This is a genomic window from Pantoea agglomerans NBRC 102470 (genome assembly GCF_001598475.1).
Taxonomy (GTDB): Bacteria; Pseudomonadota; Gammaproteobacteria; order Enterobacterales; family Enterobacteriaceae; genus Pantoea; species Pantoea agglomerans.
The window spans coordinates 113,881-170,597 of record NZ_BCZA01000003.1; the positions used below are offsets into that span (position 1 = coordinate 113,881).

Annotated in this window: 54 protein-coding genes, 3 tRNA genes and 2 other RNA genes (2 of these 59 only partly in view); 16 read left to right on the forward strand and 43 right to left on the reverse strand. The window is 56.3% G+C overall.

The annotated features are described in order from the left end of the window. The 5 genes from modF to gpmA form a co-directional block, all read left to right on the forward strand. Positions 1–1,184, forward strand: partial view of a molybdate ABC transporter ATP-binding protein ModF gene (modF, locus tag PAG01S_RS06655; RefSeq protein WP_062758141.1) — the 3' portion only. 289 nt of this gene lie to the left of the window's left edge; the window shows 1,184 of its 1,473 coding nt (coding positions 290–1,473); its start codon lies off the left edge, out of view; the stop codon is at positions 1,182–1,184. A 237-nt stretch (positions 1,185–1,421) separates the two neighbouring features. Then, positions 1,422–2,468, forward strand: a complete 1,047-nt coding sequence (galT, locus tag PAG01S_RS06660; protein ID WP_010669661.1) for a galactose-1-phosphate uridylyltransferase — start codon at positions 1,422–1,424, stop codon at positions 2,466–2,468. After that, a complete protein-coding gene (gene galK / locus PAG01S_RS06665) occupies positions 2,465–3,613 on the forward strand; it encodes a galactokinase (RefSeq protein ID WP_010669660.1) in 1,149 nt (382 codons plus the stop codon). The genes galT and galK overlap by 4 nt, the downstream gene beginning before the upstream one ends. Further along, positions 3,607–4,641, forward strand: coding sequence for a galactose-1-epimerase (gene galM / locus PAG01S_RS06670; RefSeq protein WP_010669659.1), 1,035 nt, complete (start codon positions 3,607–3,609; stop codon positions 4,639–4,641). Before galK ends, galM begins: the two co-directional genes overlap by 7 nt. A 151-nt stretch (positions 4,642–4,792) precedes the next feature. Continuing rightward, positions 4,793–5,545, forward strand: coding sequence for a 2,3-diphosphoglycerate-dependent phosphoglycerate mutase (gene gpmA / locus PAG01S_RS06675; protein WP_003851893.1), 753 nt, complete (start codon positions 4,793–4,795; stop codon positions 5,543–5,545). A gap of 202 nt (positions 5,546–5,747) precedes the next feature. On the opposite strand, the gene aroG is transcribed toward gpmA, so the two are convergent. Further along, entirely contained in the window at positions 5,748–6,800 is a 1,053-nt protein-coding gene (gene aroG, locus PAG01S_RS06680) for a 3-deoxy-7-phosphoheptulonate synthase AroG (RefSeq protein ID WP_010669658.1), read from the reverse strand. Positions 6,801–7,087: 287 nt separating this feature from the next. On the opposite strand from aroG, the gene PAG01S_RS06685 reads away from it, so the two are divergent. The 4 genes from PAG01S_RS06685 to zitB all read left to right on the forward strand — a co-directional run bounded on the left by PAG01S_RS06685 (position 7,088) and on the right by zitB (position 12,153). After that, positions 7,088–7,453: a YbgS-like family protein gene (locus PAG01S_RS06685; protein WP_062758143.1), complete on the forward strand. Its 366-nt coding sequence runs from the start codon at positions 7,088–7,090 to the stop codon at positions 7,451–7,453. Positions 7,454–7,551: 98 nt separating this feature from the next. Continuing rightward, the gene (locus PAG01S_RS06690) at positions 7,552–8,133 is read left to right on the forward strand and encodes a response regulator transcription factor (protein WP_033756983.1); all 582 of its coding nucleotides are present in this window, start codon (positions 7,552–7,554) and stop codon (positions 8,131–8,133) included. Positions 8,134–8,147: 14 nt separating this feature from the next. Then, positions 8,148–11,192, forward strand: a complete 3,045-nt coding sequence (locus PAG01S_RS06695) for a hybrid sensor histidine kinase/response regulator (RefSeq protein WP_170933472.1) — start codon at positions 8,148–8,150, stop codon at positions 11,190–11,192. Further along, complete coding sequence (gene zitB / locus PAG01S_RS06700) at positions 11,170–12,153, forward strand: CDF family zinc transporter ZitB (protein WP_062758146.1); 984 nt, start codon at positions 11,170–11,172, stop codon at positions 12,151–12,153. The genes PAG01S_RS06695 and zitB overlap by 23 nt, the downstream gene beginning before the upstream one ends. On the opposite strand, the gene pnuC is transcribed toward zitB, so the two are convergent. From pnuC to PAG01S_RS06715, 3 genes are all read right to left on the reverse strand, one after another. Next, on the reverse strand, positions 12,147–12,869 hold the full coding sequence (gene pnuC, locus PAG01S_RS06705; RefSeq protein WP_033785474.1) for a nicotinamide riboside transporter PnuC: 723 nt from the start codon (positions 12,867–12,869) through the stop codon (positions 12,147–12,149). The two genes, zitB and pnuC, sit on opposite strands and share 7 nt — an antisense overlap. A gap of 24 nt (positions 12,870–12,893) precedes the next feature. Continuing rightward, positions 12,894–13,955 (reverse strand): quinolinate synthase NadA, encoded by a 1,062-nt coding sequence (nadA, locus tag PAG01S_RS06710; RefSeq protein WP_062758148.1) that lies wholly within the window; start codon positions 13,953–13,955, stop codon positions 12,894–12,896. 126 nt (positions 13,956–14,081) lie between these two features. Then, positions 14,082–14,624 (reverse strand): methylated-DNA--[protein]-cysteine S-methyltransferase, encoded by a 543-nt coding sequence (locus PAG01S_RS06715; RefSeq protein ID WP_010260149.1) that lies wholly within the window; start codon positions 14,622–14,624, stop codon positions 14,082–14,084. A gap of 158 nt (positions 14,625–14,782) precedes the next feature. Here PAG01S_RS06715 and PAG01S_RS06720 point away from each other — a divergent pair, with 158 nt between their 5' ends. Further along, entirely contained in the window at positions 14,783–16,258 is a 1,476-nt protein-coding gene (locus tag PAG01S_RS06720) for an AlkA N-terminal domain-containing protein (RefSeq protein ID WP_062758150.1), read from the forward strand. 455 nt (positions 16,259–16,713) lie between these two features. Here PAG01S_RS06720 and PAG01S_RS06730 read toward each other — a convergent pair. From PAG01S_RS06730 to sdhC, 24 genes are all read right to left on the reverse strand, one after another. Continuing rightward, positions 16,714–16,847, reverse strand: a non-coding RNA gene (locus PAG01S_RS06730) — RtT sRNA. Between the two features lie 43 nt (positions 16,848–16,890). Continuing rightward, a non-coding RNA gene (locus PAG01S_RS06735) (RtT sRNA) lies at positions 16,891–17,024 on the reverse strand. Between the two features lie 43 nt (positions 17,025–17,067). Beyond that, a tRNA-Lys gene (locus tag PAG01S_RS06740) sits at positions 17,068–17,143 on the reverse strand. Positions 17,144–17,189: 46 nt separating this feature from the next. Further along, positions 17,190–17,265: transfer RNA gene (locus tag PAG01S_RS06745), tRNA-Lys, on the reverse strand. 70 nt (positions 17,266–17,335) lie between these two features. Then, positions 17,336–17,411, reverse strand: a tRNA-Lys gene (locus tag PAG01S_RS06750). Positions 17,412–17,575: 164 nt separating this feature from the next. Next, on the reverse strand, positions 17,576–18,370 hold the full coding sequence (cpoB, locus tag PAG01S_RS06755) for a cell division protein CpoB (protein ID WP_010260773.1): 795 nt from the start codon (positions 18,368–18,370) through the stop codon (positions 17,576–17,578). A gap of 9 nt (positions 18,371–18,379) precedes the next feature. Then, positions 18,380–18,910 carry a peptidoglycan-associated lipoprotein Pal gene (gene pal / locus PAG01S_RS06760; protein ID WP_010260771.1) on the reverse strand — a complete coding sequence of 177 codons (531 nt, stop codon included), beginning with the start codon at positions 18,908–18,910 and terminating at the stop codon, positions 18,380–18,382. A 50-nt stretch (positions 18,911–18,960) separates the two neighbouring features. Further along, a complete protein-coding gene (gene tolB / locus PAG01S_RS06765; RefSeq protein WP_010260769.1) occupies positions 18,961–20,256 on the reverse strand; it encodes a Tol-Pal system beta propeller repeat protein TolB in 1,296 nt (431 codons plus the stop codon). A 115-nt stretch (positions 20,257–20,371) separates the two neighbouring features. After that, positions 20,372–21,673, reverse strand: a complete 1,302-nt coding sequence (gene tolA, locus PAG01S_RS06770; protein WP_022626037.1) for a cell envelope integrity protein TolA — start codon at positions 21,671–21,673, stop codon at positions 20,372–20,374. 27 nt (positions 21,674–21,700) lie between these two features. Next, complete coding sequence (tolR, locus tag PAG01S_RS06775) at positions 21,701–22,129, reverse strand: colicin uptake protein TolR (protein WP_010260764.1); 429 nt, start codon at positions 22,127–22,129, stop codon at positions 21,701–21,703. 13 nt (positions 22,130–22,142) lie between these two features. Continuing rightward, positions 22,143–22,829: a Tol-Pal system protein TolQ gene (gene tolQ, locus PAG01S_RS06780; protein WP_010260762.1), complete on the reverse strand. Its 687-nt coding sequence runs from the start codon at positions 22,827–22,829 to the stop codon at positions 22,143–22,145. After that, the gene (gene ybgC, locus PAG01S_RS06785; RefSeq protein ID WP_010260759.1) at positions 22,826–23,230 is read right to left on the reverse strand and encodes a tol-pal system-associated acyl-CoA thioesterase; all 405 of its coding nucleotides are present in this window, start codon (positions 23,228–23,230) and stop codon (positions 22,826–22,828) included. The genes tolQ and ybgC overlap by 4 nt, the downstream gene beginning before the upstream one ends. Before the next feature lie 178 nt (positions 23,231–23,408). Beyond that, the gene (gene ybgE, locus PAG01S_RS06790; protein ID WP_062758154.1) at positions 23,409–23,702 is read right to left on the reverse strand and encodes a cyd operon protein YbgE; all 294 of its coding nucleotides are present in this window, start codon (positions 23,700–23,702) and stop codon (positions 23,409–23,411) included. Beyond that, the gene (gene cydX / locus PAG01S_RS06795) at positions 23,702–23,806 is read right to left on the reverse strand and encodes a cytochrome bd-I oxidase subunit CydX (protein ID WP_010260755.1); all 105 of its coding nucleotides are present in this window, start codon (positions 23,804–23,806) and stop codon (positions 23,702–23,704) included. Before cydX ends, ybgE begins: the two co-directional genes overlap by 1 nt. A gap of 15 nt (positions 23,807–23,821) precedes the next feature. Next, positions 23,822–24,961 (reverse strand): cytochrome d ubiquinol oxidase subunit II, encoded by a 1,140-nt coding sequence (gene cydB / locus PAG01S_RS06800; RefSeq protein WP_062758156.1) that lies wholly within the window; start codon positions 24,959–24,961, stop codon positions 23,822–23,824. An 11-nt stretch (positions 24,962–24,972) separates the two neighbouring features. After that, positions 24,973–26,544 (reverse strand): cytochrome ubiquinol oxidase subunit I, encoded by a 1,572-nt coding sequence (gene cydA / locus PAG01S_RS06805; protein WP_010260749.1) that lies wholly within the window; start codon positions 26,542–26,544, stop codon positions 24,973–24,975. Between the two features lie 574 nt (positions 26,545–27,118). Continuing rightward, positions 27,119–27,994, reverse strand: coding sequence for a succinate--CoA ligase subunit alpha (gene sucD, locus PAG01S_RS06810; protein WP_010260744.1), 876 nt, complete (start codon positions 27,992–27,994; stop codon positions 27,119–27,121). Then, the gene (gene sucC, locus PAG01S_RS06815) at positions 27,994–29,160 is read right to left on the reverse strand and encodes an ADP-forming succinate--CoA ligase subunit beta (protein WP_003853151.1); all 1,167 of its coding nucleotides are present in this window, start codon (positions 29,158–29,160) and stop codon (positions 27,994–27,996) included. The genes sucD and sucC overlap by 1 nt, the downstream gene beginning before the upstream one ends. Positions 29,161–29,230: 70 nt before the next feature. Next, on the reverse strand, positions 29,231–30,454 hold the full coding sequence (gene odhB, locus PAG01S_RS06820; RefSeq protein ID WP_010260740.1) for a 2-oxoglutarate dehydrogenase complex dihydrolipoyllysine-residue succinyltransferase: 1,224 nt from the start codon (positions 30,452–30,454) through the stop codon (positions 29,231–29,233). A 15-nt stretch (positions 30,455–30,469) separates the two neighbouring features. Then, positions 30,470–33,277 (reverse strand): 2-oxoglutarate dehydrogenase E1 component, encoded by a 2,808-nt coding sequence (sucA, locus tag PAG01S_RS06825; RefSeq protein ID WP_010260738.1) that lies wholly within the window; start codon positions 33,275–33,277, stop codon positions 30,470–30,472. A gap of 200 nt (positions 33,278–33,477) precedes the next feature. Continuing rightward, the gene (locus tag PAG01S_RS06830; RefSeq protein ID WP_010260736.1) at positions 33,478–34,194 is read right to left on the reverse strand and encodes a succinate dehydrogenase iron-sulfur subunit; all 717 of its coding nucleotides are present in this window, start codon (positions 34,192–34,194) and stop codon (positions 33,478–33,480) included. 14 nt (positions 34,195–34,208) lie between these two features. Further along, positions 34,209–35,975, reverse strand: a complete 1,767-nt coding sequence (gene sdhA, locus PAG01S_RS06835; protein WP_022626042.1) for a succinate dehydrogenase flavoprotein subunit — start codon at positions 35,973–35,975, stop codon at positions 34,209–34,211. After that, positions 35,976–36,323 carry a succinate dehydrogenase membrane anchor subunit gene (gene sdhD, locus PAG01S_RS06840; protein ID WP_009091417.1) on the reverse strand — a complete coding sequence of 116 codons (348 nt, stop codon included), beginning with the start codon at positions 36,321–36,323 and terminating at the stop codon, positions 35,976–35,978. Beyond that, positions 36,317–36,706 carry a succinate dehydrogenase cytochrome b556 subunit gene (gene sdhC, locus PAG01S_RS06845; protein ID WP_029519433.1) on the reverse strand — a complete coding sequence of 130 codons (390 nt, stop codon included), beginning with the start codon at positions 36,704–36,706 and terminating at the stop codon, positions 36,317–36,319. Before sdhC ends, sdhD begins: the two co-directional genes overlap by 7 nt. 633 nt (positions 36,707–37,339) lie before the next feature. Between sdhC and PAG01S_RS06850 the strand changes: the two genes are divergently transcribed. Further along, a complete protein-coding gene (locus tag PAG01S_RS06850; RefSeq protein WP_010260725.1) occupies positions 37,340–38,623 on the forward strand; it encodes a citrate synthase in 1,284 nt (427 codons plus the stop codon). 365 nt (positions 38,624–38,988) lie between these two features. Here the strand turns inward: PAG01S_RS06850 and nei are convergent, their stop codons facing one another. The 11 genes from nei to PAG01S_RS06905 all read right to left on the reverse strand — a co-directional run bounded on the left by nei (position 38,989) and on the right by PAG01S_RS06905 (position 48,217). Then, complete coding sequence (gene nei / locus PAG01S_RS06855) at positions 38,989–39,777, reverse strand: endonuclease VIII (protein WP_033766694.1); 789 nt, start codon at positions 39,775–39,777, stop codon at positions 38,989–38,991. Between the two features lie 11 nt (positions 39,778–39,788). After that, positions 39,789–40,436, reverse strand: a complete 648-nt coding sequence (gene pcp, locus PAG01S_RS06860) for a pyroglutamyl-peptidase I (RefSeq protein WP_010671296.1) — start codon at positions 40,434–40,436, stop codon at positions 39,789–39,791. Between the two features lie 6 nt (positions 40,437–40,442). After that, a complete protein-coding gene (locus tag PAG01S_RS06865) occupies positions 40,443–41,459 on the reverse strand; it encodes a DUF979 domain-containing protein (protein WP_031592206.1) in 1,017 nt (338 codons plus the stop codon). Further along, a complete protein-coding gene (locus PAG01S_RS06870; protein ID WP_010671295.1) occupies positions 41,459–42,187 on the reverse strand; it encodes a DUF969 domain-containing protein in 729 nt (242 codons plus the stop codon). The genes PAG01S_RS06865 and PAG01S_RS06870 overlap by 1 nt, the downstream gene beginning before the upstream one ends. 53 nt (positions 42,188–42,240) lie before the next feature. Next, the gene (gene pxpA / locus PAG01S_RS06875; RefSeq protein WP_062758158.1) at positions 42,241–42,978 is read right to left on the reverse strand and encodes a 5-oxoprolinase subunit PxpA; all 738 of its coding nucleotides are present in this window, start codon (positions 42,976–42,978) and stop codon (positions 42,241–42,243) included. Further along, positions 42,968–43,897: a 5-oxoprolinase subunit PxpC gene (gene pxpC / locus PAG01S_RS06880; protein ID WP_062758160.1), complete on the reverse strand. Its 930-nt coding sequence runs from the start codon at positions 43,895–43,897 to the stop codon at positions 42,968–42,970. The genes pxpA and pxpC overlap by 11 nt, the downstream gene beginning before the upstream one ends. Beyond that, the gene (gene pxpB / locus PAG01S_RS06885; RefSeq protein ID WP_033771143.1) at positions 43,891–44,547 is read right to left on the reverse strand and encodes a 5-oxoprolinase subunit PxpB; all 657 of its coding nucleotides are present in this window, start codon (positions 44,545–44,547) and stop codon (positions 43,891–43,893) included. The genes pxpC and pxpB overlap by 7 nt, the downstream gene beginning before the upstream one ends. A 159-nt stretch (positions 44,548–44,706) precedes the next feature. After that, positions 44,707–45,450 (reverse strand): type 2 GTP cyclohydrolase I, encoded by a 744-nt coding sequence (locus PAG01S_RS06890; protein ID WP_010260703.1) that lies wholly within the window; start codon positions 45,448–45,450, stop codon positions 44,707–44,709. Between the two features lie 18 nt (positions 45,451–45,468). After that, complete coding sequence (gene phrB / locus PAG01S_RS06895; RefSeq protein ID WP_062758162.1) at positions 45,469–46,893, reverse strand: deoxyribodipyrimidine photo-lyase; 1,425 nt, start codon at positions 46,891–46,893, stop codon at positions 45,469–45,471. A 12-nt stretch (positions 46,894–46,905) separates the two neighbouring features. Further along, positions 46,906–47,862 carry a YbgA family protein gene (locus tag PAG01S_RS06900; protein WP_062758163.1) on the reverse strand — a complete coding sequence of 319 codons (957 nt, stop codon included), beginning with the start codon at positions 47,860–47,862 and terminating at the stop codon, positions 46,906–46,908. Between the two features lie 154 nt (positions 47,863–48,016). Further along, positions 48,017–48,217 (reverse strand): DUF2517 family protein, encoded by a 201-nt coding sequence (locus PAG01S_RS06905; RefSeq protein WP_010671290.1) that lies wholly within the window; start codon positions 48,215–48,217, stop codon positions 48,017–48,019. A gap of 257 nt (positions 48,218–48,474) precedes the next feature. Here PAG01S_RS06905 and kdpE point away from each other — a divergent pair, with 257 nt between their 5' ends. Next, positions 48,475–49,149, forward strand: coding sequence for a two-component system response regulator KdpE (gene kdpE, locus PAG01S_RS06910; RefSeq protein WP_010260694.1), 675 nt, complete (start codon positions 48,475–48,477; stop codon positions 49,147–49,149). Positions 49,150–49,425: 276 nt separating this feature from the next. On the opposite strand, the gene pgm is transcribed toward kdpE, so the two are convergent. Together pgm and seqA are read right to left on the reverse strand one after the other, a co-directional pair. After that, on the reverse strand, positions 49,426–51,066 hold the full coding sequence (gene pgm, locus PAG01S_RS06920; RefSeq protein WP_010260692.1) for a phosphoglucomutase (alpha-D-glucose-1,6-bisphosphate-dependent): 1,641 nt from the start codon (positions 51,064–51,066) through the stop codon (positions 49,426–49,428). Between the two features lie 26 nt (positions 51,067–51,092). Then, positions 51,093–51,641 (reverse strand): replication initiation negative regulator SeqA, encoded by a 549-nt coding sequence (gene seqA, locus PAG01S_RS06925; RefSeq protein WP_010260690.1) that lies wholly within the window; start codon positions 51,639–51,641, stop codon positions 51,093–51,095. A 250-nt stretch (positions 51,642–51,891) separates the two neighbouring features. Here seqA and ybfF point away from each other — a divergent pair, with 250 nt between their 5' ends. The 4 genes from ybfF (at position 51,892) to fur (ending at position 54,555) form a co-directional block, all read left to right on the forward strand. Next, a complete protein-coding gene (gene ybfF / locus PAG01S_RS06930) occupies positions 51,892–52,656 on the forward strand; it encodes an esterase (protein ID WP_033766681.1) in 765 nt (254 codons plus the stop codon). Positions 52,657–52,824: 168 nt separating this feature from the next. After that, positions 52,825–53,100 (forward strand): LexA regulated protein, encoded by a 276-nt coding sequence (gene ybfE / locus PAG01S_RS06935; RefSeq protein WP_010260688.1) that lies wholly within the window; start codon positions 52,825–52,827, stop codon positions 53,098–53,100. 132 nt (positions 53,101–53,232) lie between these two features. After that, a complete protein-coding gene (gene fldA, locus PAG01S_RS06940) occupies positions 53,233–53,763 on the forward strand; it encodes a flavodoxin FldA (protein ID WP_010671288.1) in 531 nt (176 codons plus the stop codon). A 348-nt stretch (positions 53,764–54,111) separates the two neighbouring features. Beyond that, on the forward strand, positions 54,112–54,555 hold the full coding sequence (fur, locus tag PAG01S_RS06945; protein WP_009091454.1) for a ferric iron uptake transcriptional regulator: 444 nt from the start codon (positions 54,112–54,114) through the stop codon (positions 54,553–54,555). A gap of 71 nt (positions 54,556–54,626) precedes the next feature. Here the strand turns inward: fur and PAG01S_RS06950 are convergent, their stop codons facing one another. Together PAG01S_RS06950 and glnS are read right to left on the reverse strand one after the other, a co-directional pair. Continuing rightward, positions 54,627–55,022: a hypothetical protein gene (locus PAG01S_RS06950; RefSeq protein WP_010260686.1), complete on the reverse strand. Its 396-nt coding sequence runs from the start codon at positions 55,020–55,022 to the stop codon at positions 54,627–54,629. Between the two features lie 235 nt (positions 55,023–55,257). Then, positions 55,258–56,717 carry the 3' portion of a glutamine--tRNA ligase gene (gene glnS / locus PAG01S_RS06955; protein ID WP_010671287.1) on the reverse strand. 208 nt of this gene lie beyond the right edge of the window, so the window shows 1,460 of its 1,668 coding nt (coding positions 209–1,668); its start codon lies off the right edge, out of view — the gene reads right to left on this strand; its stop codon occupies positions 55,258–55,260.

The window sequence follows — 56,717 nt, forward strand, 5'->3', positions numbered from 1 at the left end:
ATACCGGGCTGACCGTGGCAGAGGTGATTCAGACGGAGGTGCAGCAGCCCGAGCGCTGCGAGCAGCTGGCACAGCAGTTCGGCATCGAAGCGCTGCTTTCACGCCGCTTCAAATATCTCTCTACCGGCGAAACCCGCAAAACCCTGCTCTGTCAGGCATTGATGAACCAGCCAGATTTGCTGATTCTGGATGAGCCGTTTGACGGACTGGATGTGGCGTCGCGCGCCAGCCTGACCGACACGCTGCGCGGCCTGCAGCAACCGACATTTACCCTGGTGCTGGTGCTCAATCGCTTTGACGATATTCCCGATTTCATTCAGCAGGTTGGCGTGCTGGCGGAGTGCACCCTCACCCACAGCGGGCCACGCCAGGCCATTTTAACGGAAGCGCTGGTGGCGCAGCTGGCACACAGTGAACAGCTGATGGGAATGGCGTTACCTGAGGCGGATGCGCCGGATCAGCTGCCATCGCTGGCGGATGATGCGCCGCGCGTTATCCTGCGCAACGGCACCGTCTCGTATAACGATAAGCCAGTAATTCAGGGGCTGAACTGGCAGGTCAACGCCGGCGAGCACTGGCAGATTACCGGCCCGAACGGCGCAGGGAAATCGACCCTGCTCAGCCTGGTGACCGGCGATCATCCTCAGGGCTACAGCAATGATTTAACCCTGTTTGGCCGCCGTCGCGGCAGTGGTGAAACCATCTGGGATATCAAGCAGCATATTGGCTATGTCAGCAGCAGCCTGCATCTCGATTACCGCGTCAGCACCAATGTGCGCACGGTGATCCTGTCGGGCTTCTTCGACTCTATTGGTCTCTATCAGGCGGCTTCTGACCGGCAAAAAGCGCTGGCACAGCAGTGGCTGGCACTGCTGGGGATGGATAACGGACAGGCCGATGCGCCGTTCCACTCGCTTTCATGGGGACAGCAGCGGCTGGTGCTGATTGCCCGCGCGCTGGTTAAGCATCCGACGCTACTGATACTGGATGAGCCACTACAGGGGCTCGACCCGATTAACCGCCAGCTGGTGCGGCGCTTTGTCGATGTGCTGATTGGCGAGGGACGGACTCAGCTGCTGTTTGTTTCGCATCACGCGGAAGATGCGCCCGCCTGCATCACACATCGCCTGAGCTTTATCGCCCATGACGGCGGCTATCACTATCAGCAGGAAACCCTGCACTAAGGCTCTTGTAACGCGTCACCCCACGCCGCTGCTGCGGCGTTTTAAAGCACCCTTGTGTAAGCGCTACCATTCCACATCACCTTTCACGCCATATATCCGCACACAATGCCACGAAATAAGAATATTCAGCTTGTGTAAACGATACCATTTATCCAGACTTGATCACGCTTTCGGGCGCGCTGATGTGCTACTTTTTACCGATGCCTCTTTGGCTTTTGACGCTTACCAGGATCTAACATGGAAAAATTCAACCCGGTCGATCACCCGCATCGCCGTTACAATCCACTGATTGATCAATGGATTTTAGTTTCACCTCATCGGGCCAAACGTCCGTGGCAAGGCGCGCAGGAAACCCCGGCGGTCAATACGTTACCGGCGCACGATCCGGACTGCTTCCTGTGTGCCGGAAACACCCGCATCACCGGCGACAAAAACCCGGACTATGCAGGCACCTACGTCTTTACCAATGACTTTGCTGCGCTTATGACCGACACGCCAGACGCGCCCGAGAGCGACGATATCCTGATGCGTTGTGAAAGCGCACGCGGCACCAGTCGGGTCATCTGCTTCTCGCCCGATCACAGCAAAACCCTGCCGGAGATGTCGCTGAACGCACTGGAAGAGGTGGTGCGTACCTGGCAGGCAGAGACCGCCGATCTGGGTCAGCACTATCCCTGGGTGCAGGTGTTTGAGAACAAAGGCGCGGCGATGGGCTGCTCCAACCCGCATCCCCATGGTCAGATCTGGGCCAACAGCTTCCTGCCGAATGAAGCGCAGCGTGAAGATGATCATCAGCGCGACTATTTCGCTAAACATGGCTCGCCGATGCTGGTCGATTATCTGGCACGTGAACAGCAGGATGGCAGCCGCACCGTGGTGGAAACCGATCACTGGCTGGCGGTGGTGCCGTGGTGGGCCGCCTGGCCGTTTGAAACCCTGCTGCTGCCGAAAGCGCACGTCAAACGAATTACCGACCTCAATGAGGCGCAGCGTACCGACCTGGCGCTGGCGCTTAAGCTGCTGACCAGCCGCTACGACAACCTGTTCCAGTGCTCATTCCCCTACTCCATGGGCTGGCACGGCGCGCCGTTTAACGGCGAAGCCAACGATCACTGGCAGTTGCATGCTCACTTCTATCCGCCGCTGCTGCGCTCAGCAACGGTGCGTAAATTTATGGTTGGCTATGAAATGCTGGCCGAAACCCAACGCGATTTAACGGCGGAACAGGCGGCGGAACGTCTGCGTTCTGTCAGCGACGTTCACTTCCGTGAGGCACAACAATGAGCTTAAAAACCATCACGCAGCAGCTTTTCTCTGACACTTTCGGTTACGCCGCTACGCATACCATTCAGGCACCGGGCCGCGTTAACCTGATTGGCGAGCATACCGACTATAACGACGGCTTCGTGCTGCCGTGCGCCATCGATTACCAGACGGTGATTGCCTGTGCCCGCCGTGACGATCGCCAGATTCGGGTGGTCGCGGCGGATTATGAAAATGCGCAGGACACATTCTCTCTCGATGAAGAGATCGTCAGCCTGCAGGAACCGATGTGGGCCAACTATGTGCGCGGCGTGGTGAAGCATCTGCAGCAGCGTCATGCCGATTTCGGCGGTATCGATATGGTGATCAGCGGCAACGTGCCTCAGGGCGCGGGCCTCAGCTCATCTGCGTCGCTGGAAGTGGCGGTCGGCACCGTGGTGCAGCAGCTCTATAATCTGCCGCTGGATGGCGCCGCCATTGCCGTGAATGGTCAGGAAGCGGAAAACCAGTTCGTCGGCTGTAACTGCGGCATCATGGACCAGTTGATCTCCGCGCTGGGCCGGAAAGATCACGCCATGCTGCTCGACTGCCGCACGCTGGGCACGCGTCCGGTGTCGATGCCGGAAGATATCGCGGTGGTGATCATCAACTCCAACTTCCGTCGTACCCTGGTTGGCAGCGAATACAACACGCGTCGTGAGCAGTGTGAAGCGGGGGCGCGTTTCTTCAATAAGAAGGCGCTGCGTGACGTTGAACTGGCCGAGTTTGAAGCGGCACAGGCGCAGCTCGACCCGCAGGTGGCAAAACGCGTGCGTCACGTCCTGACCGAGAACGCCCGCACCCTGGAAGCAGCCGATGCGCTGACGCAGGGCGACCTGACCCGTATGGGCCAGCTGATGGCCGAATCTCACGCCTCGATGCGTGACGACTTCGAGATCACCGTGCCACCGATCGATACCCTGGTTGAGATCGTGAAAGCGCAGATCGGTGAGCGCGGCGGCGTGCGTATGACCGGCGGCGGCTTTGGTGGCTGTATCGTCGCGCTGATGCCACTGGATCTGGTCGATCAGGTCAAAGCCGCCGTAGCGGAGCAGTATGAAGCTGCGACCGGCATCAAAGAGACCTTCTACGTCTGCAAAGCCTCTGAAGGAGCCGGCCAATGCTGAACGACGTCAACTCCCACGCGCCCGACGGTCAGCCGTGGCGCATAACGGTGCTGCGCAATGCCAACGGCATGCTGGCAACCTTTATGGACTGGGGCGCAACCTGGCTCTCCGCCCGCGTGCCGATGCAGGATGGCACGGTGCGTGAAGCCCTGCTCGGTTGCGCCACGCCCTCTGACTATCTGCATCAGGATGCCTATCTGGGCGCGACGGTCGGCCGCTACGCTAACCGCATCGCCGGGGCAAAACTGAATAAACTGAACCGCCAGCTGGTGCCTAACCAGGGCGCACATCAGCTGCATGGCGGACCGGAAGGCTTTGATAAGCGCCGCTGGCAGATTGTCAGCCAGTCTGACAGCGAGGTGCACTACCGCATTGATTCGCCTGATGGCGATCAGGGCTATCCCGGCAATCTGATTGCCGATCTGCGCTATCAGCTGGATGACCAGAACTGCCTGAGCATAAGCTATGAAGCGCGCTGCGATCAGCCCTGCCCGGTCAATCTGACTAACCACGCCTACTTTAACCTTGATGCGCATCATGGCGACGCCCGCCAGCATCGCTTACAACTGCACGCCGACCATTATCTGCCGGTCGACAGCGAAGGCATCCCGAATGCGCCGCTGAAAGAGGTTGCCGGAACCAGTTTTGATTTCCGCGAGGCCAAAGTCGTGGCACAGGAGTTTCTGGCAGACGACGACCAGCGAGCGGTGAAGGGCTATGACCATGCGTTTCTGCTCAACAGCGCAGGCGACGACACTCAGCCTGCGGCAGAACTCTGGTCGGAAGATGGCAGACTGCAGCTCAGCGTGACCACTTCGGCACCGGCGTTGCAGTTTTACTCCGGCAACTACCTGGCGGGCACCCGTGCCCGCGAGCAGGCGAGCTATACTGCTTTTCAGGGTATTGCGCTGGAGAGCGAATTTTTACCGGATTCGCCTAATCATGCTGAATGGCCTCAGCCTGATTGCTGGCTGCAGCCGGGAGATCGCTGGGAATCCGTGACGCGTTATCGCTTCACGCCACGCTGAGCCTCCGGCTGAAAAACGCGCAGTGCGTCACACACAGGCTTACGCGCTGCCCGCTTTTCCGTTATGGTATGGCGCAATCAGCTCGCGTGTCAGGCGGGCAGCAGCAGGTTTCCAATCTCACAGAAACATCACAGTATTAAGGAGTTAAGCTATGGCTGTAACTAAGCTGGTTCTGGTGCGACACGGCGAAAGCCAGTGGAACAACGAAAACCGCTTTACCGGTTGGTATGATGTTGACCTTTCAGAGAAAGGTCGTGGCGAAGCCAAATCAGCAGGTCAGCTGCTGAAAAAAGAGGGCTTTGTTTTCGATTTCGCTTACACCTCAGTACTGAAGCGTGCCATTCACACGCTGTGGAATGTGCTGGATGAGCTGGATCAGGCCTGGCTGCCGGTTGAGAAAACCTGGCGTCTGAACGAGCGTCACTACGGTGCGCTGCAGGGTCTGGATAAAGCGGAAACCGCTGCCAAATATGGTGATGAGCAGGTTAAGCAGTGGCGTCGCGGCTTTGCCGTTACCCCACCAGAGCTGGATCGTTCAGATGAGCGCTTCCCGGGCCATGATCCGCGTTACGCGAAACTGACCCCAGAGCAGCTGCCAACCACCGAAAGCCTGGCGCTGACCATCGACCGCGTTATCCCTTACTGGAACGACACCATTCTGCCGCGCATCAAAAGCGGTGAGAAAGTGATCATTGCCGCACACGGCAACTCACTGCGTGCGCTGGTGAAATATCTGGATAACCTGAGCGAAGATGAAATCCTCGAACTGAATATCCCTACCGGCGTACCGCTGGTCTATGAGTTCGATGAAAACTTCAAACCGCTGAAACGCTACTACCTGGGCGACCAGGACGAGATTGCCGCGAAAGCTGCAGCCGTTGCGAATCAGGGTAAAGCGAAGTAATTTCTCGCTGAAATAAAAAAAGGCCAGACGAAAGTCTGGCCTTTTTTATTGGGCTGCGCGCACGAACGCTGCGCACTGTGTTCGTTGTCAGAATAAAGAGATCAATGAGCCAGGCAACAACTGATTGGCTCAAATCGCAGGGAATACGGTCAGAGGCACAATCCTCAACGCGAACCGGGTCAGACCTTGTCAGTTATCCCACTCAGCCGCGGCGCTGTTTAACCGCTGCCGCCAGCTGACGCAGCACCTTGTCGGTATCTTCCCAGCCGATACAGGCGTCGGTGACGCTTTTGCCATAGACCAGCGGCTCGCCGCTCTCCAGACTCTGGTTGCCTTCCACCAGATGACTCTCGATCATCACACCGACAATCGCCTGCTCACCATTAATCAGCTGCTGTGAGACATCGTCTGCCACAACCATCTGACGCTGGAACTGCTTGCTGCTGTTGGCGTGGCTGAAATCGATCATCACCTGCTGTGGCAGACCCGCTTTTGCCAGGCCCTCTTTGACCTCTGCAACATGCTGCGCACTATAGTTCGGCTCTTTGCCGCCGCGCAGAATGATATGGCAGTCACCGTTGCCGCTGGTTTCCACAATGGCGGAGTGACCATACTTCGTCACAGACAGGAAACAGTGCGGCGATCCCGCCGCGTTAATGGCATCGATCGCCACCTTAATGGTGCCATCGGTGCCGTTTTTGAAGCCGACCGGACAGGAGAGACCGGACGCCAGCTCACGGTGTACCTGAGATTCCGTGGTGCGCGCGCCAATCGCGCCCCAGCTCATCAGGTCAGCCACATATTGCGGGGTAATCATATCCAGAAACTCGCCCGCCGCCGGTAAGCCGCTGTCGTTAATATCCAGCAGCAGTTTACGCGCCAGACGCAGACCGTCATTGAGCTGGTAGCTGTTGTCCATGTAGGGATCGTTGATCAGCCCTTTCCAGCCCACCGTGGTGCGCGGCTTTTCAAAATAGACCCGCATCACCACTTCCAGCTCGCCTTTCAGCTCATCACGCAGCGCCAGCAGGCGGTCGGCATACTCTTTTGCCGCTTCAGTGTCATGAATTGAGCAGGGGCCGATCACCACCAGCAGGCGATCGTCCTTGCCCTGCAGGATCTGATGAATCGCCTGACGGGCCTGTGAAACGGTCTGTGCAGCACGATCGGTCGCCGGGAATTTTTCGAGCAGCGCAACCGGAGGTAACAGCTCTTTAATCTCTTTGATGCGTAAGTCATCGTTCTGGTAATTCATACTGATTCCATATTATTTCTGGCCCGGCGCCCGCCGGACACAACCTGCCCAATGTAGCCCGAAGCGCCTGGGGTGTAAATTCCCGCTGCGGGTTAAATGTGCGGGTGATATTTGCATTAATCAGGTTAGCGACTAGACTTTTTAATGGTAAGCACTGAGGAACGTCCCGCTTACCAAATTAAATCACCCTGTTTAAGCCAACCGGCGAATTATATTTCGTCAGGGATTTTCTTACCCGAAATTGCACCTCTGGGCTTAAAGCATCTTCATTTATTAACGGGAGCATAATGATGAAAAAGTTTGCCTTACTCTTTTTGACAGCAGCAATGACACTGAGCAGCGGTGCGGTACTGGCTGCAGACAGCAGCAATAACGGTACATCGAATCAGGCAGCCAGTGCAGGTGCAGCAGCGGGCGGAGCGAAAGAGAATCTGCCGCCAAATAATGTCGATAACAGCAAAATTAATAACACTGGCAACGATACCAATCCTGCAACGTCTGGCAGCACCACCAGCCATGGTAATATGTCTGCTAACGAAATGGACCAGAACGCCCAGTGTAAAGATGGTAAATGTCCGAACATCAATAAAAAAGTTCAGACTAAAGTGGGCGGCGGTGACGTAGATACCAAAACCGACGGCACCACCCAGTAATTCTGTTTAGCCAGGAGAGCTGACGCTCTCCTGGTTTTTCTCCCCTCTGTCCCACTCTTCCGCTATGCTAATCCTGTGAATTTTACAGGAAATCCTTCATGGCCGTTTTGCTTCTGATTGACGATCATCCGCTGGTTGAAGTGGCACTTGAAGCCGCTCTGAGCCAGTCACCCATTCCGGTTCAGCTCCTCTCTGCCAGCAGTGAAAAAGCCGCCCGTCCCCTGCTTCAGCAGCCACTGGACATCATCGTGCTGGATATTGGCCTGCCGGATAGCGATGGGCTGGAGTTCCTGCGTCGCCTGAAGATCCATCGCCCCGACTGTCCGGTATTGATCTACTCTGCTCAGCAGACCCGCCACTATGTGCGTCGTGCCCAGGCGCTGGGTGCCGCCGGTTATGTGGTGAAGAGCCAGCGCATGGCGCAACTGCTTAGCGCTATCCTGGCGGTGCTGGGCGGTCAGACGGCGTTTCCGGTGATGGATGATGAACCGGAACTCCCGCTGACCCAGAAAGAGCGTCAGATTCTGGCGCTGCTGGCCAGCGGCCTCTCCAATCTGCAAATCGCCGCCCAGTTGCACATCAGTAACAAAACGGTCAGCACCCATAAAAAGAACATTCTGGAAAAAACCGGCGCCCGTTCGGTGGTGGAACTGGCTGACCTGTGGAAGGCGCAGCAGTGAGAACTCTCCTGCTGATGCTGCTGTTGCTGTGCGGCTCCGTTCTGGCTGAGGTGCGTCCGGTGAGCAGCATCAATCTGCCGATGATGCTGCCGGTGACGCACGCGGAAACCATGCAAGGCAAAATCCTGCGTGTTGGCCTGCTGGAAGAGAACCACGCCCCCTGGGCGATGCGCATCGGCAACGACCTGTATGGCATCAATGCCGACTATCTTTCCGCCCTGCGACAGCTGACTGGCGCGCAGTTCAGCCTCAACCTCTACAGCGATCAGCCGCATCTGATGCAGGCGCTGAACAGCGGCCAGATCGATTTTGCGCTTGGCATGTGGATTTCTCCCCTGCCAGCCGGCGCGCTGAGCAGCGATAACTGGTACAGCAGCCCGCTTCGGGTCTACCGCAATCAGCAAAACCAGCGTGCCGTGATGTTTAACAGCCAGAATGCCCAACTGGCGATCAGCGAAAGCACGCTGGCACAACTGCCGCCTGCGCTGGCCGCCCGCCACAGCTGGCGACGCTACAGCAGTGATCTGCAGGCGCTCTATACCCTGCTGAATCAGCAGAATGATTATGTGGTGGCGGATGAAACCAGCGCCGGATTTCTGCTGAGCCAGCTGCAACAGGGCCAGATTTATCAGATCGCCTCACACATCGAGGCCGGACAGCTCAACCTGCGCGCGGTCTCCCGCGATCCGGAGCTTATCAGCTGGATTAATCAGAGCCTGCGTCAGTTGCCAGCAGAACTGATGAACACGCTGCAGGCGCGCTGGAGCAGTACCCTGCCGCGCTATCAGGATACGCAGACCCTGATGCTCAGCCCCACTGAACGCGCCTGGATTGCCGATCATCCGCGTATTACTTACACCGCCGAACCGGACAACTATCCCTGGAGTTATCGCGATGCCAGCGGGACCGCCAGAGGCTATGGCGTGGATTTGCTGAAAGCGATAGCTCAGAGCACCGGCCTGCAGTTTGAACCGGTGTGGGTCAGCAATCTGCGTCAGGCGAACACGCTGATCGGTCAGCAGCAGGCGATGCTGCAGCTGATGCAGCCGCTGAACGGCGATGCGATGCAGAGCACCTCGCTACCGGTGTGGCGCGCGCTGTGGGGCATCTACAGCCTGCAGCCCGATACGCTGGCGCACTGGCGCGACCTGCGCGGCAAGCGGGTCGGCGTGTTGCAGGATGACCTGGCGCTGCGTCTGCTGCCTGCGGATCTGCAGCCGCAGCAGTTTGCCGATCGTAATAGTCTCTATGACGCGCTGGCAAAGGGGCAGATCGATGCGCTGGTCGATAACGTGCTCTCCGCCCGCTGGCGTATCGCCAGCCGCGATGATGCGCGCATCCACCTCGCCTTTGCCGCCAGCGACATCGCCTGGCCGATCGCGCTGGGTGTGACGCCTGACCAGCCGGTGCTGCGCACCCTGCTGGATCGCGCGCTGCAGCAGATCCCGGCTGACACACAGAGTCAGATGCGCGACAGCTGGTCAACCCCGCCACAGCCCGGCAGCGTGATGGTGATGCGTTCGCTGCCGATGATGGTGCTGGCGGTGGCAGGTGCGGCCATTGCGCTGCTGCTGTTGCTGCTGGCGCGCCGCTACTGGCAACAGCGCCGGGAGCGTCAGCAGCGTGAACAGGCTGAGCACGCCAATGCGATGAAGAGCCAGTTCCTGGCGACCGTCAGCCATGAGCTGCGCACGCCGATGCAGGCGATCCTGGGGCTGCTTGAGCTGGAGAAGCAGCAGCACAGCAGCCAGAACCTGACGCTGCTGCACAGCAGTGCGCAGTCGCTGCTGACGTTGCTGAATGATCTGCAGGATCATGCGCGCATCGAGAGCAACAGTTTTACCCTGGCGCCCCGTCCGCTGGCGCTGGCGCAGTGGCTCAATCAGCAGCAGTACTTTTATCATCCGTTAATGCGCGAAGACGGCCCGCATCTGATCGTTGAGGCGCTGACGCCGCTGCCTGATGCCGTGATGATCGATGCCGATCGCCTGCAGCAGGTGGTCAACAACCTGATGACCAATGCGTTGAAATTTACCCGCCACGGCGCGATTCGCCTGACGCTGGCCGCACAGCAACAACAGCTGATTCTGACGGTGAGCGACAGCGGCAGCGGCATTCCGCCAGAGGAGCAGCAGAAGCTGTTCGATCCCTGGTATCAGGCGCCGTCCGGTAAATCGGTTTCGGTGCAGGGCAGCGGCCTGGGGCTGTTTATCTGCCGGGAAATGGTGCAGCGGATGGGCGGCGACATCCGGCTCGCCTCTGAACCCGGTCACGGCACCCAGGTCACCGTGACGCTGCCACTGGCGGTCTGCGCACCAGCAAACCACGTGGATGAAACCGCCCTGCCCGACCTTCCACAACTGCGGGTGGCGATTGTCGATGACCATCCGACCAATCTGCTGGTGATGCAGCAGCAGCTGTCGCGTTTTGCGATTCAGGCTGACATCTTTGAGCAGGGACGCGCACTACTGCAGGCCGATGCGCAACAGCCTTATGACCTGCTGTTTATCGACCAGATGATGCCGCGGCCTGACGGCACGCTGCTGCTGCGGATATTGCGGCGGCGTGACCGTCAGCGGAAGCGTCAGGCGATGCGGGTGCTCTGCTCTGCGGATGCCCAGCTGCTGTCGCGACCGCTGGAGGCGCGGGAGCGGGTAATAATAAAACCGGTGCAGTTAGCCGATCTCAGCGCGCTGCTGGCAGAGTGGCAGGAAGATCCGCTGGCGGCGCTGGATGATAATCTGTGGCAACTGGCGCAGCAGAATGAGAAATTCCTCCGCCGTCTGAGCCAGACGCTGCACAACACGGTGACGCAGGATCTGGCCGTGATGCGCGAAGCACGCGAGCGCGAGGAGTGGATGCCGTTCGCCGAAGCGGCGCACCGGATGAAAGGAAGCTGGTTACTGGTGGGACTGGATCACGGCGCACAGCTCAGCCAGCAACTGGCGGAGCAGGCAAAACAGCATCAGGACACGTCTGAGACGTGGCAATTACTGATATTATTAGCAAACAGGTTACTGAAAAAACTGGAATCTTATGGCACATACCCACACTCATAGCGGGCAGGATAGTAATCGCACGCGTCTGGCGGCCGCCTTCGGGGTGACCGTTGTCTTTATGGTGGCTGAAGTGATTGGCGGCTGGCTCTCGGGTTCACTGGCGTTGCTGGCGGACGCCGGGCATATGCTGACCGATGCCGCCGCGCTGCTGATGGCGCTGATGGCGGTGCAGTTCTCGCGCCGTAAACCCAATGCACGCCACACCTTTGGCCTGCTGCGTCTGACCACGCTGGCCGCATTTGTTAACGCCATTGCGCTGCTGGGCATTACCGCACTGATCGTCTGGGAGGCGGTGCGCCGCTTTGCCGACCCGCAACCGGTGACCGGCGGCCTGATGCTGGGGATTGCTATTGGCGGTCTGCTGGCCAATATTCTGTCGTTCTGGCTGTTGCATCACGGCAGCGAAGAGAAGAATCTCAACGTGCGGGCCGCAGCGCTGCATGTGATGGGCGACCTGCTTGGCTCGGTGGGTGCGATTGTCGCGGCGGTGATTATTATGCTGACCGGCTGGACCCCAATCGATCCGATTCTGTCGTTGCTGGTGTCACTGCTGGTGCTGCGCAGCGCCTGGGCGCTGCTGCGTGAGAGTCTGCAGGAGTTACTGGAAGGGGCGCCGCGTTCGCTGGATGTGAACCGGCTGATACGGGATCTCACCCTGAACATCGCAGAGGTGCGCAATGTTCACCATGTGCATCTGTGGCAGGTGGGCGAAAAGCCGCTGCTGACGCTGCATGCGCAGGTGATCCCGCCTTACGATCACGATGCGCTGCTGCATCGTATCCACGACTATCTACGCCAGCACTATCAGATTGCGCATGCGACCGTGCAGATGGAGTATCAGCCCTGTGCCGGTGCCGAGTGTGAACTCGGCTTAAGCGGCGCTGCCGCCACCAGCCATGATCACAGCCATTCACACGACCATGAGCATGCTCATGCTAAAGGCGAAGCGCACACTCACTGAGCCGACAGCGCGCGGGAACCCTGTTGCCGCGCGCTGCGGATCCACATGCGTGAGCCGTTCAGCGCAATCAGCGTCAGAATCACATACTCCAGCGACATCGCATAGACGCCCTGACGGGCAAAAATCATCACGCTAATCACGTTGATGATGACCCACAGCAGCCAGTTCTCAACATATTTGCGCGTCATCAGCACCATCGCCGCAATCGACAACACCATCATGCAGGAGTCCCAGAACGGGAACGCATCCGGCTGCAGCGCGGGCATCGCCACCGACAGGCCAACGCCGTTCATCAGCGTGACGGCCGCACGGGTTAACAGCGCAAACACCGGATCGATATAGAGGGTCATCAGTGCAATCGCAATCACACAGCCCGCCGTCCAGGCCAGCGCCTTAGGCAGCGGCAGCCAGCGGATTTTCAGCGCCGCCTGATGATCGGAGGTTTGCCGACTCCAGGCGTACCAGCCGTAGATATTGGCGGCAAAAAAGAAGAGCTGCAGCAGCAGGCTGGCGTAGAGCTGGATCTGAAAGAAAATCACCGCAAACAGCGTGACGTTAATCAGGCCAAAGGGATAGTTGATGATTTTTTCCAGGCTGGCAAACCAGATGCAGAGTAAGCCCGCCAGCGTGCCGATAGCCTCAATCCATGAGAGATCGTAGCCTCCGGCACCCAGAGGAATGTGAACCAGAATATTGTGTGTGCTGAAGAAGTCCATGCTGAGCACCTGTCCGGAAAACGCTTACGCGTTTCCCTTTACGTTGAGTTTAAGTTCCGCTGCAAAGGATAGCATGCGATTAAGCGGCAGTAACGCCGCCTCACGCAGCGTCTCATCCACCTGAACCTCATGTTCCACCCCACCCGACTCCAGCGCCTCTGCGATGGCTTTAAGGCCGTTCATCGCCATCCAGGGACAGTGAGCACAGCTGCGGCAGGTGGCACCTTCACCGGCGGTCGGCGCTTCAAGCAGCTCTTTATCCGGCACCGCCTGCTGCATTTTGTAGAAGATGCCGCGATCGGTCGCCACAATCATCTGCGGATGCGGCAGGGATTTGGCGGCCTGAATCAGCTGGCTGGTCGAGCCGACCGCATCGGCCAGATCGACAATCGCCTGCGGTGACTCAGGATGCACCAGCACTGCCGCGTCGGGATAGAGCGCTTTCATGCGCTGCAGCGCCTGGGTTTTGAACTCGTCGTGCACAATGCAGGCACCCTGCCAGCAGAGTACGTCCGCGCCTGATTTTTGGGTGACGTAGCGGCCAAGATGGCGATCCGGCGCCCAGATAATTTTTTCGCCCAGACTGTCGAGGTGCTCAATCAGCTCGACCGCAATGCTTGAGGTCACCACCCAGTCGGCCCGCGCTTTTACCGCCGCCGAGGTATTGGCGTAGACCACCACAGTGCGATCGGGATGGGCGTCGCAAAAGGCGTTAAACTCTTCAATCGGGCAGCCGAGATCCAGTGAGCACTCCGCCTGCAGCGTCGGCATCAGTACGGTTTTCTCCGGGCTGAGGATTTTGGCGGTTTCCCCCATAAAGCGCACGCCGGCCACCAGCAGTGTCGTCGCCGAATGGTTGCTGCCAAAGCGTGCCATCTCCAGCGAGTCCGAAACGCAGCCGCCTGTCTCTTCTGCCAGCGCCTGAATTTCCGGATCGGTGTAGTAGTGCGCCACCATCACTGCGTTTCGCGCCTTCAGCAGCGCTTTAATTTTCTCACGGTAGAACGCCTTCTCGTCGTCACTCAGGCGAGCGGGTTTGGGCGGAAAGGGATAAACGGCGCTTTCTGGATCGAACATCACACTCATGACACAGCTCTCGTTTTGTCTAATTAACGAAAATCGCCTGTTCCGGCGACTTATGGCGTCCAATCCGCCATCGTGTTTTATATGCTAAACACGATAGCGGAAAAGCCTGGCTGTGTCGTGCGATATTTATTCTGTCTGCATCACAGCGCCGACCCTGCCGGGCTGCGTTTCATCTGCCAGTACCAGCGGTTTTTGCGGCGCTTCCAGTGCCAGCAGAAAGGCTTTGATATCCAGTCCGCCCGCAAAGCCGGTCAGCTTGCCGTTGGCTCCAATCACGCGGTGGCACGGTGCGACAATCGAGAGCGGATTACGCCCATTGGCCGCCCCGACGGCACGCACCGCCAGCGGATGGCCGATCTCCCGCGCAATCTGGCTGTAGCTGCGCGTCTCACCAAACGGGATAGCCACCAGCGCCTGCCAGACTTTTTTCTGAAACTCAGTGCCGACAAAATCGAGCGGCAGCTCAAAGCAGCGACGAGCACCGGTGAAGTACTCGCTGAGCTGACGCTCAGTTTCGATCAGAATGGGATGATCGTCATCGCGCGTTTGCGGCAAAAACCGGGTGCGTTTGGGATCGTCGTTTTCCCACAAAATACCCGCCAGGCCGCTATCGCTGGCGACCAGTTTCAGTTCACCCACCGGGGTGACTATCGGTTTGAAGTAGTACATGGTGATTCTCCCGTCACGGTTCTGTCGCCTATTATCGCACTTTTCATCAGCCTGACTGGCTGTTTTCGGTCATGGCGATAAACTGTTGTGCTGTCCGAAAACAGCCAGTCTGCCGGGATTCACCGGTGTAGGCTGCGCTTATTTACCGGAGAACTGCCATGCTCGATCCCGACATTGCCTATCAGGCGCTGACATCTCGTGATACCCGCTTTGACGGCGTTTTCTTTGTTGGCGTGACCTCAACCGGTATCTATTGTCGTCCGGTCTGCCCGGTCAAAGCGCCGATGCAGAAGAACTGCCTTTTCTTCAGCAGCGCGGAAGCGGCGGAGAAAGCCCGCTTTCGCCCCTGCCTGCGCTGTCGGCCCGAACTGGCACCCGGTAATGCGCCGGTTGATCAGCCGCACCGTGTGGCAGAGCGGCTGATTCAGCGTATCGAGGAAGGCATGCTGGAGGAACGTGAAGGACTGGAGGCAATTGCCGCTGAATTCGGTATCAGCCTGCGTCAGTTGCGCCGTATCGTGCAGCAGGAGCTGGGTGTCTCGCCGCTGGAACTGAAGCAGACGCGGCGCATGCTGCTGGCTAAACAGCTGCTGACCGAAACCCGGCTGCCGATTATTGACGTTGCCTATGCCAGCGGCTTTGGCAGCCTGCGGCGCTTTAATGATGTCTTCCAGGCGCGTTACCGCATGACGCCAGGCGCGCTGCGCAGGGACGATACGGGCACTCAGTGCGCGCAGCCCGGCGACCGCGTGACGCTGCGGCTGGCCTATCGCCCTCCCTACGACTGGGCGGCGATGCTCTGGTTTTTGCAGACGCATCTGATGAAAGAGGTCGAGGCGGTGGAAGATGGCAGCTGGCGACGCACTGTGGTGCTGGGTCGCTGCCGGGGCTGGGTTTCTGTTTCGCATCTGCCGCAAAAGAATGCGTTGCAGGTGACGCTCTCCACCTCGCTGACGCCGGTTCTGCCTCTGCTGCTGCGCCGTCTGCGCGATCTGTTCGATCTCGACGCACAGCCGCAGCGTATCGCCGCCTGTCTGGCGCAGGACCCACTGCTGGCACCCAGCCTGCTCTCGCATCCGGGTCTGCGTGTGCCTGGCGCATTCGACGCCTTTGAGCTGGGTGTGCGCGCCATTATCGGCCAGCAGGTGACGGTCAAAGCGGCCACCACGGTCAGCAGCCGTTTTGCCGCCGCTTTTGGCGAACCCTGTGAGACGCCGTTCGCCGATCTGACCCGCTACACCGCCCATCCTGAACGCATCGCCGGACTGACGGTAGACGATGTCGCGCCGATGGGGATTGTCAGTGCCGCCCGCTCCCGCGCCATCATCGCCTTTGCAAATGCCTGCGCCAGCGGAGATCTTCGTCTCAGTGCCGCTCAGGCGCCAGACGAGGTCATCAAAAAGCTGGTCAGCCTGCCGGGTATTGGTCCCTGGACCGCGCACTACATCGCGATGCGCGCTTTGCGCTGGCCGGATGCCTTTCCCAAAGAGGATATTGCCATCCGGAATAACCTGGGCGGCATGTCATCGAAAGAAGCGGAGGCGCGATCGCAGTCATGGCGTCCCTGGCGTAGCTATGCAGTGATGCATATCTGGGAGAGCCTGGCAGTGGCAAAGGCAAAGAAAAAGCCGTGACGGTTGATGTAAGGATGCAGATAGTCTGCCCTGACCTGCATAGTCGGTATCGCAGAAACTAAAAATGCAGAGCCTCTTCCAGACTGCTTACAAACTCGCACCCGACTGGATTTGGCCGCAACGAAAAAGCTCAACGCGCAGGGAACAGGGTCAGAAGAGGAAAGCGTCCCGCGCCTGGGACAAAAACGCCGGGAGCGTTTTTGAACAACGCAACGCGTTGGCCCGGCTACGGGCGCACCTCAGGGATGAGGTGCGTAATCGCGCGGGCCGAGCAGGTCAGGGATTGGCTTTGGCGTCTTTCCGATCTGACCCTGTTCTCTGCGCAGGCTCGATCTCTCAGCGGAACGGGCCAGAGTTTGCCAAAAACTTCAAAAACCAGTGACGTTTTGCTTTGAAAAAGTTTTCAGATACCGCAGAAACAAAAAAAAGCGCCCTGAGGGCGCTTTTTTCTTAATTGGTGGGTCGTGCAGGATTGCCTCGGCCCATCCGGGGCCTCGCCCTTCGGGTGATGCTGTCGCATCAGCCTGAATCGCCTCGCGATTCAGTCGAACCTGCTGCAGGTTCTCACCCTGCACGGGGGACGCCGTGCCGCACAAACAAAAAAAGCGCCCTGAGGGCGCTTTTTTCTTAATTGGTGGGTCGTGCAGGATTGCCTCGGCCCATCCGGGGCCTCGCCCTTCGGGTGATGCTGTCGCATCAGCCTGAATCGCCTCGCGATTCAGTCGAACCTGCTGCAGGTTCTCACCCTGCACGGGGAACGCCGTGCCGCAGAAACAAAAAAAGCGCCCTGAGGGCGCTTTTTTCTTAATTGGTGGGTCGTGCAGGATTCGAACCTGCGACCAATTGATTAAAAGTCAACTGCTCTACCAACTGAGCTAACGACCCGCTGGGGGCTTACAACCGTTCAACACGCCAGGCTGCTGAGATAAGATGGTGGGTCGTGCAGGATTCGAACCTGCGACCAATTGATTAAAAGTCAACTGCTCTACCAACTGAGCTAACGACCCATCTTAGGTTGTGAAGCAATGCTGAAGTGTTCTTCTTAAAACTGCGCGGTAAAAGCGCGTCTGAGGAAGATGGTGGGTCGTGCAGGATTCGAACCTGCGACCAATTGATTAAAAGTCAACTGCTCTACCAACTGAGCTAACGACCCATCTTCAGGCTTACCAGACACTTTGCAATGTGTCCCGGCAACGGCGGCATATATTACTGATTTAGCGGGGTAGCGCAACTCTTATTTCTGCTAAATGCTTCAGTTGCTTACCTTTCATACGGCAAGACCAGAAATCACACGATATCTGGCCTGAACCGTACAGATTACAGACTTGTCAGACGTTTTTGCGCCTGCTTAGCAGATTCGGTGTCTGGATAAAGTTTGATCACCTGCTGGAAGACCGCTTTAGCTTTCGCTGTGTCTTTTTTCTCCTGCATGATGACGCCCACTTTCAACAACGCTTCTGCAGCTTTTGGCGACTTCGGATAGTTTTTCACTACCGTGGCGTAATAGTAAGCCGCGTCGTCCTTTTTGCCTTTGTTATAGTTCAGCTGTCCCAGCCAGTAATTGGCGTTCGGCTGATAGGTCGAATCCGGGTAACGTTTTACCCACGCCTGGAGCGCGCTGATCGCCTGATCATACTGTTTCTTCTCCAGAATCAGCGCCACAGCCGCATTGTAATCGCTGTTAGCGTCACCGGTCTGCGCAGGTGCGCTATCCGTTGATGCTGCCGCGCCTGCGGTTGCTGCTGCGCCGGTATCCGCTGCGGCATTACTGCCCGCTGCCTGCTGACCGCCGCTGGTGCTGGCGCTGCTCAGGCTGTCAATCTGCTGGTAAAGCTGCTTCTGCCGCTCAACCACCTGATTTAACTGATACGTGTTTTGCTGGATTTGCCCACGCAGCGCGTCGATATCACGCTGGTTATCGCTCATCTGCTGCTGCAATTGCTGCATCAGCTGTGCCTGGGCATTAGAAATTCGTTCAAGAGTGGTGACACGGTCTTCGACCGAGCCGGAGCCAACGCTACTGATTGACGCTTGGGCATTAGCGGCCCAGGGGGCCGCTACGCCAATCAGTAACGACAGACTCAACAGGTGATGTCTGAAGTTACTAACCATGTGATTCTCTTAGTAGACCAGAACGGCACGACGGTTTTTAGAATACGCTGCTTCGTCATGACCCAGAACGGCTGGCTTCTCTTTACCGTAAGATACGATAGACATCTGATCAGCCGACACGCCTTTGCCCTGCAGGTACATTTTAACCGCGTTAGCACGACGTTCGCCCAGGGCGATGTTGTATTCCGGCGTACCGCGCTCATCCGCATGACCTTCGATGGTCACTTTGTATGACGGGTTGCTGCGCAGGAAGGTTGCATGCTGATCCAGCATCTGTGCGTAATCAGACTGAACGTCATACTTGTCCAGGCCGAAGTACACGATGTTGTTCTGCTGCAGCTGCTGCATCTGCAGACGAGCCTGCTCGTCAGAAGACATGTTGCCGCCGTTGCCGTTCATGCCAGAATTTGCACCGTAAGCGCCGCCATCAGCACCCATGCCAGTCTGGTCATTGTTGTTGTTCTTGTGTGAGCTACAAGCCGCTACTGCCAGAACCGGCAGAGCCAGCATCAAACCCTTCAGCACTTTGTTCAGTTGCATTTCAAAATCCCATTATTGTTTATTGTTTGTGATGTCTGAACTGTCAGACATTACAGATACGGCGACCAGGCAGGAAATTTTACCTGTCCATCAGTTGCCGGAAGACGCGCTTTGAAACGGCCGTCGGTAGAAACCAACTGCAACACGGAACCCATACCCTGAGTAGAGCTGTAGATTACCATTGTGCCATTGGGTGCCAGGCTCGGCGTTTCATCCAGGAACGTGTCCGTTAACGTTTGAACGGCTCCCGTTTCCAGATCCTGTTTGGCGACGTGTTGAGCACCACCGTTGGTGCTAATCATCACCATAGACTTACCATCTGTTGCGACATCCGCATCCTGGTTCTGACCGCCTTCCCAGGTAATACGTTGTGGCGCGCCACCGTTAAGTCCGACTTTGTAGATTTGTGGAGCACCAGCCTGATCGGAGGTGTAAGCCAGTGTCTGGCTGTCCGGGAACCAGGTTGGTTCGGTGCTGTTATAGCGACCATCGGTAATCTGACGCGTCTGACCTGAGGCCAGATCCATCACATAGAGGTTCAGGCTGCCGGTTTTAGAGAGCGCGAACGCCAGTTTAGAGCCATCCGGCGAGAACGCTGGGGCACCGTTGTGACGTGGATAGGAGGCGATCTGACGGATAGCACCGTTCGACAGCGTCTGTACCACCAGCGCAGATTTGCCGCTTTCAAAGGTCACGTAAGCAACTTTGCTGCCATCCGGAGACCAGGCTGGCGACATCAGCGGCTGTGGTGAACGATGCACGACAAACTGGTTGTAACCATCGTAGTCAGCAACGCGCAGCTCATACGGGAACTGGCCGCCGTTGGTCTGCACCACATAGGCGATACGGGTACGGAAAGCGCCCTTGATGCCGGTCAGCTTCAGGAACGTTTCGTCACTGGCCGTGTGAGCGGCATAACGCAGCCACTGCTTCGTCACTTTATAACTGTTTTGTGCCAGCACGGTACCGGGAGCACCGCCGGTGTCGACCAACTGGTACGAAACCTGATAGCTGCCATCCGGGTTAGACGCGACCTGACCGACGACCACGGCATCAATGCCGAGTGCACTCCACGCGGCAGGCTGAACTTCCTGCGCGCTGGCAGGCTGCTGTGGCAGACGCGAGCGATCCAGTGGATTAAATTTGCCACTGTTGCGCAGGTCAGCTGCAACGATGCCGCCGATATCTTCCGGCGCTGCGCCAGCACCGGCCCATTTAAACGGCACCACGCCAATCGGGCGCGCAGTGTTGACACCCTGGGTGATCTCAATTCGAACTTCTGCATGCAGCATGGCTGCCCACAGCAGGATAAAAAAGCCTAACGTAACGCGAAGAGCTTGCTTCATTTTATCTCCCTTATCTGAACCTCAGTCCACGATAATTGGCACTGTTCCTGGAAACCACGAGTACAACTTAAGTACGGCACGCTAAACATAGATCAACTTGCCGCCCGTTACTGCATTATTGCGGTTTAAAACGCATTGGGGCGTTTTTAAACACTTCGTAGACCGCCTGCGAAGGCGGCTTCGGAATACGTGCCTGTTTTGCGGCAGCAATCGCGGCCTGACAGAGCGCGGGATCGCCACCCTCTGACTTAACATCAATCAACAAGCCATCAGGCGCAAGTTTAATCCGCAAATCACAGGTTTTTCCGCGATACAGATCCGCATCATAGAATCGGCTCTGAATCGCACTCACAACCTGACCCATGTAGGAGTTGATTTCCGCGCCTGATGCACCCGCTTTCTTCTGGTTTCCCTGCCCTGCTGCGCCGCCAGAGGTGCCGCTTTTCGGTGCATTTTTACCGGAAGCGAGTCCACCCAGCAAATCATCGACATCGCTGTCGTTGGCAGCATCGGCGGCGGCTTTCGCTTTAGCATCCGCTTTGGCCTTAGCGGCAGCATCGGCTTTGGCTTTCGCCGCGGCATCGGCTTTCGCTTTCGCGGCAGCTTCCGCCTTCTCTTTGGCGGCCTCTTTAGCCGCTTCCGCTTTCTCTTTTGCTGCTTCTGCGGCTTTCTCTTTCGCCGCCTCTGCGGCTTTTTCTTTGGCCTCAGCTGCTTTTTGTTTAGCCTCTTCAGCCGCTTTGGCTTTGGCATCCGCCGCCGCTTTCACTTTGGCCTCAGCCGCGGCTTTCGCATCTGCTTCAGATTTCGCCTTCGCTTCCGCAACGGCCTTCTCTTTTGCAGCAGCGGCAGCGGCGGCTTTCGCCTGCTGATCAGCCTGCTTCTTTGCTTCGGCTGCGGCCTGTTTCGCCTGCTCAGCCGCGGCTTTTGCCTGCGCATCTGCCTGAGCTTTTGCATCCGCTTTGGCTTTGGCAGCCGCCGCTTCCGCCGTTTTTTGCTGCTCCTGCGCCTGCTTAGCAGCGTCTTCGGCAGCCTTCTGCTGCTCAGCCTGCTGTTTTGCCTCTTCTTTCGCGGTTTCCTGCGCGGCTAAACGCTCTTTTTCCAGCGCTTTCAGACGCTGCTGTTCAGCAGCCTGTTTCTGTTGCAGCTCTTCAGCCTGCTGCTGCGCCTGCTTTTTACGCTGCTGCTCAGCCCGCTGGCTGTCACTTTGCTGGTTCTGCTGACGATTGTATTGACTCACGACGGCACCGGGATCGACCATCACTGCATCAATATCGCTGCCTCCGCCACCCGCACTGCTGGCGTCAATGTGCTCATTAAACGAGCTCCAAATCAGCAGCGCGATCAGCACGATATGCAGAATCACCGAAATGATTATCGCGCGCTTTAACTTCTCGTTTTGCTCGGTTGCCTTCGACACACTCGGTTCCCAAAAAACGGTTCGATTTTAAATCGGCTGCGTCATCAAACCGACAGATTTAACACCCGCCTGGTGCAGCAGGTTGAGCGCTTTAATAATTTCATCGTAAGGCACCTCTTTCGCGCCCCCGATCAAAAAGACCGTCTTAGGATTCGCTTCCAGTCGACGCTGCGCTTCGCTGATTACCTGCTCTGGTGGAAGTTGATCCATACGATCGTGATCCACGACCAGGCTGTACTGACCCACGCCCGCTACTTCGACAATCACCGGCGGATTATCATCGCTGGCAACGGTTTTCGAATCGGTCGCATCAGGCAGATCCACTTCCACGCTCTGGGTAATAATGGGCGCCGTTGCCATGAAGATCAGCAACAGCACCAACAGGACGTCCAGTAGCGGAACGATGTTGATTTCCGACTTCAGGTCGCGGCGTTTGCGACCACGTACTCTGGCCATCATTAACCTCTATTTACTTAGCGCTATCGCTGGAGAAAGCCTGGCGATGCAGAATGGCAGTGAACTCTTCCATGAAGTTGTCGTAGCCCTGCTCCAGTTTGTTCACGCGCTGGTTCAGACGGTTGTACGCCATCACCGCCGGAATCGCGGCAAACAGACCGATAGCGGTCGCAATCAACGCTTCAGCGATACCCGGTGCAACCATCTGCAGGGTTGCCTGCTTCACGGCACCCAGTGCGATAAAGGCGTGCATGATCCCCCAGACGGTGCCGAACAGTCCGATATAAGGGCTGATAGAACCGACGGTGCCGAGGAATGGAATGTGGTTTTCCAGCGCTTCCAGCTCACGGTTCATCGAGATGCGCATCGCACGGCTCGCACCATCAATGACCGCTTCCGGCGCATGGCTGTTGGCGCGATGCAGGCGGGCGAACTCTTTAAAGCCGGAATAGAAAATCTGCTCCGAACCGCCCAGTTCTTCCCGGCGCTCCTGGCTCTCCTGATAGAGGCGCGAGAGTTCGATGCCGGACCAGAATTTGTCTTCAAACGCCTCCGCTTCTCTTCCCGCCGCATTCAGAATACGTGTGCGCTGAATAATGATGGCCCAGGAGGCAATAGAAAAGCCGATCAAAATCAACATGATAAGTTTGACCAGAAGGCTCGCCTTCAGGAACAAATCAAGAATGTTCATGTCAGTCACTGCTTGAACTCCGCGACAATAGACTTGGGAAGCGCAATCGGCTTCATTAGATGTGGGTTAATGCAGGCAATCAGGACTTCTGCCTCATTGAGCACTTTGCCTTCAGTATTCACGATACGCTGAGTGAACGTCATGGTAGCCCGTGTCATTGATGTGACCTCGCTCTGGATCTCCAGAAGGTCATCAAGACGCGCCGCCGCCAGATAGTCCACCGATATACGCCGTACCACAAAAGCGATCTGCTGTTCTAACAGCGTCTGCTGATTGAAATGGTGCTGTCGCAACATTTCAGTACGTGCTCGTTCATAAAAAGCGATATAGCTGGCGTGATAAACCACACCACCGGCATCAGTATCTTCGTAGTAGACCCGAACCGGCCAGCGAAACAGCGTTGTACTCACTCTACATCCCGGCCTCGTTTTAAACGTTGTTACTATACGCAAGAGAATTGGGGTTGGGAATGGCTCGTCAGAGCCAGGCGAAAATAATTATCGCTCCGTAACAAACGGAACGATTTCAGGGAGATTAATTGACCAGACGCTGACAAAAATTCACTGACAGCGCCGATGAGGCGGGGTCTTAAAGATAAAAACGGTAAAGCGCAATAAATAGCAACAGCATGGCGGGTAACGGGGCAAACAGCGCCTGCCATCGGGTTTGCTGTGGCCGGAAGCCCACACCGTGGATCACCCCACTGCAGACCGCCCAGATCAGCACCAGCCCCTGCAGAGCCGGTAACTGGCCTGCCTGATTGGCAAAGCGTGTCGGATCCCACATCACGCCGCCTGCGGTCAGCAGCGCCAGCAGCAGTGAAAGGGCCCGTAACGGGCCCTTATCCATCAGATCATACAGCATCCGAATTAGCGTTCGCATCAGTGAGGCTCATCCTGCGCTTCAATGTGCTCAATCGCCAGCGCGGTCACGATACCAAAGGCACAGGCCAGCAACGTGCCGAGAATCCAGGCAAAATACCACATGCGACGTCTCCTTAATTAATAGAGTGAGTGACTGTTGCTTTCAATATGCTCTTTGGTGATACGACCAAACATCTTCCAGTAGCACCAGGTGGTGTAGGCCAGAATGATCGGCACAAAGATAGCGGCGGCAACGGTCATGGTTTGCAGCGTCAGCAGGCTGGACGTTGCGTCCCACATGGTCAGGCTCATACCCGGCACCGTGCTGGATGGCATGATGAACGGGAACATCGCAATGCCGGCTGTCATGATGACGCAGGCCAGCGTCAGTGAGGAGAACAGGAACGCCCAGGCGCCCTTCTCAACCCGCGAGCAGAGTATGGTCAGCAGCGGCAGCACAGCGCCCAGCAGCGGGAACAGCCACAGCACAGGGTGGTTCTGGAAGTTGACCATCCAGGCACCCGCTTCGCGCACTACGGTTTTGCCCAGTGGGTTAGAGGCGGCGAAGTGATCCATGGTGCTGGTCACCACATAACCATCGATACCATATTTCACCCAGACGCCCGCCAGGATAAAGCAGACCATCATCACCAGGGCGGCAAGTTGTGCTGCGGTGCGTGAACGCAGATGCAGTTCGCCGGTAGTGCGCATCTGCAGATAGGTTGCACCCTGCGCCAGAATCATCGCCACACTGACCACACCCGCCAGCAGCCCAAACGGATTCAGCAGCTGGAAGAAGTTACCGGTATAGAACAGGCGCAGATACTCATCGGCATGGAACGGCACGCCCTGTAACAGGTTGCCAAACGCTACGCCGATCACCAGCGGCGGCACGAAGCTGCCAATGAAAATCCCCCAGTCCCAGGCGCCGCGCCAGCGATTGTCTTCAATCTTCGAGCGGTAATCGAAGCCAACCGGGCGGAAGAACAGCGACGCGAGCACCAGAATCATCGCCACGTAGAAGCCAGAGAAGGCTGCCGCGTAAACCATCGGCCAGGCGGCAAACAGCGCGCCACCTGCGGTGATCAGCCAGACCTGGTTACCGTCCCAGTGTGGGGCGATACTGTTAATCATGATACGACGTTCAGTATCATTCCGGCCCAGAATGCGTGTCAGCATCCCGACACCCATATCAAAACCATCTGCGGCGGCAAAGCCAATCAGCAGCACGCCAATCAACAGCCACCAGACAAAGCGCAGAACTTCATAATCAAACATGGTCGCTCTCCTTATCCCTGTACCGGCTGGGTGATTGCCGTGATCTGCTCATGATGATAACGCCCGGTTTTCAGGCTGCTCGGCCCAAGGCGGGCGAATTTGAACATCAGGTACATCTCAGCCACCAGGAACATTGTGTAGAGTCCGCAGATCAGGATCATGGAGAACAGCAGATCGCCAACGGTCAGAGAGGAGTTGGCCACCGCAGTCGGCAGAACTTCACCGATAGCCCACGGCTGACGACCATACTCCGCCACAAACCAGCCTGATTCGATAGCGATCCACGGCAACGGAATACCAAACAGCGCCGCTTTCAGTAACCAGCGATTTTTACCGATGCGGTTACGCAGTACGCTCCAGAACGCCAGCGCGATAATGCCCAGCAGCAGTACGCCACACAGCACCATGATGCGGAAGGCGAAATAGAGCGGGGCGACACGCGGGATAGAGTCCTGCGTCGCCTGTTTAATCTGCGCTTCGGTTGCATCAGCCACGTTGTCGGTATAACGCTTCAGCAGCAGACCGTAGCCGAGATCCTGTTTGTGACTGTTGAACGCATCACGCACCGCCGGATCCTGGCTGCCACCGCGCAGCTCATTCAGCAGGGCATAGGCTTTCATGCCGTTGCGGATGCGCACTTCATGCTGTGCCATCAGATCTTTCAGGCCGGTGACCGGCGTATCGGTTGATCGGGTGGCGATCAGGCCCAGCAGCCAGGGGATCTGTACTGCGTATCGGTTCTCCTGAGTTGCCTGATCGGGCAGGCCAAACAGGGTAAACGAGGCCGGTGCCGGCTGGGTTTCCCACTCCGCTTCGATAGCGGCCAGTTTGGTTTTCTGCACGTCACCCATTTCGTATCCTGACTCATCGCCCAGAACGATGACTGACAGTACCGCCGCCATGCCAAAGCTGGCTGCGATAGCGAACGAGCGTTTAGCAAAGGCGAAATCACGGCCTTTCAGCATGTACCAGGCGCTGATGCCCATAATAAACATCGCACCGGTGGTGTAACCGGCTGCCACGGTGTGCACGAATTTCACCTGCGCGACCGGGTTCAGCACCAGCTCTGAGAAGCTGACCATCTCCATGCGCATGGTTTCGAAGTTGAACTCAGAGGCGATCGGGTTCTGCATCCAGCCGTTAGCCACCAGAATCCACAGCGCCGACATGTTTGAGCCCAGCGCCACCAGCCAGGTGACGGCGAGGTGCTGCACTTTGCCCAGGCGATCCCAGCCAAAAAAGAACAGGCCAACAAAGGTGGATTCCAGGAAGAACGCCATCAGACCTTCGATGGCGAGCGGCGCGCCGAAGATATCGCCGACGTAGTGAGAGTAATATGACCAGTTAGTCCCGAACTGAAATTCCATGGTCAGGCCGGTGGCGACACCCAGCGCAAAGTTAATACCGAATAACTTGCCCCAGAACTTCGTCATATCTTTATAGATTTGTTTGCCGCTCAGGACATATACCGTTTCCATGATCGCCAGCAAGAACGCCATACCCAGCGTTAAAGGGACGAACAGAAAATGGTACATCGCCGTTAAGGCAAACTGTAACCGCGACAGCTCGACGATATCTAACATAAGGACTCCTTGCTCCTCGCTTTGTCTCCGTCACGCGCGCGATCAGATCGAACGCAATCAGAGTCAGCAACGACTGTTTATTGATTCCAGTTTTTTATTACCCGCAGAACAGGTCTGTGAGCTGCCCGAACAGGCGAGTAGCGAATGAAGCAGCTCAGAAAATTGTCAATCAGCGCTTTCGTTAACGCGTGCTTTAACAGGAGGAAAGCGGGTGTAATCCCGGGTTGAGCAGACGTTTGAAAATTTGTGTAAAAGGCTGGATTGATGCAGCGCAATTTACGCCCTTAGCGTTGCGCTTTGCCAGAGATATAGTTGGATATAAGTCGCGATTAATTGATCTGGATTAACGCAATAAGTTTCCAGATAGGGTCAGGTAGGTTTCTTGTTAATGAGATGTCAGTAATGAAATAAAGCGCGAAGAAATAATTTACCTTTGACACTTTTCCTTAACGTGATGAGCCGCAGACCGGTTATTTCACCGCGCACTCTTCTCTTTAGCTTCCTGCGTTATAGCTCTCATTTACAGGCATAAAAAAAGCCACCCGAAGGTGGCTTAGTCTCAGATGACGCTGACTTATTTAGCAGGTAATACGGCTTTAACTGCGTCACCGATATCCGCCAGGCTGCGGACGGTTTTCACGCCTGCCGCTTCCAGCGCAGCAAATTTCTCATCTGCTGTACCTTTACCACCGGCAATGATGGCGCCAGCATGGCCCATACGCTTGCCTTTTGGCGCGGTGACGCCAGCAATGTAGCCTACAACCGGCTTGGTCACGTGCTCTTTAATGAAGGCTGCAGCTTCTTCTTCTGCGCTACCGCCGATCTCACCGATCATCACGATAACTTCAGTCTGTGGATCATCCTGGAACATTTTCAGGATGTCGATGAAGTTAGAGCCTGGGATCGGGTCACCACCGATGCCAACGCAGGTTGACTGGCCGTAGCCGATATCCGTGGTCTGCTTAACCGCTTCATAGGTCAGGGTGCCTGAACGTGACACGATACCGACGCGGCCCGGCTGGTGAATGTGGCCCGGCATGATGCCGATTTTACATTCGCCTGGGGTGATAACGCCTGGGCAGTTTGGACCGATCATCCGCACGCCTGCTTCATCCAGCTTCACTTTCACGGTCAGCATATCCAGGGTCGGGATGCCTTCGGTGATGGTGATGATCAGTTTGATGCCCGCGTCGATCGCTTCCAGGATGCCATCTTTACAGAAAGGAGCCGGAACGTAGATCACAGTGGCGGTCGCGCCTGTTGCTTCTACCGCTTCGCGAACGGTGTTGAACACCGGCAGGCCGAGATGGGTCGTGCCACCTTTGCCTGGCGTCACGCCGCCAACCAGTTGGGTGCCGTATGCCAGCGCCTGCTCAGAATGGAAAGTCCCCTGGCCACCGGTGAAACCCTGGCAAATGACTTTGGTGTTTTTGTCGATCAGAATGGACATTATTTACCCTCCGCGGCAGCAACAACACGCTGTGCGGCGTCTGTCAGGCTGGTTGCTGCAATGATGTTCAGACCGCTGTCCGCCAGTTTCTGGGCGCCCAGCTCGGCGTTGTTACCTTCCAGACGTACCACAACTGGTACGTTCACACCCACTTCAGCGACTGCGCCGATGATGCCGTCGGCAATCAGGTCGCAGCGTACGATACCGCCGAAGATGTTAACGAATACGGCTTTAACCGCATCGTCAGACAGGATGATTTTGAAGGCTTCGGTCACGCGCTCTTTGGTTGCGCCGCCGCCGACATCAAGGAAGTTGGCCGGTTGACCGCCGTGGTGTTTAACGATGTCCATGGTGCCCATCGCCAGACCTGCGCCGTTAACCATACAACCGATGTTGCCTTCCAGCGCAACATAGTTCAGTTCCCACTGTGTAGCATGGGCTTCACGCGGATCTTCCTGGCTTGGATCGCGCATTTCGCGCAGCTCTGGCTGACGGAACAGGGCATTGCCATCGGCACCCAGTTTGCCATCCAGGCAGATCAGGTCGCCCTGTTTGGTGATCACCAGCGGGTTGATCTCAACCATCGCCAGATCGCGCTCCAGGAACAGTGTCGCCAGACCCATGAAGATCTTGGTGAACTGGCCAACCAGCTTGCCGGTCAGGCCAAGTTTGAACGCCAGCTCACGACCCTGATAAGGCTGCGGGCCGGTCAGTGGATCCAGCGCCATTTTGTGGATCAGGTGCGGGGTCTCTTCCGCCACTTTTTCAATTTCCACGCCGCCTTCAGTTGAGGCCATGAAAATTACGCGACGTGTTGCGCGATCGACCACAGCGCCCAGATAGAGCTCCTGATCGATATCGGTCGCCGCTTCAACCAGAATCTGGTTTACCGGCTGGCCGTTTGCGTCTGTCTGATAGGTAACCAGGCGTTTGCCCAGCCAGTTTTCAGCAAAAGCGCGAATCTCTTCTTTGCTGTTAACCACTTTCACACCGCCCGCTTTACCGCGGCCACCGGCATGAACCTGACATTTAACTACCCACGGGCCTGCGCCAATTTTAGAGGCTGCTTCTTCCGCTTCACGTGGTGTAGTACAGGCGTAACCCGTTGGTGCCGGCATGCCATACCGTGCAAACAGTTGTTTCGCCTGGTATTCGTGTAAGTTCATGATGTTCTATCCATTCAGGTCTGAAAAGAGTAATGAGGTTGGGCGCGCGGCAAGGCGCGCCCGGTGAAAATCAGACATCCAGCAGCAGGCGCGCCGGATCTTCCAGCATCTCTTTCACTGCAACCAGATAACCAACTGATTCACGGCCATCGATCAGACGGTGGTCGTAGGAGAGCGCCAGATACATCATCGGCAGCACCACAACCTGACCATTGACCGCCATCGGGCGATCTTTGATGGCGTGCATGCCCAGGATGGCGCTCTGCGGTGGGTTGATGATCGGGGTGGACATCAGTGAACCAAAGACGCCGCCGTTGGTAATGGTAAAGTTACCGCCGGTCAGATCCTCAACTGTCAGCTTGCCGTCACGGCCTTTCACTGCCAGCTCTTTGATTTTCTTCTCGATGTCCGCCATGCTCAGCGCATCCACGTCACGCAGGACGGGTGTAACCAGACCACGTGGCGTAGAGACCGCAATGCTGACGTCGAAGTAGTTGTGGTAAACCACATCTTCACCATCGATAGAAGCATTCACTTCCGGATAGCGTTTCAGCGCTTCAACAACCGCTTTGATGTAGAAGGACATAAAGCCCAGACGTACACCGTGACGCTTCTCGAAGGCCTCACCATACTGCTTACGCAGATCCATGATGGGCTTCATGTTGATTTCGTTGAAGGTGGTCAGCATCGCGGTGCTGTTCTTCGCTTCAAGCAGACGCTCGGCAACACGCTTACGCAGACGGGTCATCGGCACGCGTTTTTCGCTGCGGTTAGCCACTGGCTGCTGCGCGGCGGCCGCATCAGCAGCTGGCGCAGCGGCTTTAGCAGCCTGCGGTTTGTTAGCCAGATGTTTTTCAACATCTTCACGGGTCAGACGACCACCAACACCGCTGCCTTTGATCTGCGAGGCATCAAGATTGTGCTCTGCAATCAGACGGCGGATAGCCGGGCTGAGCGCATCGTTGCTCTCTTCTTCCAGTGACGCAGTCTGACGCTGAGCCGGGGTAGACTCTTTGCTTTCAGACTTCGCGCTGCTCTCTTTACCGGCGCTGTTGCCCTCTTTCAGACGACCCAGGATCTGGCGGGAAGTGACGGTGGCGCCCTCTTCTTCCAGAACGGCTTCCAGGATACCGTCCGCAGAGGCTGGCACTTCCAGTACAACTTTGTCAGTTTCGATTTCGACCAGCACTTCATCGCGAGTGACTGCATCGCCTGGTTTTTTATGCCAGGTTGCCACAGAGGCATCGGCAACCGATTCAGGCAGGTCGGGAACGAGAATATCTACGCTACTCATTATCTTTCCTTTTAATTAATTAACGTTCAGCGCGTCATTAACCAGGTCTTGCTGCTGTTGTTGGTGTACGGACATGTATCCCACGGCCGGTGAGGCGGATGCCGGGCGGCCTGCATAACGTAAGGTGGCACCAAACGGCACAACTTCACGGAAATGATGCTGACTGCAATACCAGGCGCCCTGATTCAGTGGCTCTTCCTGACACCAGACAAAATCCTGCACGTGAGCATACGCTTTTAATGCTTCCTGTACCGCGTGATGCGGGAACGGATAGAGCTGCTCGATGCGCACGATAGCCACATCGGTCTGCTCATTTTTACGACGCTGCTCCAGCAGGTCGTAATAGACTTTACCGGAGCACAGCACGACGCGTTTCACGCCCTGCGGATCCAGATCATCGACTTCGCCAATCGCAGGCTGGAAGCTGCCGTTAGCCAGTTCATCCAGCGTGGAGATCGCCAGCGGATGACGCAGCAGTGATTTCGGCGACATCACAATCAGCGGACGGCGCATACCGCGCAGCGCCTGACGACGCAGCATATGGTAAACCTGCGCAGGGGTAGACGGCACGCAGACCTGCATGTTCTGCTCAGCGCAGAGTTGCAGATAACGCTCCAGGCGCGCAGAGGAGTGCTCTGGCCCCTGACCTTCATAACCGTGCGGCAGCAGCATCACCAGGCCACACATCCGGCCCCATTTCTGCTCACCGGAGCTGATGAACTGGTCGATAACAACCTGTGCGCCGTTGGCGAAGTCACCAAACTGCGCTTCCCAGATGGTCAGGATGCGCGGCTCTGCGGTGGCATAACCATATTCAAAGGCCAGTACCGCCTCTTCTGACAGCACGGAGTCCCACACTTTGAACTGGCCCTGACCGCTGTGCACGTGGTGCAGAGGGGTATAGGTTGAGCCGTTCGCCTGATTATGGACTACCGCGTGACGATGGAAGAAGGTTCCGCGACCGGTATCTTCACCCGACAGACGCACCGGAATGCCTTCATCAACCAGCGTGGCGTATGCCAGATTTTCCGCGCCGCCCCAGTCAAAGGCTTTCTCGCCTTCAGCCATCAGGCGACGGTCGTTGTAAATCTTGGCAACACGCGACTGCACTTCCACCTCTTCAGGCACCTGGCTGATACGCAGCGCCAGCTCCTTCAGACGTTTCATGTCGACCTGAGCCGGGTAAGGTTCATCCCACTCATGATTCAGGTAAGGTGACCAGGTAAAGGAGTGCAGGCTCATTGGACGCCATTCCGGCACCACGCACTCACCCGCATCCAGCGCGTCACGGTAGAGATTGACCATTTCGGTCGCATCTTCCTGCGTGGCAATGGCTTCACCTTCCAGACGGTCGGCATAGATTTTACGCGGCGTCGGGTGTTTTTTGATTTTCTGGTACATCAGCGGCTGGGTCGCACTTGGCTCATCCGCCTCGTTGTGACCATGACGGCGATAGCAGACCAGATCGATAAACACATCACGCTTAAAGGTGTTGCGATAGTCGAGCGCCAGACGGGTCACAAACGCGACCGCTTCCGGATCGTCAGCATTGACGTGGAAAATCGGTGCCAGCACCATTTTGCCGATATCGGTGCAGTAAGGGGTAGAACGCGCATCTTTCGGGTTGGAGGTGGTGAAGCCAACCTGGTTGTTGATGACGATGCGAACGGTACCGCCCACTTCATAACCGCGCGCCTGTGACATGTTCAGAGTTTCCTGAACCACGCCCTGGCCAATCACGGCCGCATCACCATGAATGGTGATCGGTAAGACTTTATTGCTGGCTGGCTCATCCAGACGATCCAGACGGGCACGTACTGAACCCATGACTACCGGGCTGACGATCTCCAGGTGCGACGGGTTAAACGCCAGCGCCAGGTGAACCAGACCGCCTTCGGTTTCCACGTCAGACGAGAAGCCCATGTGGTACTTCACGTCACCGGTGCCCAGATGCTCTTTGTGCTTACCGGCGAACTCGTCGAACAGATCCTGTGGCTTTTTACCCAGCACGTTGATCAGCACGTTGAGACGGCCACGGTGCGCCATACCCAGTACGACTTCACGGGTTCCGCTCTTACCGGCATGACGGATCATTTCGCGCAGCATCGGAACCAGTGCATCGCCGCCTTCCAGCGAGAAGCGTTTGGCACCCGGGAATTTCGCTCCGAGATATTTTTCCAGCCCTTCGGCCGCGGTCAGCTCTTTCAGGAAACCTTTTTTCTCTTCATTGCTGAAGGCTGCACGGCCCGCGACTGACTCAAGACGCTGCTGAATCCAGCGTTTCTCATCAGTGTTGTTGATGTGCATATATTCTGCACCGATCGAGCCGCAGTAAGTCTGAGTCAGCGCCTCGAACAGTTCGGCCAGCTTCATGGTCTCTTTGCCAATGGCAAAAGAGCCGACGTTAAAGCTTTCCTGAAAATCGGCCTCGGTCAGATCGTGAAAAGCGGGATCGAGATCGGCTACCCGGTCCTGTTTCCACAGACCAAGCGGGTCAAGATTGGCGTGCTGATGACCGCGGAAACGAAACGCGTTAATCAGCTGCAGCACTTTTACTTGCTTGGAGTTGGTTTCAGGATCGGAGACAGATGAGGTGTAACGAGATGCGTCTTTCGCCAGGCGACGGAAGTACTCACGTGTGGTGGAGTGAAACTGCTCAGGTTTCATTCCGGTGCCCGGTAACTGCTGGAACATCGAGCGCCACACTGCATCGACAGAGTCAGGATCGGTCAGGAAATCCTCATAGAGCTGCTCTATGTAAGACTGATTCGCGCCGGCCAGCCAGGAAGAGTCCAGCCAGGGCTTCATCGCGCTGTTCTGCATTGTGATCCCTTAAGCATTGCTATGCTTTTTTGAGGTTTCATTTGTTGCCGCTTTCGCGGTTTGCCGTAGTGAGTTCAGCGATACGAGCACTTTGCGCAGCGCGCGTGGCCCGTAAGGGAACCTTTGTAAACGTGGTAATCACCGCGCTTACAGAGGCTTCCGTAAAACACCGGGAACCTGAGGTTCCCGGCAGAAACTGCTTATGCGCCGCGCTGCAGCAGCATCGACTTGATATGGCCGATGGCGCGCGTCGGGTTCAGCCCTTTCGGACATACGCTCACACAGTTCATGATGCTATGGCAGCGGAATACGCTGAAAGCATCATTCAGATTGTCGAGACGCGCCTCGGTTTCGGTGTCGCGGCTGTCAATCAGGAAGCGGTACGCGGCCAGCAGGCCAGCAGGACCGATGAACTTCTCAGGATTCCACCAGAATGATGGGCATGAGGTTGAGCAGCAGGCACAGAGTATACATTCGTACAGGCCATCCAGGTGTTCACGCTCATCCGGCGACTGCAGATGTTCACGAGCTGGCGGATTTTCCCCATTATTCAACAGGAAAGGCTTAATTTTCTCATACTGTGCATAAAACTGGCTCATGTCTACAACCAGGTCACGCACCACCGGTAAACCTGGGAGCGGACGGATAACAATTTTCTGTTTGCCGTTGCCCAGCGCCGAGACGGGCGTAATGCAGGCCAGTCCGTTTTTACCGTTCATGTTCAGGCCATCGGAACCGCAGACGCCTTCACGACAGGAGCGACGAAACGCCAGGGTCGGATCTTTCTCTTTCAGGCGAATCAGTGCGTCCAGCAGCATCATGTCGCGACCATCTTCCGCTTCCAGGGTGTAATCCTGCATGCGCGGTTTGTCATCGACGTCCGGATTGTAGCGATAAATTGAAAACTCGAGTCTCATGATCGTCTCCGAAATTAGTAGGTACGCACTTTCGGCGGGAAGGCCGCGCGCAGTTTCGGCTGCATGTTCACCTCACGGCGCGTCATGCTTTCGGTTTCCGGGACATAAAGACTGTGGCACAGCCAGTTTTCATCATCACGATCCGGGAAGTCGAAGCGACTGTGCGCACCGCGGCTTTCGGTGCGATAGTTAGCCGCTACCGCCGTGGCAAAGGCCGTCTCCATCAGGTTATCCAGCTCCAGGCACTCAATACGCTGGGTGTTGAAATCCGGTGAGCGGTCATCCAGACGCGCTGACTTCAGGCGCTGGCGAATCTCTTTCAGCTCTTCCAGACCCTGTGCCATCGCTTCGCCTTCACGGAATACCGAGAAGTTATTCTGCATGCAGCGTTGCAGCGCTTTACGAATCTCAACCGGATCTTCACCCGTGGTGTTGTTTTCCCAGCGGTTGAAACGCGCCATCGCCCCGGCGATCTCATCTTCTGTGGCATCACGCAGGTCGCCCTGCTCCTGAATACTCGCCAGCAGATGCAGACCCGCTGCACGGCCAAAGACCACCAGGTCGAGCAGTGAGTTACCGCCCAGACGGTTGGCACCATGCACCGATACACAGGCGATTTCACCGACGGCGAACAGGCCAGGAATCACTACATCTTCGCCCTGCTCATTGACGCGCAGTGCCTGGCCGGTCACTTTGGTCGGAATACCGCCCATCATGTAGTGGCAGGTCGGAATGACCGGAATCGGCTCTTTAATCGGATCGGCGTGCGCAAAGGTGCGTGACAGCTCAAGGATGCCAGGCAGACGTGACTCAAGCACCTCTTTACCCAGATGATCCAGTTTCAGTTTGAGATGTGGACCCCACGGGCCATCACAGCCGCGACCTTCACGGATTTCAATCATCATTGAGCGCGCAACCACGTCGCGGCCCGCCAGATCTTTGGCGTTCGGCGCATAACGCTCCATGAAGCGTTCGCCATGTTTGTTCAGCAGATAGCCGCCTTCACCACGGCAGCCCTCGGTGACCAGCACGCCCGCACCGGCGATACCGGTTGGGTGGAACTGCCACATCTCCATATCCTGCACCGGTACGCCCGCACGCAGTGCCATACCTACGCCGTCACCGGTGTTGATGTGTGCATTGGTGGTGGACTGGTAGATACGGCCCGCGCCGCCGGTGGCCAGAATGGTCGCTTTCGCTTTGAAATAAACGGTTTCGCCGGTTTCGATGCAGATAGCGGTACAACCCACGACTGCGCCATCGGCGTTTTTCACCAGATCCAGTGCATACCACTCAGAGAAGATAGTGGTTTTGTTTTTCAGGTTCTGCTGATAAAGGGTGTGCAGCAATGCGTGACCGGTACGGTCAGCCGCAGCCGCCGTACGCGCCGCCTGCTCGCCACCGAAATTCTTTGACTGGCCACCAAACGGACGCTGGTAGACTCGACCATCTTCCAGACGCGAGAAAGGCAGACCCATGTGTTCCAGTTCCAGAATTGCTTCCGGTCCGGTTTTACACATATATTCAATCGCGTCCTGGTCGCCGATATAGTCGGAACCTTTGACGGTGTCGTACATGTGCCATTCCCAGTTATCTTCATGGGTATTACCCAGCGCAACGGTAATACCGCCCTGCGCAGATACGGTGTGGGAACGGGTCGGGAAAACTTTAGATAACAGGGCACAGCTCTGGCCGCCCTGGGAGATTTGCAGTGCGGCTCGCATTCCTGCGCCACCTGCGCCGATTACCACGGCATCGAACTCTCTGATTGGCAAACTCATTTACACACCCCACACCACAACAAATCCATAAATCGCATACCACAACAGCGCCACGACAATCACAAACTGCAACAACAAGCGGGTTGGCAGTGATTTAACGTAGTCTGTTAACACCTGCCACATGCCAATCCAGCCGTGGATCAGAATGGAGAACAGCGTCAGCAGCGTGAACACTTTGGTGAATGCGGAAGCGAAGAAGCCACGCCACAGGTCATAAGTCAGCGTGTCTGTCATCACCACGAAACCGAGGATATAGACGATGTAGAGCGTAATGAGAATTGCAGTTGCCCGCAGCAGCAGCCAGTCCTGAATGCCGTTGCGACCCAATGCGGATGCATTGCTTACCATACGAGGACTCCCGCCAGAATTGCCAGCACGACAGTGATCACAAAAGTCATATGAGCGGAACGCTTACCAACCTGCAGCGTTTCGGCCAGATAACCAAAATCCATCAACATATGACGAATCCCGCTCACCGCGTGATAGGCCAGCGCCGTTAAGATGCCCCACATAATGAACTTCGCGAAGAAGCCATCCATGATGGACGCAGCGTGCTGGAAACCTTCAGGAGAGGAGAGAGAGAGACCGAGCAGCCACAGCAGGATGCCAATGGCAACCAATGTGATTACGCCGGAGACGCGGTGAAGAATGGACGATATTGCAGTAACGGGAAACCGGATCGTCGAGAGATCCAAGTTGACAGGTCTTTGTTTTTTCACGGTTTTGCCCACACAGCTCTTTTTTATTTTGCTTCCTCCGGACCTGAGGCGGAGTCTAATCACAACGCGTGGCAGACTTTAACCGTCACCAAAAAAGCAACATCCAGTGTTAGTTGACGCGGTAGTAAACGCTGGGTGGCTCCTGGTGTCAGGGTGTTCCGGAGACCTGCCTGGAGTATAGGAGGATCACATTCTGATTACAATTCCCCTACAAACTCTTTGGTATATTTTAGGTGGAACAGTGATCCTACTCACGATTTTCACAATTGATACAATTTTAATTATCTGATTTGACAATAGTTCAACAATTCAGTTACAAACTAAGCCTGTAAATTCCTATGATGCGCAAAAGTTATGGGGATACACTTTCCCCTAAGCGCAAGTTATGTAACATTGCGATAATGAGCATTAAAAAGCATCAGGTTATTGGTTACCAAGAAGTTATGTCCTGACCGGATCTTTAACAACCGCGATATGCAGCATGTCCATGGCTCACCGGTTCCCGCTGGGAACGCGCCGCTCACTCTGTACCCTGCACCCGTTTTATCCCCGCAGAGTGATACTGTGTAGTTTTGCCAACCGCAACATGAACGCGTTTCAGGTGTCTAAAGATCCTTACCTACATAAGGCGCTATGGAGACGAAAATGACAGATAAAAAAGTAACGCTAACCCTGCAAGATGGAACATCTATTGAACTGGACGTGCTGAAAGGTACGCTGGGCCAGGATGTCGTTGATGTCCGCACTCTGGGTTCAAGTGGCCTGTTCACCTTCGATCCCGGTTTTACGTCTACCGCGTCCTGCGAATCTGCAATCACCTTTATCGATGGGGATGAAGGTATCCTGCTGCACCGTGGTTTCCCTATTTCTGAGCTGGCGACCCACTCTAACTATCTGGAAGTCTGCTACATCCTGCTGAACGGCGAAGCACCAAACCAGAAACAGTTTGATGAGTTCCGTACCACGGTTACCCGCCACACCATGATTCATGAGCAGATTACCCGCCTGTTCCACGGCTTCCGTCGCGATTCGCATCCGATGGCGGTAATGTGCGGTGTCACTGGCGCACTGGCTGCGTTTTACCACGATTCGCTGGATGTAAACATTGAGCGCCACCGCGAAATTGCAGCATTCCGTTTGCTTTCTAAAATGCCGACCATGGCAGCGATGTGTTACAAATATTCTATCGGCCAGCCGTTTGTCTATCCGCGCAACGATCTCTCCTATGCGGGTAACTTCCTGCACATGATGTTTGCCACGCCGTGCGAAGAGTATAAAGTGAATCCGGTGCTGGAACGCGCCATGGACCGCATCCTGATCCTGCATGCTGACCATGAGCAGAACGCCTCAACCTCTACCGTTCGTACCGCCGGTTCAAGCGGCGCGAATCCGTTTGCCTGTATCGCCGCCGGGATCGCCTCCCTGTGGGGACCGGCGCACGGTGGTGCCAACGAAGCGACCCTGCGTATGCTGGAAGAGATCAGCACCGTTGAGCATATTCCGGAATTTGTTAAACGCGCCAAAGACAAAAATGACTCCTTCCGTCTGATGGGCTTTGGTCACCGCGTTTACAAAAACTACGATCCACGCGCGACCGTGATGCGCGATACCTGCCATGAAGTCCTGAATGAGCTGGGTATGAAGGATGACCTGCTGGAAGTGGCGATGGAGCTGGAACACATTGCGCTGAACGACCCGTACTTCATTGAGCGTAAACTCTATCCAAACGTGGACTTCTACTCCGGTATCATTCTGAAAGCGATGGGTATTCCATCCTCCATGTTTACGGTGATCTTCGCGATGGCCCGTACTGTTGGCTGGATTGCACACTGGAAAGAGATGCACGACGAAGGCATGAAGATTGCCCGTCCACGTCAGCTCTACACCGGTTATACCGAGCGCGAATTCAGCTCACAGCTGAAAAAGTAAGGTTCGCAGGGCGGATAGGGATTTCCGCTTGATGTTGGTATAAAGCTGGGGGCAGTTAGCTGTGATACTGCGCCTGCGCAGAGAACACGGTCAGATCGGAAAGACGCAAAAGCCGTCATCCATGACACGCTCGGCCCGCGCGATTACGCACCTCATCCCTGAGGTGCGCCCGTTGCCGGGCCAACGCGTTGCGTTGTTCAAAAACGCTCCCGGCGTTTTTGTCCATGGCGCGGGACGCTTTCCTCCTCTGACCGTATCCCCTGCGCGTCAGACTTCTTAGTAGCGGCTGGACTCACCCGGATTCGAGTTTGTCAGCTGTTTGCAGTAAGAACCTTTTCCTGTTTTGTTCCCCAATGCGGTCGCCCCTATCTCTGACAACCCGGACACCAGTAAAAAGGCCGTGATGAGAGCGTGCCCTTCTCAATTACCGTGCCGCAGCGTCGGCATTTTTTGCCCTGTCGATGAAACACCTCAAACTGAAACGCCGCTTCCTCATGATATTTCTTCATGGTTCCACGCATCCGATAGGCATGGCGCGGCACCGACAGCAGCGCTTCGCTGAAAGCAGTCAGCTGATCGTTACTGAGATCCTGCGCCCGATGATTTGGCAGCAGCTGTGCCAGCCACAGAATTTCGGCACGCAGATAGTTTCCCAGCCCGGCCAGAAAAGCCTGATCCAGCAACAGACCACTGAACTGCCGCCGCCGGAAACGGGGTGACAGCAGCCGCTCTTTAACCTCTTCCACTGTCAGCGCGCTGTTCAGCACATCCGGCCCGATACGATTAAGAAACGGATGCGCCGCCAGCGTATCCGCGTTGAGCAGCTCAATATCAGAGGCGCTGTAGAGCAGAATCGCTTTGCCCGCCGTCGCCAGCCTCACCCGCAACTGACGGGTGGAATTCAGTTCGGTGTCAGGTTTTACAATGCGCCAGACACCATAAAGCTGATTATGACTGTAGAGAGTCAGGCCATTGCTGAAATGAGTCAGCAGCGCTTTTCCCCGCGTCTCAATCGCCTGAACCTGCTCACCAATCAATGCCGGTTCATAGGTCTTGAGCTGAGGAAACGCGAACCACGCTTCCGTTAACGGCTGACCCACAATGGCGTCTTCAAGTTTATCCGCCACGCGACGAATTTCCGGTCCTTCAGGCATCGTTCATCCTCTTAATGGGTGGCGCCGCCAGCCTGTCTGATATCCTCGCCGGTCTCCAGCGTGACCTTTACCGCAATTTCCAGCGCCTGAATAATGGACGCCAGCGCCATGCTCGGTGCGCCCGGATGCTGCGCCGCCTGTTCTGGCAGATAAGGAATATGGATAAAACCTCCCCGCACCGGACTGTCATGCTGCTCAAGCCAGTGCAGCAGGCCGTACATTACGCGGTTACAGGTAAAGGTGCCCGCCGTTTGCGACACTGAAGCGGGGATCCCCGCTTCCCGCACCGCCGCCACAATCGCTTTGATGGGCAGACGGGAAAAATAGGCTGCCGGGCCACCAGCTACGACGGGCTCATCCACCGGCTGATGACCGGCGTTGTCCGGGATACGGGCGTCATCGACATTAATACCAATACGTTCAACGGTAATGTCGCTTCGCCCGCCCGCCTGCCCCACCGACAGAATCGCATCCGGTTTCACCTCTTCCAGCGCCTGATTCAGCACCCTGAGTACGTCGCTGAATACCACCGGCAACTGGCGGATCACTATCGTCGCCCCGCTAATCTGTTTACCTTCCAGCGCGCGCACCGCTTCCCATGAAGGGTTAATCGTTTCACCGCCAAAAGGTTCAAAGGCGGTCATCAGGACAGTTTTCATGCAACCTCACAGGAACATCAGGAAATAGAGCAGGAAAATATTAACGATTAACAGTAGCACACCGGTCGGAATCTGAGCCTTGATCACCGCGTTACGATCGGGCAGTTCCAGCAGCGCTGCCGGGACGATATTGAAGTTGGCCGCCATCGGCGTCATCAGCGTACCGCAGTAGCCGGAGAACATACCAATTGCCGCCATCACTGCCGGGTTTCCGCCGTGCTGCAACACCAGAATCGGGATGCCGACGCCTGCGGTGATTATCGGAAACGCCGCAAAAGCATTACCCATGATCATGGTTAACAGCGCCATCCCGACGGCATAGACGGTGACCGCGACAAAGCGATTATCTACCGCCAGCCAGGTTTCTGTCAGATGCGAAATCGCACTGCCCACGCCTGCGCTGGTAAACAGCAGCCCCAGGGTGGCAAGGATCTGCGGCAGGATAAAGGCCCAGCCAATCGAATCCAGCAGGCGACGGGTCTCCTGCATCGACTGCACCGGTTTCTCGTGGGTCAGTTTTAACGCCACCAGCCAGCCAATCACACAGCCGACCATCATTGAAAACAGCGTCACCAGCGTAGCGTGGTTACCGGGGCCGAACACCGCATCCTGCAAACCGGGAATATGGTTAAACGCCAGCACACCGACCACGGTCACGACCGGAATCGACAGTGCAGGCAGAAACAGTTTATTGCGCAGACGCAGCGCACTGGCCTGTTTCTCTTCATCGCTGCGCTGATGATAGCGACCCAGCCTGACACCGCCAAACCCGGCAATCAGCGCCATCACCACCACAATGACACCGATGCCGATGTGCAGCATACGGGTGCCCGCCGCATCTGACCCCATCCAGGCGCTCATCAGTTGCGTCGTCCAGTCACCGACCAGAAAAACCAGGCCATACAAGGCCCAGAACAGTCCGGTGGTAAAGCGACGTGGATTCGCGCTGTCACGCCAGGAAAGCACCGCCACCACCAGCAGGATAATGCCCGCCAGCCACATCAGATATTGTTGCTGGAACATTACTCACCTCCTTTGGCTTTCAGCGCCTGACGGTTCAGCTGCTGCAGCTCTCGCGCCAGTTGCCGATCCAGCCGCACCAGACGTGCCGAGTGGATCAGGAACGCGGCGACGGCAGTCGGAATGCCCCATAAGGCGATGTGCAGCGGTTCGGTCTGAATCCCGGCGGACTCCTGCATAAAGTTATGCATAAAGATAATCGCGCCAAACGCCACGAAGATATCCTCACCAAAGAAGAGACCGACATTATCCGTCGCCGCTGACATCGCGCGCAGCCGATGGCGCAGCTCAGGTGAGATCTCGCCATAGCGGCTTTCAGTTGCTCCTTCCGCCATCGGTGCCAGCAACGGACGCACCATCTGCGGATGTCCTCCGAGACTGGTTAACCCCAGCGCGGCGGTGATTTCGCGCACAAACAGGTAGACGATCAGCAGCCGTCCGGCGGTTGCCGTTTTGATCTGTGCAATCCACGCCTGCGCCCGCTCTTTCAGTCCGTGACGCTCCAGCAGGCCAATGACCGCCAGCGGCAGCAGCAGGATCAGTGGCAGGTTGCGGGTGTTGAGAAAACCTGCCCCGAGCTTTTCCAGAATGTCCGCCAGCGGCATCATCGCGGCCAGACCGGTCACAAACCCGGCGACAATCACCACCAGCACCGGATTGAATCGTAACAGGAAGCCGACGACGATGGCGGCGATGCCCAGTAATGGCCAGAGATTTACTGCACTATCCATGGGTTTCCCTCAGAGTTGAAAAACCCGGCATACGCCGGGCTAAGTGTGGTTGTTCAGTTGCTGGTGACACGAATCTGCTGATCGGCAAACGCATCACGCAACCGCTGTGCAAATTGCAGGGCGTGCGCGCCGTCGCCATGTAAGCAGACGGTCTGTGCATTCACCGCAACCCATTCTCCGGTGATACTTTTTACTTTGCCCTGCTGCACCATCGTCAGCGTCTGACTGATAGCCTGCTGTTCATCTTCAATCAGCGCGCCCGGCTCGCTGCGCGGCACCAGCGCACCGCTACTGAGATAGCCACGGTCGGCGAACACCTCTTCCCGCGTGCGTAAGCCGTAGTGCGCCGCCGCACGAATCGATTCGCTGTTAGCCAGTCCCACCACAATCAGCTGGCTGTCGACCGCCCTGATGGCACGGGCAATGGCATCCGCCAGCACCGGATCGGCCGCTGCCTGGTTGTAAAGCATGCCGTGCGGTTTAACATGAAGCAGCCGCGCACCTTCGCTTTCCGCCAGACTTTTCAGCGCACCAATCTGGTAGATCATCTGGGCGTAGACCATTTCCGGCGGCAACTGCATGGCGCTGCGGCCAAAGTTCTCCCGATCGGGAAAAGCGGGATGTGCACCAATCGCGACGCCGGATGCCTGTGCCCAGCGCACCGACTGCAGCATGGTCTGCGCATCACCTGCGTGAAAGCCACAGGCGATGTTGGCGGAACTCACCAGTTGCAGCAGCGCCTGATCGCTGGCGCAGCCTTCGCCCAGGTCGGCGTTTAAATCAATTTTCATTGAGTCCCCACTTCATCTGGTCAAGTGCGCGTTGCTGATGCTGACGTGCCAGCATCGCTTCCGGCAGGGTGCAGTGAATAAAGTGAATCGGCTCACCCAGCCGGATTTGCGCCAGGTGATAGAGATCGGCTTCGATAACCGAGGCGATGCGCGGATAGCCGCCGGTGGTCTGGGCATCCGCCATCAGCACGATAGGCTGTCCGTTCGGCGGCACCTGAATCACACCCGGCATCACGCCGTGTGACAGCAGCTCGCGCGGGCTCTCGCGCTCAAGCTTGCGTCCCTCAAGCCGGTATCCCATCCGGTTACTTTGCGGGCTGAGTTTCCATGCGGTACGCCAGAATGCCTGCTGCGCTTCGCGGCTGAACTCGTGATACTCCGGGCCAGGTAGTGCGCGGATGCGGTTGCCCCACAGCAGTTGCCGCACCCCGACTTTACGGTCAAACGTGCGGGTCGGTTTATCCAGCGGGAGCTGATCGCCATCCTGCAAGGTTCGCCCCTGGAATCCGCCAAATTTTGCTTTTAGATCGGTGCTGGCAGAGCCGAGCATCGCGGGGATATCAAAACCGCCCTGCACTGCCAGATAGCTGCGCATACCGCGCTGCGGCATCGCCAGTGACAGGAGCTGCCCCCGTTTCACCGGCGTGCGCCAGCCCGTCCAGACCGGCTGGCCGTCAAGCTCCGCATGGCAGCCTGCGCCGGTCAGCGCAAACCAGCCATCGCGGGTAAACTCTGCTTTGAACTGGCCGAGCACCATCTCCAGCACCGCGCTGTCGGGGTCATTGCCCACCAGCACGTTGGCGGTGAACATCGCGGGATGATCCAGCACACCACCTGGGCTGATGCCATATTGACGCCAGCCGTAACGGCCCGCATCCTGAATAGTCGCGGCCAGGCCGGCTCGCAGAATGTTTAACATACGCCCTCCTGTTGCGGCACAAAGCGAACCCTGTCACCGGGACGGAGCAGCGTGGGCGGTTGCTGCAGGGGATCAAACAGCGCGGTGCGCGTCTGGCCAATCAACTGCCAGCCGCCGGGCGAAGCCAGCGGATAGACGCCGGTCTGGCTGCCGCCGATGCCCACCGAGCCGGCGGGCACTGCAACCCTGGGCTCAGCACGCCGCGGGATGTGCAGGCGCGGATCCAGTCCGCCCAGATAGGGAAAACCGGGCTGAAAGCCGATAAAAAAGACCACATAGTCACTGCTGCTGTGCAACTCAACCACCTGACGGGGCGTCAGCGCGGCGTGTTCCGCCACGACCGTCAGATCGGGGCCAGACTCGCCGCCATAGATCACCGGGATCTCCACCTGACGCGACTCCGGCAACTGCGCTTCACTCTCTTCCCACCAGCGCTGAAGCCGCTCTATCGCGTCCAGCGCGCTCTGCTGAGGATCACGCAGGATCAGGGTGATGTTGTTCATGCCGGGGATCACCTCCAGCACGCTGGCATAGTCGTGCAGGCGCTGATTCAGTCCCCAGATTCGTTGCTGGCTCTCCAGTGAGACCGGCGGTTCCAGCTCCAGCACGACAGCGCGTTCACCCAATAAATAACACCGTGCTCGTTGCAACAGCTACCTCCCGCTCAGTTGAGATCGCGCCTGGCCGACCTGACCGGATGCCCGGTGCAGCCCATTGCTTATCTACGTAAAGCAAACAGTTATGCGAAAGTGACAGGGATGTGTCAACAGATTTAGGTCCTGCGCAGGCGCGCAGGACAAGGGAGAGTGTCAGGCAGGATTAGGGATATCGATGAAGGTCACATCAAGATCGTGGTGTTGCGCCAGCCAGTCGCCCAGCGCTTTTACGCCGCCGCGCTCGGTGGCGTGATGGCCTGCGGCAAAGAAATGCAGCCCCTGCTCACGCGCGCTGTGAATAGTCTGTTCAGAAACTTCACCGGTGATAAAGGCATCGACGCCCGCCGCCGCGGCCTGGTCGATAAAGCCCTGCCCGCCCCCGCTGCACCAGGCAATACGACGGATCAGCGCTGGCGCGTTGTCACCACAATGCAGGGGTTCACGTCCCAGCCTCTCACCGATTCGGCGGGCCAGCTGTTCGCCGGACAGGGGCTCAGCCAGCTCACCCCAGAACACCAGCGGCATCACTTCGCCGCGCACTTCGATATCCAGCAGTTTCGCCAGCTGGGCGTTGTTGCCTAATTCAGGATGCGCGTCGAGCGGCAGATGCCAGCCATAGAGATTGATATCGTTGGCCAGCAGGGTCCGCAGACGACGGCGCTTCATACCTTTAATCGCGGCCGGTTCACTTTTCCAGAAATAGCCATGATGGACAATAATCGCATCGGCCTGACGCGCCACCGCCTCATCCAGCAGCGCCTGACAGGCAGTGACGCCGGTGATAATCGTTTTGATCTCGCTGCGTCCCTCAACCTGCAAACCGTTGGGGGCGTAATCGCTGAAGCTGTGGCTGTCGAGTTGCTGATTGATCAGCGTCTCTAATTCGTAATGGTTCATTCAGGCTCCTTCGAGGCCTCAGGCTGCGCTCTTGGCGCGCTCAAAGGCGTCTAATGTCTTTTTACGTGCCACCTTATGATCCACGATTGGTGCCGGATAATCGAGTTTCTTATGATGCTTCTCCGCCCAGACATGGGGCTGGTGAATATCGCTGTCAGGGACCCCGGCCAGTTCAGGCAGATAGTGACGGATAAAATCCCCCTTCTCATCGAAGCGCTCGCCCTGCGTGGTCGGGTTAAAGATGCGGAAATAGGGCGCCGCGTCCGTGCCGGTCGAGGCCGCCCACTGCCAGCCGCCGTTGTTCGCGGCCAGGTCACCATCAATCAGCTGCTGCATGAAATAGCGTTCACCTTCACGCCAGTCGATCAGCAGATCTTTGACCAGGAAACTGGCGGTGATCATCCGTAAGCGGTTATGCATCCAGCCCAGCGCCTTCATCTGACGCATTGCGGCATCGACAATCGGATAGCCGGTTTTACCCGCTTTCCACGCGTCGAAATGTGCGTCGTTACGCTGCCATTCAACGTTTCGCGTCCAGTCGATAAACGGCTTGTGTCGGCACAGCGCCGGCCAGGCAACCAGCAGATGACGGTAGAATTCACGCCAGATCAGCTCGTTCAGCCAGGTGAACGCGCGGCTGTTGTCCAGCGCATCGGGATGTTCATGCAGCACGCGATGCAGGCACTGACGTGGCGACAGTACGCCGGTCGCCAGATAAACCGACAGACGGCTGGTGGCGTCCAGCGCCGGAAGGTCGCGCTTAGCGGGATAGTCGATAACCGGTTGCGTGGCGAAATGGCGCAACCGCTTCAGCGCCGCCGCTTCGCCTGGCGGAAACAGATCCTGATCAAAGTCTTCGGTTGGATAGTCAAAGGCGGGAATCGGGGAGGCTTTCAGCGGTGCGCCTTCGCGCGCTTTCGGCGCAGGCACGCACTCAGGCAGCCCCTGCTGCAAGCGGCGGACAAAGGCTTTGCTGAACGGGGTAAATACCTTATACATCGAGCGATCGCCGCTCTGCACACTGCCGGGCGGCAGCAACAGGCTGTCATCAAAGCCCTGGCAAATCACGCCCGCTTCGTCGAGACGCTTTTCAGCCTCCGCATCGCGCTGGCGTTCATTAACTTCATACTGGTAATTGTAGAAGAGCTGATCGACCTGCTGCTTAGCGCAGAACTGCAGCAGCGCATCAATACTGTCGCTGAAGGCGTGACACGCCTGGTAGTGCAGTTCAATGCCCCGCTCCGCCAGCGCACGCTGCACCTGCAACAGACTGGCGTGGATAAACGCCGCCTGCTTCGGTGACATGTCATGCTGCTGCCACTGTGCTGGCGTGGCAAGGTAGAGCGCAATCACTTTTGCATCGCTGTCGCGGCAGGCGGCGTGCAGCGCCAGATTGTCGTTGACGCGTAAATCGTTACGCAGCCAGACCAGATGGGTGGTCATACTCCTCCTGTATTACTGTCCGTAGCGTAAACACAAGGCTTCGGGATAGGGATCGAAATAGCGTTGCTGGGCCAGCCACGGGTGCGGGTACTCCGCCATGTAGTGTTTGAGAATGGTAATCGGCACCAGCAGCGGTTGTGTGCCCTTACGATAGCGGTCAATCAGCGTTGCCAGCTCCTGGCGCTGCGGTGAACTCAGATGCGTGCGGAAGTAGCCCTGCACATGCATCAGCACATTGGTGTGATTGCGACGTGAGGCGGGACGTGACATCAGTTCCATCATGCGATTGCGGTATTCAAAGGCAAAGGCGTCCAGCGACTCCCACTGGCTCATGGAGGCGACAAAGGGTCCCAGCTCGCGGTATTTCTCCTGCGAATGCGCCAGCATCATCAGCTTGTAACGGCTGTGGAAGGCGATCAGTCCCTGCCGGGTCAGACCGCTTTCCCACATCTGATTAAATTCATGCAGCGCGCAGACACGACCGATAAAGTTCTCACGCAGGGCGGGATCGTGCAGACGACCATCTTCTTCCAGCGGCAGCCAGGGCATCTCGCGCTGCAGGAATTCAGTAAAAATACCGGTGCCTGCTTTGCGGTTATTGTTGTTATCGGGCTCATAGACCCGCACCCGTTCCATGCCACAACTGGGTGATTTGGCGCAGAGGATATAGCCACAGAGGTGATGCAGCGATTTTACCCGCTCAGCAGACCAGTCACGCATCTGCGTCGTAACCTCTTCTCCGCCATCTTTGCTGAAGCAGAGATGCAGCTCATCATCGCCCTGCTTCACCAGACGCAATGCCGGGCGCGGCGTTGGCAGACCAATCGCCATCTCAGGGCAGATGGGCTCAAAACGGACAAATGGGGTGAGATCGTCGGTCGCAAAAGTAAGACGCTTATGCCCACCATCAAATCTGACGCGGTCGCCGAGCAGGCATGCACTGATTCCAACGGGGATTTTTTTGCTCATACTTGTACAACCTCCGAAATCTTGTAGAGGTTTAAGTGTAGCGTAAAATGGTCAGGAATAAAGGGTTAAAACGGGATTCCGGATCGCTTATTCTCAGAAAAAACGCAAAAAAAAGCCCGGTCAGATGACCAGGCCTGTTTTGCGGCAGGGGAAATCACCAGAACGCGCCACCACCCGCTTCCGCCTGCGCCAGCCAGACCGGCTTGGCGCTGGTCTTACACCAGACGCGGTGCAGATAGCTGTAGAAACGTGCCCGATCCTGTCGAAACAGCATAACAGGAAGTGCCAGTACGCCGAGAAGAACCACCAGCGTACGTCGCGCAATAATTTTATAACGTGGATAAGCCCGATACATGGTTTCTCCTCCCGGTAAGTGAAAAAGTGTGAATGTGATCTGTGTTCAACTTTACGCCAGGTTGTGTAATTTTACTACTCATCTGACCACTTATTTGCCGCTATTTTTGCTGTTTAAGAATTAACCTGTAATTAAGTTACAAAAAGGTTACCGCCTGGTTGCATTGGCGTTGAAAGGGCCGACAGATTATGGTCGCGGACGCCAGCATAAAATGTTGATAAAGTAGCGCTTCGGTCCCCACTCAAGGCAGGTATTGCGTGACCACGGTTTTGATCGTTGAAGATGAAAAAGAGATCCGGCGCTTTGTCCGGCTGGCGCTGGAAAATGAAGCCCTTAAGGTGTTTGATGCCGATACACTGCAACGCGGACTGATTGAAGCGGCGACCCGCAAGCCGGACTTAGTGATCCTGGATCTGGGTCTGCCGGATGGAGATGGCACCGATTTCATTCGTGACCTGCGACAGTGGAGCGCCATACCGGTGATTGTGCTGTCAGCGCGCAGCGATGAGCAGGATAAGATCGCCGCACTGGATGCGGGGGCAGATGACTATCTGACTAAACCCTTTGGCATTGGCGAACTGCTGGCGCGCGTCCGGGTTGCGCTGCGTCGTCATAGTGGCCAGCAGCCGGATGCCAGGGTGACGTTCGCCGACGTCAGCGTCGATTTCGCCGCACGACGGGTACAGCGCGGCAGCAGCGAGATTCACCTTACCCCGATTGAATTTCGTCTGTTGAGTATTCTGCTGAACAATGCCGGTAAGGTGCTGACGCAGCGGCAGTTGCTGAGCCAGGTCTGGGGACCCAATGCGGTGGAGCACAGCCATTACTTGCGCATCTATATGGGACATCTGCGCCAGAAACTGGAAGCCAATCCGACACAACCGGCTCATCTGCTGACGGAAACCGGGATCGGCTATCGCTTTATGCCATAAAAAAAGGCGCCAGAGGCGCCTTTCATGACTGCAAACAAACTCAAATCTGAGCAAATACTGACCGCAACGGATAAACCCCGAGGCGCAGGGAACAGGGTCAGAGGAGGAAAGCGTCCCGCGCCATGGATGGCGCGGGCCGAGCTGTCATGGATGACATCTTTTGCGTCTTTCCGATCTGATCCTGTTTCCTGTGCTGGCACGATCCAACAGCTAGCCGGGTTGGACTTTACCAGCAACCTTAATGGTACCGAGCGTATCTTTCATCTGCCCGACTAATCAGGCGTTTTTCAGCACTTCGCTGACAATCTCAACGGCTTCTTTCTCAATCTGCGCGCGGTGTTCAGCGCCCAGGAAGCTTTCACAGTAGATTTTGTAAGCGTCTTCGGTGCCTGAAGGACGAGCAGCAAACCAGCCATTCTCCGTCATCACTTTCAGACCGCCGATAGATGCACCATTACCTGGCGCGGCAGTCAGACGAGCGGTGATAGGATCACCTGCCAGCGTATCAGCGCTGACCATCTCCGGTGACAGCTTCGACAGCGCGGCTTTCTGCGCTGAGGTGGCTGATGCCTGCAGACGGTTGTAGCTTGGTGCGCCAAAGCGCGCTGCCAGTTCGTCATAGTGCTGCTGCGGATTTTTACCGGTTACGGCAGTAATTTCAGCGGCCAGCAGACACATGATGATGCCATCTTTGTCCGTAGACCACGGCGTACCGTCGAAACGCAGGAATGAAGCGCCTGCGCTCTCTTCGCCACCGAAACCGAGGCTGCCGTCATACAGACCATCAACAAACCATTTGAAACCCACCGGCACTTCCACCAGCTTGCGACCAATGTCGTTGACCACACGGTCAATCATGGCGCTGGAGACCAGGGTTTTACCCACGGCAACATCCTGACCCCACTGTGGGCGGTGCTGGAACAGATAGTTGATCGCCACCGCCAGATAGTGGTTTGGATTCATCAGACCCGCCGGGGTCACAATGCCGTGACGGTCATAATCGGGATCGTTGCCGAACGCCAGATCGAACTTGTCACGGTAAGCCAGCAGGCCTGCCATTGCGCTTTCAGACGAGCAGTCCATGCGGACCACGCCATCTTTATCCAGATGCATAAAGCGGAAGGTCTGATCGACCGCGTCATTCACCAGCGTCAGATCCAGCTTGTAGTGCTCAGCAATACGCTGCCAGTAAGCAATACCGGAACCACCCAGTGGATCCACACCCAGCTTCAGGCCCGCTTTCTGAATCGCCGGGAAGTCGATAATCTCTGCCAGACCTTCAACATAAGGCTGGATCAGATCTTTTTCGACCACATGACCGCTGGCCATCGCCTGCTCCAGCGGCAGACGTTTCACCTCTTTCAGGCCATCTTTGATCAGCTGATTGGCACGATCTTCAACCACTTTGGTGACGTTGGTATCAGCAGGTCCGCCGTTAGGTGGGTTGTACTTGATGCCGCCATCTTCCGGTGGGTTATGCGACGGCGTAATCACGATGCCGTCAGCCAGCGCGCCACCCGCTTTGTTGTGCTCAAGAATCGCATTCGAGATCGCAGGGGTCGGCGTATAGCCATTATCCTGCTGCACGATCACATCAACGCCGTTTGCCGCCAGCACTTCCAGAACAGACAGGATGGCGGGTTCAGACAGCGCATGGGTGTCTTTACCGACGTAGCAAGGCCCGGTGATACCATTCTTTTTACGCTCTTCGGCAATCGCCTGAGCGATCGCCAGAATGTGCATCTCGTTGAAGCTTTGACGCCCTGCACTGCCGCGATGGCCGGAAGTGCCAAATTTCACCGCATGTTCCGGGTTCGCCACATCGGGCTGCAGGACATAATATTGTGACGTTAATTGTGCAACGTTAATCAAATCGCTCTGCTGGGCGGGTTGCCCGGCACGTGGGTGATTGGCCATTGGCGCTGCTCCCTGACGCTTAAGTTTTAAATGGTGCCGCAAACTTTCTCGGTCAGTTCCGCAGGGAACTGCATCGAGAGCATGATGTGTTCGATCATGCTGCATTTACGACCAGTATTGGTGTTGGTGATCACCCAGTACGGCGTGCCGGGCACATGCTTCGGCTTAGTATGGGTGCCATTCTGCAACAGCGTATGCTCATCACCTGCAAAATAGACGCGGGTGCGGCCCTGCAGAGATGCAGTAGCTTCAGCAAAGGCTGCGGTATCAAGACGATAGAGCGTTGACAAGATAAGCATAAAGCGATTCACCGCCCGCTTCTGCTCCGCATATTCATCAGAAAGCAGCAGCTCGCGCACCGCGCGGACACGATCCTGCGGGCGCGAACCCACAGACGCAGGCTGGGACTCTTTCGCTGCATCTTTTGAGGCTGGCTGTGCAGGCGAAGCGGGTGCAGTCTGACCGGCCGTGAACTTCAGCATACGACGCAGAATGTCGGATGCGCTTTCACCAATGTGTTGCGTGTGGCTGGCAATATAACGGTAGAGCTCTTCGTCAACTTCGATCGTTTTCATCTTATTCCGTACGGTTCTTTCTCATGACAGAACCACCTGTTTCCTGAAAAGCTCTGAGTATAGTCAGGCAATTCAAAGGGTGTGTGGGTTCTAACATCAGGATTATAAAGTTAAAGTCAGGCGGGTTGTTAGCAATCAAACGGTTTACGGGCAAAAGTCAGAATATGTCCTAATGCCGCCGGAACCGGCGCGCCTGAAAAGGTGAAACCATGATAACCTAAGCTCAGGTCTCAAACTTAAGAACTTTGCTATGATTTTGAACGCCCGTCTGCAAACTGAACAATCCCCTGCTGATTCTCTGCCCATCCTGCTTATTCACGGTCTGTTTGGCAGTCTCGATAACCTTGGCGTGCTGGCGCGCGGGCTGAAAGATGCCGGTCCGTTGCTGCAGGTAGATGTCCGCAACCACGGACTTTCACCACGATCTGACGAGATGAACTACGCTGTAATGGCGCAGGATATGGTCGAAACACTGGATGCACATGGCATTGATCGCGTCGCGGTGATCGGACACTCGATGGGCGGTAAAATCGCCATGACCATGAGCGCGCTGGTGCCGGAACGCATTGAGCGCCTGGTGATGATCGATATCGCCCCGGTGGATTACCAGACGCGCCGTCATGACCAGATATTTGCCGGCATTCGTGCCGTCACCGATGCGGGCGTCTCATCCCGCAGCGAGGCGGCGAAGGTCATGCGAACGCTGATCGAGGAAGAAGGGGTGATCCAGTTCCTGCTGAAATCCTTCCAGGAGGGGGAGTGGCGCTTCAATGTCCCGGTGCTGTGGGATAACTACACCACGATATCTGGCTGGCAGCCGGTTCCCGCCTGGAATCACCCGGCGCTGTTTATTCGCGGCGGCGACTCCAGCTACCTGGATAACAGCTATCGCGATGCGTTGCTGCAGCAGTTCCCGGCCGCTCAGGCGCATGTGATCGGTGGCGCAGGACACTGGGTTCATGCAGAGAAACCCGATGCCGTTTTGCGCAGTGTCCGTCGCTTTTTTGCGCTTTAAAAGCAAATAGATGGCGGTAAAAGTTTAGGATTGGCGTCCGGCGTAAGCGTGAAGTATGATGGCGCGCTAAAATTTTGCCGCGGGTCAGTTTTGCTGCGGCAATGGCCAATAATTTATAATCTGCGCGGTGAGTGTCTGGCGCCCGCCCCCATTCAGTTTTACTAAGCCATGGCAAAAGAACAGACTGACCGCACGACGCTCGATCTCTTTGCTGATGAGCGCCGCCCTGGTCGACCCAAAACCAGTCCGCTTTCGCGTGATGAACAGCTGCGCATTAACAAGCGCAATCAACTGAAACGTGACAAAGGACGCGGGCTTCGTCGTGTCGAACTGAAAATGAACAGTGACGCCGTCGATGCACTCAATACGCTGGCAGAACAGCGCAATCTCAGCCGTAGCGAACTGATTGAACAGATGCTACTGGCACAGCTCAAACTGGATTAATGCGGGCAAATCGCACGCAGGAGCAAATGTCGGGGCTTTAACCGTTCACCGGTTTTCTCTCGTCTGCTATTATTCGCTGAAATGTGCTGCGGCACACATCTCATCATCAGGATTTAAGAGGTTATTTTACTCATGGCACTCGTAGGCATCTTCTTCGGCAGCGATACCGGCAATACCGAAAACATTGCAAAAATGATCCAGAAACAGCTGGGTACAGATGTTGCAGAAGTCCATGACATCGCAAAAAGCACAAAAGAAGATCTGGAAGCGTTCGATATCCTGCTGCTGGGTATTCCGACCTGGTACTACGGCGAAGCGCAGTGCGACTGGGATGACTTTTTCCCGACGCTGGAAGAGATCGATTTTAACGGCAAGCTGGTTGCGCTGTTTGGCTGTGGCGACCAGGAAGATTACGCAGAGTATTTCTGTGATGCCATGGGCACGATTCGCGACATTATCGAACCGCACGGTGCCGTGATTGTCGGACACTGGCCAACTGAAGGCTATCACTTTGAAGCCTCGAAAGGCCTGGCCGATGATACCCACTTCCTGGGCCTGGCCATTGACGAAGATCGCCAGCCTGAGCTGACCAGCCAGCGTGTGGAGCAGTGGGTTAAGCAGATTTTTGATGAACTGCAGCTGAAAGAGATCATCGAAGCCTGATCCTGCCCGACTCAATGTGAGCGCCAGCTCACATTGAGGCAATGAAAATGCCTATAGAAATAATAGCCACATTTTTTTAACTTTCTCCGTTTAATCTGTAGAATACCCGCATCGATCTTCCGCTTATTTTCTCAGGCGGCAAGACTAAGTGATGTGCTAACAGACCTCTGTCAGAATCTTCCCCGGCCCGGTGACGAATCCCCAATAGCCCATGATGATTCAGACACGCCCTCTGGTTTTCATTTCATCGCTTCAGTTCTATAATGAGACGCAAATGAGAATGAGCACAGATCGACATTCAAGGCGATAAGCCACAAAAGTGAATATTAGTAACAGGACAAAATCCGCATGACTGACAACAACACCGCATTAAAGAAGGCTGGCCTGAAAGTAACGCTGCCCAGACTGAAAATTCTGGAAGTGCTTCAGGAACCTGAGTGCCATCACGTCAGTGCGGAAGATTTGTATAAACGCCTGATCGACATTGGCGAAGAGATTGGCCTGGCGACCGTTTACCGTGTTCTGAACCAGTTTGATGATGCCGGTATTGTGACTCGTCACAACTTTGAAGGCGGCAAGTCTGTCTTCGAACTGACGCAGCAGCATCACCACGATCACCTGATCTGCCTGGATTGCGGCAAGGTTATCGAGTTCAGCGACGAATCGATTGAAACGCGTCAGCGTGAAATCGCGACCCGCCATGGCATCAAGCTGACCAACCACAGCCTCTATCTCTATGGACACTGTACGCTGGGCGATTGCCGTGAAGACGAAACGCTGCACGACCAGTAACGCTGGCGCGGCCTGAAATAAAAAAACCGGTGAATTCACCGGTTTTTTTTCGTCTGTTTTCTGCCCTCACCTCAGGCGACCAGCGTCTCCTGCAGATAGCGCCAGCGTGGAATGGAGCTGCTGCAATCCAGAATGGCCAGCGAAATGCGGCTCTGGTTATTGCCGTTCATCATCTGCATTTCGCGATACTGTACGACGATCTCTTTTTCATGATGAGAGAGAATGACATGTTCACAGGTGGCAATGCGCATCCCTTCCCGCTGCCCTTGTAACTGCTGGAAAAGATCCTCGACCTCGTTCAGATTGTACTCTTTGCCCTTTGGGGTCACCATGCGAAATTCAGGATGAAAATAGGACATCAGCAGCTGGAAACTGTCGTCAGAACCGGCTGGCTGATTAAAAATACGTTCAATGAGCTGATGTAAAACGACGACACTGTGTTTGGCTTCCTGGGCGAGAACTGTCATTTTTTTTCCTTCTGTAACCCGCTTTGCAACCTCTGAGAGCGGATAGCCTACCTGAAAGCTGACAATTCACATCCTGAAATTGATTAATTTTTTTAAACTCAGATTACTCCCACAAGGCGGTATTGAACCGGTTGTGGTTAGTGCAGAATAAACGTCGGCGATGGTAAAAATCGGGGCAATAAAAAAGGGCGATAAATCGCCCTTTTGTCATTTTATGAGGTCAGCCTCAAAAAATTTATTCGCCCGTTTTGGTCCAGGTATCACGAAGACCGACGGTGCGGTTAAACACCAGTTGCGTCGGTTTCGAGTAAACGCTGTCGGCGCAGAAATAACCTTCACGTTCAAACTGAAACGGTGTTGTCGGTTCCACATCGCGCAGGCTGGGTTCAACAAAGCCGTTTTTGATGGTCAGTGACTCAGGATTAATGACCGCCAGGAAATCCTCTGCAGCAGCCGGATTTGGCACACTGAACAGACGATCATACAGACGGAACTCAGCTGGCTGCGCGTGATCCGCAGAAACCCAGTGAATCACGCCTTTGACTTTGCGGCCATCGGCTGGATCTTTGCTCAGCGTATCAACATCGCTGGTGCAGTAGATGCAGGTAATGTTGCCCGCTTCATCTTTGGCGACCCGCTCAGCACGAATCACGTAGGCGTTACGCAGGCGGACTTCTTTGCCCAGCACCAGACGCTTATATTGTTTGTTCGCCTCTTCACGGAAATCTGCGCGATCGATCCAGATCTCGCGGCTGAACGGCACTTCACGCGTGCCCATCTCCGGTTTACCCGGATGATTTGGCATGGTGACGATTTCGCTATGGCCTGCTGGCAGGTTTTCGATCACCACTTTAAGCGGATCTAAAACCGCCATGGCGCGGGGCGCATTCTCGTTAAGATCATCACGGATACAGGACTCCAGCGAAGCCATCTCCACGATGTTATCCTGCTTGGTCACGCCAATACGACGACAGAACTCACGGATAGAAGCGGCGGTGTAACCACGGCGACGCAGACCTGAAACGGTCAGCATGCGCGGATCGTCCCACCCTTCTACGTGCTTCTCGGTCACCAGCTGAGTGAGTTTACGTTTCGACATCACCGCATACTCCAGATTCAGGCGCGAGAATTCATACTGACGCGGATGAACCGGAATAGTGATGTTGTCCAGCACCCAGTCATAGAGACGGCGGTTGTCCTGGAACTCCAGCGTACAGAGCGAGTGCGTAATGCCTTCCAGCGCATCGGAGATACAGTGGGTAAAGTCATACATCGGGTAGATGCACCACTTATTGCCGGTCTGGTGGTGTTCCGCGAACTTGATGCGGTAAAGCACCGGATCGCGCATCACGATGAAATTAGAGGCCATGTCGATTTTGGCGCGCAGACAGGCGGTGCCTTCGGCAAACTCACCGTTTCGCATCTTCTCAAACAGCGCCAGATTCTCTTCCACGCTGCGATCGCGATAAGGGCTGTTTTTACCCGGCTCTTTCAGGGTGCCGCGATATTCACGAATCTCATCCGGACTCAGTTCATCAACGTAGGCCAGTCCTTTGGAAATCAGCTCGATGGCATAGTTGTAGAGCTGATCGAAATAGTTTGATGAGTAACAGACCTCACCGCTCCACTCAAAACCCAGCCACTGAACGTCACGCTTGATGGATTCAACGAATTCCATATCCTCTTTAACCGGAT

What these genes read in the sequence shown, in the direction of transcription:
- galT (WP_010669661.1), top strand. Translation starts at nt 1,422, where the DNA reads ATGGAAAAATTCAACCCGGTCGATCACCCGCATCGCCGTTACAATCCA.
- galK (WP_010669660.1), top strand. Translation starts at nt 2,465, where the DNA reads ATGAGCTTAAAAACCATCACGCAGCAGCTTTTCTCTGACACTTTCGGT.
- galM (WP_010669659.1), top strand. Translation starts at nt 3,607, where the DNA reads ATGCTGAACGACGTCAACTCCCACGCGCCCGACGGTCAGCCGTGGCGC.
- gpmA (WP_003851893.1), top strand. Translation starts at nt 4,793, where the DNA reads ATGGCTGTAACTAAGCTGGTTCTGGTGCGACACGGCGAAAGCCAGTGG.
- aroG (WP_010669658.1), bottom strand. Translation starts at nt 6,800, where the DNA reads ATGAATTACCAGAACGATGACTTACGCATCAAAGAGATTAAAGAGCTG.
- PAG01S_RS06685 (WP_062758143.1), top strand. Translation starts at nt 7,088, where the DNA reads ATGATGAAAAAGTTTGCCTTACTCTTTTTGACAGCAGCAATGACACTG.
- PAG01S_RS06690 (WP_033756983.1), top strand. Translation starts at nt 7,552, where the DNA reads ATGGCCGTTTTGCTTCTGATTGACGATCATCCGCTGGTTGAAGTGGCA.
- PAG01S_RS06695 (WP_170933472.1), top strand. Translation starts at nt 8,148, where the DNA reads ATGCTGCTGTTGCTGTGCGGCTCCGTTCTGGCTGAGGTGCGTCCGGTG.
- zitB (WP_062758146.1), top strand. Translation starts at nt 11,170, where the DNA reads ATGGCACATACCCACACTCATAGCGGGCAGGATAGTAATCGCACGCGT.
- pnuC (WP_033785474.1), bottom strand. Translation starts at nt 12,869, where the DNA reads ATGGACTTCTTCAGCACACACAATATTCTGGTTCACATTCCTCTGGGT.
- nadA (WP_062758148.1), bottom strand. Translation starts at nt 13,955, where the DNA reads ATGAGTGTGATGTTCGATCCAGAAAGCGCCGTTTATCCCTTTCCGCCC.
- PAG01S_RS06715 (WP_010260149.1), bottom strand. Translation starts at nt 14,624, where the DNA reads ATGTACTACTTCAAACCGATAGTCACCCCGGTGGGTGAACTGAAACTG.
- PAG01S_RS06720 (WP_062758150.1), top strand. Translation starts at nt 14,783, where the DNA reads ATGCTCGATCCCGACATTGCCTATCAGGCGCTGACATCTCGTGATACC.
- cpoB (WP_010260773.1), bottom strand. Translation starts at nt 18,370, where the DNA reads ATGGTTAGTAACTTCAGACATCACCTGTTGAGTCTGTCGTTACTGATT.
- pal (WP_010260771.1), bottom strand. Translation starts at nt 18,910, where the DNA reads ATGCAACTGAACAAAGTGCTGAAGGGTTTGATGCTGGCTCTGCCGGTT.
- tolB (WP_010260769.1), bottom strand. Translation starts at nt 20,256, where the DNA reads ATGAAGCAAGCTCTTCGCGTTACGTTAGGCTTTTTTATCCTGCTGTGG.
- tolR (WP_010260764.1), bottom strand. Translation starts at nt 22,129, where the DNA reads ATGGCCAGAGTACGTGGTCGCAAACGCCGCGACCTGAAGTCGGAAATC.
- ybgE (WP_062758154.1), bottom strand. Translation starts at nt 23,702, where the DNA reads ATGCGAACGCTAATTCGGATGCTGTATGATCTGATGGATAAGGGCCCG.
- cydX (WP_010260755.1), bottom strand. Translation starts at nt 23,806, where the DNA reads ATGTGGTATTTTGCCTGGATTCTCGGCACGTTGCTGGCCTGTGCCTTT.
- cydB (WP_062758156.1), bottom strand. Translation starts at nt 24,961, where the DNA reads ATGTTTGATTATGAAGTTCTGCGCTTTGTCTGGTGGCTGTTGATTGGC.
- cydA (WP_010260749.1), bottom strand. Translation starts at nt 26,544, where the DNA reads ATGTTAGATATCGTCGAGCTGTCGCGGTTACAGTTTGCCTTAACGGCG.
- sucD (WP_010260744.1), bottom strand. Translation starts at nt 27,994, where the DNA reads ATGTCCATTCTGATCGACAAAAACACCAAAGTCATTTGCCAGGGTTTC.
- sucC (WP_003853151.1), bottom strand. Translation starts at nt 29,160, where the DNA reads ATGAACTTACACGAATACCAGGCGAAACAACTGTTTGCACGGTATGGC.
- odhB (WP_010260740.1), bottom strand. Translation starts at nt 30,454, where the DNA reads ATGAGTAGCGTAGATATTCTCGTTCCCGACCTGCCTGAATCGGTTGCC.
- sucA (WP_010260738.1), bottom strand. Translation starts at nt 33,277, where the DNA reads ATGCAGAACAGCGCGATGAAGCCCTGGCTGGACTCTTCCTGGCTGGCC.
- PAG01S_RS06830 (WP_010260736.1), bottom strand. Translation starts at nt 34,194, where the DNA reads ATGAGACTCGAGTTTTCAATTTATCGCTACAATCCGGACGTCGATGAC.
- sdhA (WP_022626042.1), bottom strand. Translation starts at nt 35,975, where the DNA reads ATGAGTTTGCCAATCAGAGAGTTCGATGCCGTGGTAATCGGCGCAGGT.
- sdhD (WP_009091417.1), bottom strand. Translation starts at nt 36,323, where the DNA reads ATGGTAAGCAATGCATCCGCATTGGGTCGCAACGGCATTCAGGACTGG.
- PAG01S_RS06850 (WP_010260725.1), top strand. Translation starts at nt 37,340, where the DNA reads ATGACAGATAAAAAAGTAACGCTAACCCTGCAAGATGGAACATCTATT.
- nei (WP_033766694.1), bottom strand. Translation starts at nt 39,777, where the DNA reads ATGCCTGAAGGACCGGAAATTCGTCGCGTGGCGGATAAACTTGAAGAC.
- pcp (WP_010671296.1), bottom strand. Translation starts at nt 40,436, where the DNA reads ATGAAAACTGTCCTGATGACCGCCTTTGAACCTTTTGGCGGTGAAACG.
- PAG01S_RS06865 (WP_031592206.1), bottom strand. Translation starts at nt 41,459, where the DNA reads ATGTTCCAGCAACAATATCTGATGTGGCTGGCGGGCATTATCCTGCTG.
- PAG01S_RS06870 (WP_010671295.1), bottom strand. Translation starts at nt 42,187, where the DNA reads ATGGATAGTGCAGTAAATCTCTGGCCATTACTGGGCATCGCCGCCATC.
- pxpA (WP_062758158.1), bottom strand. Translation starts at nt 42,978, where the DNA reads ATGAAAATTGATTTAAACGCCGACCTGGGCGAAGGCTGCGCCAGCGAT.
- pxpC (WP_062758160.1), bottom strand. Translation starts at nt 43,897, where the DNA reads ATGTTAAACATTCTGCGAGCCGGCCTGGCCGCGACTATTCAGGATGCG.
- PAG01S_RS06890 (WP_010260703.1), bottom strand. Translation starts at nt 45,450, where the DNA reads ATGAACCATTACGAATTAGAGACGCTGATCAATCAGCAACTCGACAGC.
- phrB (WP_062758162.1), bottom strand. Translation starts at nt 46,893, where the DNA reads ATGACCACCCATCTGGTCTGGCTGCGTAACGATTTACGCGTCAACGAC.
- PAG01S_RS06900 (WP_062758163.1), bottom strand. Translation starts at nt 47,862, where the DNA reads ATGAGCAAAAAAATCCCCGTTGGAATCAGTGCATGCCTGCTCGGCGAC.
- PAG01S_RS06905 (WP_010671290.1), bottom strand. Translation starts at nt 48,217, where the DNA reads ATGTATCGGGCTTATCCACGTTATAAAATTATTGCGCGACGTACGCTG.
- pgm (WP_010260692.1), bottom strand. Translation starts at nt 51,066, where the DNA reads ATGGCCAATCACCCACGTGCCGGGCAACCCGCCCAGCAGAGCGATTTG.
- seqA (WP_010260690.1), bottom strand. Translation starts at nt 51,641, where the DNA reads ATGAAAACGATCGAAGTTGACGAAGAGCTCTACCGTTATATTGCCAGC.
- ybfF (WP_033766681.1), top strand. Translation starts at nt 51,892, where the DNA reads ATGATTTTGAACGCCCGTCTGCAAACTGAACAATCCCCTGCTGATTCT.
- ybfE (WP_010260688.1), top strand. Translation starts at nt 52,825, where the DNA reads ATGGCAAAAGAACAGACTGACCGCACGACGCTCGATCTCTTTGCTGAT.
- fldA (WP_010671288.1), top strand. Translation starts at nt 53,233, where the DNA reads ATGGCACTCGTAGGCATCTTCTTCGGCAGCGATACCGGCAATACCGAA.
- fur (WP_009091454.1), top strand. Translation starts at nt 54,112, where the DNA reads ATGACTGACAACAACACCGCATTAAAGAAGGCTGGCCTGAAAGTAACG.
- PAG01S_RS06950 (WP_010260686.1), bottom strand. Translation starts at nt 55,022, where the DNA reads ATGACAGTTCTCGCCCAGGAAGCCAAACACAGTGTCGTCGTTTTACAT.